Origin of the sequence: Prodigiosinella aquatilis (assembly GCA_030388725.1) — a bacterium.
GTDB classification, from domain to species: domain Bacteria; phylum Pseudomonadota; class Gammaproteobacteria; order Enterobacterales; family Enterobacteriaceae; genus Prodigiosinella; species Prodigiosinella aquatilis.
In genome coordinates this window covers 4,666,308-4,723,978 of record CP128857.1, presented here as the reverse complement: position 1 = coordinate 4,723,978, position 57,671 = coordinate 4,666,308, and the positions used below count along the sequence as shown (strand labels likewise).

The 57,671-nt window shown below is 49.7% G+C and carries 46 protein-coding genes, 4 tRNA genes, 3 rRNA genes, 1 pseudogene and 1 riboswitch; of the genes and pseudogenes, 35 read left to right on the top strand and 19 right to left on the bottom strand.

The genetic code is table 11. The features are described 5' to 3' along the window. Positions 1–137 precede the first annotated feature (137 nt). The 5 genes from PCO85_21985 to aguA all read left to right on the top strand — a co-directional run bounded on the left by PCO85_21985 (position 138) and on the right by aguA (position 5,226). The gene (locus PCO85_21985; GenBank protein WJV56175.1) at positions 138–605 is read left to right on the top strand and encodes a 2TM domain-containing protein; all 468 of its coding nucleotides are present in this window, start codon (positions 138–140) and stop codon (positions 603–605) included. Positions 606–744: 139 nt separating this feature from the next. Beyond that, a complete protein-coding gene (fieF, locus tag PCO85_21980) occupies positions 745–1,647 on the top strand; it encodes a CDF family cation-efflux transporter FieF (GenBank protein WJV56174.1) in 903 nt (300 codons plus the stop codon). Positions 1,648–1,865: 218 nt separating this feature from the next. Further along, positions 1,866–2,828, top strand: coding sequence for a 6-phosphofructokinase (gene pfkA, locus PCO85_21975; protein WJV53760.1), 963 nt, complete (start codon positions 1,866–1,868; stop codon positions 2,826–2,828). A 412-nt stretch (positions 2,829–3,240) separates the two neighbouring features. Next, positions 3,241–4,125 carry an N-carbamoylputrescine amidase gene (gene aguB / locus PCO85_21970; GenBank protein WJV53759.1) on the top strand — a complete coding sequence of 295 codons (885 nt, stop codon included), beginning with the start codon at positions 3,241–3,243 and terminating at the stop codon, positions 4,123–4,125. 3 nt (positions 4,126–4,128) lie between these two features. Continuing rightward, a complete protein-coding gene (gene aguA / locus PCO85_21965) occupies positions 4,129–5,226 on the top strand; it encodes an agmatine deiminase (protein WJV53758.1) in 1,098 nt (365 codons plus the stop codon). Between the two features lie 366 nt (positions 5,227–5,592). Here the strand turns inward: aguA and tpiA are convergent, their stop codons facing one another. Both tpiA and PCO85_21955 read right to left on the bottom strand, forming a co-directional pair. After that, positions 5,593–6,360, bottom strand: a complete 768-nt coding sequence (gene tpiA / locus PCO85_21960; protein ID WJV53757.1) for a triose-phosphate isomerase — start codon at positions 6,358–6,360, stop codon at positions 5,593–5,595. A gap of 127 nt (positions 6,361–6,487) precedes the next feature. Further along, the gene (locus PCO85_21955; GenBank protein ID WJV53756.1) at positions 6,488–7,081 is read right to left on the bottom strand and encodes a DUF1454 family protein; all 594 of its coding nucleotides are present in this window, start codon (positions 7,079–7,081) and stop codon (positions 6,488–6,490) included. 171 nt (positions 7,082–7,252) lie between these two features. Between PCO85_21955 and PCO85_21950 the strand changes: the two genes are divergently transcribed. Continuing rightward, positions 7,253–7,675, top strand: a complete 423-nt coding sequence (locus tag PCO85_21950; protein WJV53755.1) for a DUF805 domain-containing protein — start codon at positions 7,253–7,255, stop codon at positions 7,673–7,675. Positions 7,676–7,719: 44 nt separating this feature from the next. Here PCO85_21950 and fpr read toward each other — a convergent pair whose 3' ends face one another. From fpr to PCO85_21930, 4 genes are all read right to left on the bottom strand, one after another. Then, a complete protein-coding gene (fpr, locus tag PCO85_21945; GenBank protein WJV53754.1) occupies positions 7,720–8,466 on the bottom strand; it encodes a ferredoxin--NADP(+) reductase in 747 nt (248 codons plus the stop codon). A 142-nt stretch (positions 8,467–8,608) separates the two neighbouring features. After that, the gene (gene glpX, locus PCO85_21940) at positions 8,609–9,619 is read right to left on the bottom strand and encodes a class II fructose-bisphosphatase (GenBank protein ID WJV53753.1); all 1,011 of its coding nucleotides are present in this window, start codon (positions 9,617–9,619) and stop codon (positions 8,609–8,611) included. A gap of 122 nt (positions 9,620–9,741) precedes the next feature. Next, positions 9,742–11,253 carry a glycerol kinase GlpK gene (gene glpK / locus PCO85_21935; GenBank protein ID WJV53752.1) on the bottom strand — a complete coding sequence of 504 codons (1,512 nt, stop codon included), beginning with the start codon at positions 11,251–11,253 and terminating at the stop codon, positions 9,742–9,744. A 30-nt stretch (positions 11,254–11,283) separates the two neighbouring features. Continuing rightward, positions 11,284–12,129, bottom strand: coding sequence for an MIP/aquaporin family protein (locus PCO85_21930; protein ID WJV53751.1), 846 nt, complete (start codon positions 12,127–12,129; stop codon positions 11,284–11,286). Between the two features lie 515 nt (positions 12,130–12,644). Here PCO85_21930 and zapB point away from each other — a divergent pair. Next, positions 12,645–12,887: a cell division protein ZapB gene (gene zapB / locus PCO85_21925; protein WJV53750.1), complete on the top strand. Its 243-nt coding sequence runs from the start codon at positions 12,645–12,647 to the stop codon at positions 12,885–12,887. Between the two features lie 64 nt (positions 12,888–12,951). Here zapB and rraA read toward each other — a convergent pair whose 3' ends face one another. The 7 genes from rraA to priA form a co-directional block, all read right to left on the bottom strand. Then, the gene (gene rraA / locus PCO85_21920; protein ID WJV53749.1) at positions 12,952–13,437 is read right to left on the bottom strand and encodes a ribonuclease E activity regulator RraA; all 486 of its coding nucleotides are present in this window, start codon (positions 13,435–13,437) and stop codon (positions 12,952–12,954) included. Positions 13,438–13,567: 130 nt separating this feature from the next. Next, positions 13,568–14,485 (bottom strand): 1,4-dihydroxy-2-naphthoate polyprenyltransferase, encoded by a 918-nt coding sequence (locus PCO85_21915; GenBank protein ID WJV53748.1) that lies wholly within the window; start codon positions 14,483–14,485, stop codon positions 13,568–13,570. Between the two features lie 108 nt (positions 14,486–14,593). Then, complete coding sequence (gene hslU / locus PCO85_21910; GenBank protein WJV53747.1) at positions 14,594–15,925, bottom strand: HslU--HslV peptidase ATPase subunit; 1,332 nt, start codon at positions 15,923–15,925, stop codon at positions 14,594–14,596. 9 nt (positions 15,926–15,934) lie between these two features. Next, entirely contained in the window at positions 15,935–16,465 is a 531-nt protein-coding gene (gene hslV, locus PCO85_21905) for an ATP-dependent protease subunit HslV (GenBank protein ID WJV53746.1), read from the bottom strand. An 88-nt stretch (positions 16,466–16,553) separates the two neighbouring features. Beyond that, a complete protein-coding gene (gene ftsN / locus PCO85_21900; protein WJV53745.1) occupies positions 16,554–17,372 on the bottom strand; it encodes a cell division protein FtsN in 819 nt (272 codons plus the stop codon). An 80-nt stretch (positions 17,373–17,452) separates the two neighbouring features. Next, a complete protein-coding gene (cytR, locus tag PCO85_21895; GenBank protein ID WJV53744.1) occupies positions 17,453–18,496 on the bottom strand; it encodes a DNA-binding transcriptional regulator CytR in 1,044 nt (347 codons plus the stop codon). Positions 18,497–18,768: 272 nt separating this feature from the next. Beyond that, positions 18,769–20,964, bottom strand: a complete 2,196-nt coding sequence (gene priA / locus PCO85_21890; GenBank protein ID WJV56173.1) for a primosomal protein N' — start codon at positions 20,962–20,964, stop codon at positions 18,769–18,771. 263 nt (positions 20,965–21,227) lie between these two features. Between priA and rpmE the strand changes: the two genes are divergently transcribed. Continuing rightward, positions 21,228–21,443 carry a 50S ribosomal protein L31 gene (gene rpmE / locus PCO85_21885; protein WJV53743.1) on the top strand — a complete coding sequence of 72 codons (216 nt, stop codon included), beginning with the start codon at positions 21,228–21,230 and terminating at the stop codon, positions 21,441–21,443. An 89-nt stretch (positions 21,444–21,532) separates the two neighbouring features. On the opposite strand, the gene metJ is transcribed toward rpmE, so the two are convergent. Continuing rightward, positions 21,533–21,850, bottom strand: coding sequence for a met regulon transcriptional regulator MetJ (metJ, locus tag PCO85_21880; GenBank protein ID WJV53742.1), 318 nt, complete (start codon positions 21,848–21,850; stop codon positions 21,533–21,535). A 186-nt stretch (positions 21,851–22,036) separates the two neighbouring features. Here metJ and metB point away from each other — a divergent pair, with 186 nt between their 5' ends. The 3 genes from metB to metF all read left to right on the top strand — a co-directional run bounded on the left by metB (position 22,037) and on the right by metF (position 26,802). After that, positions 22,037–23,197 (top strand): cystathionine gamma-synthase, encoded by a 1,161-nt coding sequence (metB, locus tag PCO85_21875; protein WJV53741.1) that lies wholly within the window; start codon positions 22,037–22,039, stop codon positions 23,195–23,197. A gap of 2 nt (positions 23,198–23,199) precedes the next feature. After that, positions 23,200–25,635: a bifunctional aspartate kinase/homoserine dehydrogenase II gene (locus PCO85_21870; GenBank protein ID WJV53740.1), complete on the top strand. Its 2,436-nt coding sequence runs from the start codon at positions 23,200–23,202 to the stop codon at positions 25,633–25,635. A 273-nt stretch (positions 25,636–25,908) separates the two neighbouring features. Next, positions 25,909–26,802 carry a methylenetetrahydrofolate reductase gene (gene metF / locus PCO85_21865; GenBank protein ID WJV53739.1) on the top strand — a complete coding sequence of 298 codons (894 nt, stop codon included), beginning with the start codon at positions 25,909–25,911 and terminating at the stop codon, positions 26,800–26,802. A 168-nt stretch (positions 26,803–26,970) separates the two neighbouring features. On the opposite strand, the pseudogene PCO85_21860 reads toward metF, so the two are convergent. After that, positions 26,971–27,613 (bottom strand): annotated as a pseudogene (locus PCO85_21860) (redoxin family protein). A gap of 160 nt (positions 27,614–27,773) precedes the next feature. On the opposite strand from PCO85_21860, the gene oxyR reads away from it, so the two are divergent. After that, the gene (oxyR, locus tag PCO85_21855; GenBank protein WJV53738.1) at positions 27,774–28,691 is read left to right on the top strand and encodes a DNA-binding transcriptional regulator OxyR; all 918 of its coding nucleotides are present in this window, start codon (positions 27,774–27,776) and stop codon (positions 28,689–28,691) included. On the opposite strand, the gene sthA is transcribed toward oxyR, so the two are convergent. Then, complete coding sequence (sthA, locus tag PCO85_21850) at positions 28,674–30,083, bottom strand: Si-specific NAD(P)(+) transhydrogenase (protein ID WJV53737.1); 1,410 nt, start codon at positions 30,081–30,083, stop codon at positions 28,674–28,676. The two genes, oxyR and sthA, sit on opposite strands and share 18 nt — an antisense overlap. A 196-nt stretch (positions 30,084–30,279) precedes the next feature. Between sthA and fabR the strand changes: the two genes are divergently transcribed. Next, positions 30,280–30,909, top strand: a complete 630-nt coding sequence (gene fabR / locus PCO85_21845; GenBank protein WJV56172.1) for an HTH-type transcriptional repressor FabR — start codon at positions 30,280–30,282, stop codon at positions 30,907–30,909. Between the two features lie 29 nt (positions 30,910–30,938). Continuing rightward, a complete protein-coding gene (locus PCO85_21840; GenBank protein ID WJV53736.1) occupies positions 30,939–31,310 on the top strand; it encodes a YijD family membrane protein in 372 nt (123 codons plus the stop codon). Positions 31,311–31,374: 64 nt separating this feature from the next. Here the strand turns inward: PCO85_21840 and trmA are convergent, their stop codons facing one another. Then, entirely contained in the window at positions 31,375–32,478 is a 1,104-nt protein-coding gene (gene trmA, locus PCO85_21835) for a tRNA (uridine(54)-C5)-methyltransferase TrmA (GenBank protein WJV53735.1), read from the bottom strand. A 134-nt stretch (positions 32,479–32,612) separates the two neighbouring features. Next, positions 32,613–32,813, top strand: a riboswitch (cobalamin riboswitch). Between the two features lie 68 nt (positions 32,814–32,881). Here trmA and btuB point away from each other — a divergent pair. The 13 genes from btuB to yjfF all read left to right on the top strand — a co-directional run bounded on the left by btuB (position 32,882) and on the right by yjfF (position 46,458). Continuing rightward, complete coding sequence (gene btuB, locus PCO85_21830; protein ID WJV53734.1) at positions 32,882–34,753, top strand: TonB-dependent vitamin B12 receptor BtuB; 1,872 nt, start codon at positions 32,882–32,884, stop codon at positions 34,751–34,753. Further along, the gene (gene murI / locus PCO85_21825; GenBank protein WJV53733.1) at positions 34,698–35,558 is read left to right on the top strand and encodes a glutamate racemase; all 861 of its coding nucleotides are present in this window, start codon (positions 34,698–34,700) and stop codon (positions 35,556–35,558) included. Before btuB ends, murI begins: the two co-directional genes overlap by 56 nt. 369 nt (positions 35,559–35,927) lie before the next feature. Further along, positions 35,928–37,472: ribosomal RNA gene (locus PCO85_21820) — 16S ribosomal RNA — on the top strand. A gap of 69 nt (positions 37,473–37,541) precedes the next feature. Next, positions 37,542–37,618 (top strand) — tRNA-Ile (locus PCO85_21815). Positions 37,619–37,719: 101 nt separating this feature from the next. After that, positions 37,720–37,795, top strand: a tRNA-Ala gene (locus PCO85_21810). A 202-nt stretch (positions 37,796–37,997) separates the two neighbouring features. Beyond that, a 23S ribosomal RNA gene (locus PCO85_21805) occupies positions 37,998–41,007 on the top strand. Positions 41,008–41,116: 109 nt separating this feature from the next. Beyond that, positions 41,117–41,232: ribosomal RNA gene (gene rrf / locus PCO85_21800) — 5S ribosomal RNA — on the top strand. Together the 16S, 23S and 5S rRNA genes with 4 tRNA genes alongside form the textbook arrangement of a ribosomal RNA operon. Before the next feature lie 122 nt (positions 41,233–41,354). After that, positions 41,355–41,431: transfer RNA gene (locus PCO85_21795), tRNA-Asp, on the top strand. Positions 41,432–41,439: 8 nt separating this feature from the next. Beyond that, positions 41,440–41,515: transfer RNA gene (locus PCO85_21790), tRNA-Trp, on the top strand. 422 nt (positions 41,516–41,937) lie between these two features. Further along, the gene (locus tag PCO85_21785; GenBank protein WJV53732.1) at positions 41,938–42,894 is read left to right on the top strand and encodes an ABC transporter substrate-binding protein; all 957 of its coding nucleotides are present in this window, start codon (positions 41,938–41,940) and stop codon (positions 42,892–42,894) included. An 84-nt stretch (positions 42,895–42,978) separates the two neighbouring features. Further along, complete coding sequence (locus PCO85_21780; GenBank protein WJV53731.1) at positions 42,979–44,493, top strand: sugar ABC transporter ATP-binding protein; 1,515 nt, start codon at positions 42,979–42,981, stop codon at positions 44,491–44,493. Continuing rightward, positions 44,486–45,496 carry an ABC transporter permease gene (locus PCO85_21775; GenBank protein ID WJV53730.1) on the top strand — a complete coding sequence of 337 codons (1,011 nt, stop codon included), beginning with the start codon at positions 44,486–44,488 and terminating at the stop codon, positions 45,494–45,496. Before PCO85_21780 ends, PCO85_21775 begins: the two co-directional genes overlap by 8 nt. Then, positions 45,496–46,458 carry a sugar ABC transporter permease YjfF gene (gene yjfF, locus PCO85_21770; GenBank protein ID WJV53729.1) on the top strand — a complete coding sequence of 321 codons (963 nt, stop codon included), beginning with the start codon at positions 45,496–45,498 and terminating at the stop codon, positions 46,456–46,458. The genes PCO85_21775 and yjfF overlap by 1 nt, the downstream gene beginning before the upstream one ends. A gap of 19 nt (positions 46,459–46,477) precedes the next feature. On the opposite strand, the gene hdfR is transcribed toward yjfF, so the two are convergent. After that, positions 46,478–47,305, bottom strand: a complete 828-nt coding sequence (hdfR, locus tag PCO85_21765; protein WJV53728.1) for an HTH-type transcriptional regulator HdfR — start codon at positions 47,303–47,305, stop codon at positions 46,478–46,480. Between the two features lie 120 nt (positions 47,306–47,425). Between hdfR and PCO85_21760 the strand changes: the two genes are divergently transcribed. After that, positions 47,426–47,764, top strand: a complete 339-nt coding sequence (locus PCO85_21760; protein ID WJV53727.1) for a DUF413 domain-containing protein — start codon at positions 47,426–47,428, stop codon at positions 47,762–47,764. A gap of 65 nt (positions 47,765–47,829) precedes the next feature. Here the strand turns inward: PCO85_21760 and PCO85_21755 are convergent, their stop codons facing one another. After that, positions 47,830–49,356, bottom strand: coding sequence for a YifB family Mg chelatase-like AAA ATPase (locus PCO85_21755; GenBank protein ID WJV53726.1), 1,527 nt, complete (start codon positions 49,354–49,356; stop codon positions 47,830–47,832). Between the two features lie 352 nt (positions 49,357–49,708). Between PCO85_21755 and PCO85_21750 the strand changes: the two genes are divergently transcribed. The 7 genes from PCO85_21750 to ilvA all read left to right on the top strand — a co-directional run bounded on the left by PCO85_21750 (position 49,709) and on the right by ilvA (position 57,648). Then, entirely contained in the window at positions 49,709–50,932 is a 1,224-nt protein-coding gene (locus tag PCO85_21750) for an MFS transporter (GenBank protein ID WJV53725.1), read from the top strand. A 132-nt stretch (positions 50,933–51,064) separates the two neighbouring features. After that, positions 51,065–51,163, top strand: coding sequence for an ilv operon leader peptide (gene ilvL / locus PCO85_21745; GenBank protein WJV53724.1), 99 nt, complete (start codon positions 51,065–51,067; stop codon positions 51,161–51,163). Positions 51,164–51,302: 139 nt separating this feature from the next. Further along, complete coding sequence (gene ilvG, locus PCO85_21740) at positions 51,303–52,949, top strand: acetolactate synthase 2 catalytic subunit (protein ID WJV53723.1); 1,647 nt, start codon at positions 51,303–51,305, stop codon at positions 52,947–52,949. Between the two features lie 17 nt (positions 52,950–52,966). Beyond that, positions 52,967–53,224 (top strand): acetolactate synthase 2 small subunit, encoded by a 258-nt coding sequence (ilvM, locus tag PCO85_21735; protein WJV53722.1) that lies wholly within the window; start codon positions 52,967–52,969, stop codon positions 53,222–53,224. A gap of 24 nt (positions 53,225–53,248) precedes the next feature. Next, complete coding sequence (locus PCO85_21730) at positions 53,249–54,175, top strand: branched-chain amino acid transaminase (GenBank protein WJV53721.1); 927 nt, start codon at positions 53,249–53,251, stop codon at positions 54,173–54,175. A 74-nt stretch (positions 54,176–54,249) separates the two neighbouring features. After that, entirely contained in the window at positions 54,250–56,100 is a 1,851-nt protein-coding gene (ilvD, locus tag PCO85_21725) for a dihydroxy-acid dehydratase (protein ID WJV53720.1), read from the top strand. Between the two features lie 3 nt (positions 56,101–56,103). Then, positions 56,104–57,648: a threonine ammonia-lyase, biosynthetic gene (gene ilvA / locus PCO85_21720; GenBank protein ID WJV53719.1), complete on the top strand. Its 1,545-nt coding sequence runs from the start codon at positions 56,104–56,106 to the stop codon at positions 57,646–57,648. The last annotated feature ends 23 nt before the right edge of the window (positions 57,649–57,671 follow it).

The following is a 57,671-nucleotide window of genomic DNA, read 5'->3' as shown; positions in this document are numbered from 1 at the left end:
GAGTGGTGTCGCTGTTATGGCAGCCTGTTTCCGCTGCCTGTCAGGATGGTGTCGTGTTGCTGTCGGGTCGCTGTCGTGGTGTTTTTCCAGATGCAGATTCAAGCTGGTACCCGGTTTCATATCTAAAGGAGTTTATGATGAATGCGATAAAATCATTGCGTCTTTCCCGGGCCTGGTCTCAGGAACAGCTGGCTGAACTGGCTTCCCTCAGTGTTCGTACCATTCAACGTATTGAGAATGGCGAGCAAGCCAGCCTGGAAACGCTTAGCGCGATTGCCGCGGCCCTTGAGGTACGAGTTGCGGATTTGATGGAAAAAAGTGGTGAGCGACATCTGCAAAGTGAATCGCTGGAACAGCGAATTCTTGATGCTAAACATCAGGTGCATGAAGAAGGAAAACTCTGGCGCAGCCTGATCTTGTTTGCCGTGATCAATAGTGTTTTATTTGTAGTTAATCGACTAATCGATCCCCATACCCACTGGTTTCTCTGGCCGTTACTGATTTGGGGAGGATTACTGGTGATAAAGGCTATTAATGTGTTTTTTCTGCGCAACTGGCTGGTGCGCTGGCAGCAGGGCCGATTGCAGAAGATTTTACGTAAGTGAGTTAGTGACGTTCAAGGCGCGAAGTAACATGAGTGTTTTACTTCGCGTCAACAATCCACTGGGCAACATAGCAACCTTCACGGTTTTTCTCCCCCGGCAATCCAGTATACTGAGCACCTTATTCCGTCAGGAGTCAGGTATGAATTCTCAATACGCACGCCTCGTCACGATGGCGGCTTTTCTGGCAACCGCAACTGCGTTGTTGTTGTTTGGGCTAAAAGTCTTTGCCTGGTGGTATACCGGGTCAGTTAGTTTGTTGGCGTCACTGGTGGACTCCCTAATGGATATCGCTGCTTCGTTCATTAACTTGCTGGTGGTGCGTTATTCACTGCAACCCGCCGATCCGGAACATACGTTTGGTCATGGTAAGGCTGAGTCGTTGGCGGCATTGGCCCAGAGCATGTTTATTTCCGGTTCCGCACTGTTTCTGCTATTGACCGGTATGCAGCATCTGATTTCACCCCAACCGCTGTATGCGCCGGAACTCGGGATGTGGGTTACCGTGGTTGCGCTGATCTCGACTTTACTGCTAGTGGCCTTCCAGCGTTGGGTCATCAGGAGAACGTACAGCCAGGCGGTGCGGGCAGATATGTTGCACTATCAGTCCGATGTGTTGATGAACGGTGCTATTCTGGTCGCGCTGGCCTTGAGCTGGAAAGGTGTGACTTGGGCAGATGCGGCTTTTGCGCTGGGTATTGGCGTTTATATTTTATACAGTGCATTGAGGATGGCGTACGATGCCATACAGTCATTATTGGATCGAGCATTGCCAGATGAAGAACGCGCGGAAATTATTAGTATTGTGTCATCATGGCCAGGGGTCATTGGTGGTCATGAGTTAAGAACCCGCCGTTCTGGTCCTACCCGGTTTATTCAACTTCATCTGGAAATGGATGATGCATTGCCACTGCTCGAGTCACATCAGATTGCCGACGATATAGAGCAAGCTTTGCTACGACGTTTTCTCGGCGCCGATATTATCATTCATCAGGATCCTGTTTCTGTTGTGCCTGATGAACAACGGGGACGATGGGTACTATAGCTCCGTGAAATCTATCTCCTTGTCGTAATAGTGTTGTAAAAGTGTGATATGGAGTAGGAATATATTGGTCTTTAAGCCTGACCTGAATCAATTCAGCTACGGGCATTTGTTATAATATGCTTATAAAAGATGAAGGGTTTATCACTGGTGTCGATTGATGCCATTAACCTTACGATAGAAAAATCTGCGAATTTACATCTACAAATCCAGAGGTTGTCATGATAAAAAAAATCGGAGTATTGACGAGCGGTGGCGATGCACCTGGCATGAATGCTGCCATTCGTGGTGTCGTACGATCAGCATTAACGGAAGGTCTGGAAGTGTTCGGAATCTATGATGGCTATCTGGGTTTGTATGAAGATCGGATGGCACAACTGGATCGCTACAGCGTATCCGACATGATTAACCGCGGCGGTACTTTCCTCGGTTCAGCGCGCTTTCCTGAATTCCGTAAGGAAGCTGTACGTCAGGTTGCCATCGAAAACATGAAGAAACGGAATCTGGATGCCTTGGTGGTTATCGGTGGTGATGGTTCCTATATGGGGGCCAAGCGCCTGACGGAAATGGGTTTCCCCTGCATTGGCTTGCCGGGTACTATTGATAACGACGTTGCAGGCACTGACTACACCATCGGCTATTTTACCGCACTGGAGACCGTGGTAGAGGCAATCGACCGTCTGCGTGATACGTCTTCTTCCCATCAGCGTATTTCTATCGTGGAAGTGATGGGGCGCCACTGTGGTGACCTGACGCTGGCTGCGGCGATTGCTGGTGGCTGTGAGTTTATCGTATTGCCAGAAGTGGATTTCAAACCTGAAGATCTGGTGAACGAAATTCAGGCTGGTATCGCCAAAGGGAAAAAACACGCCATCGTGGCAATTACCGAACTGATGTGTGATGTGAGTGAACTGGCCCGTTATATTCAACAGGAGACGGGTCGTGAAACCCGTGCCACGGTACTGGGTCATATTCAGCGTGGTGGTTCTCCCGTGGCTTATGACCGAATTTTGGCTTCCCGCATGGGGGCGTACTCTATTGAGCTGTTGCTACAGGGGTACGGTGGCCGTTGTGTTGGTATCCAGAATGAGAAACTGGTACATCATGATATTATTGATGCTATTGAGAACATGAAACGCCCGTTCAAGGGTGACTGGCTGGATACGGCCAAGAAATTGTACTGATAACGTCATTCGTGCCTGAATGGTCCACTCGTCTGGATGTACCGTCTTTTTCAGGCAGCGTTTGAGGTTGATGACATGATTGTCAATAGTCTGAATCCCGTCTAATAAGGCGGGATTTCTTATTGTTGGCTATAGATATGCCTGTCATCTCGAAATCTATCGGATATAAAACAGCGGATAGGCGTGCGCATTTCATATTGTGTGCAGTACCGCCTGGCAGTGAAAGTCTCTTCATCTGTCGCAATGAACTGGCATAATAACCAAGGCCAGACTACGGCGCAGAAGACGTTTAGGCCTTCTCTGCCGAACCATGGATGATTTGTTGACCTAAACTTTAATAGTCGCTTGTTGAGCCAAGATTATCGGTGTGGCTCAATAACAGCATGTAAACAGATAGGATTGAGGTTTCCGAATGACAAAAGTTACCGTTGCCGCAACACAGATGGCCTGTACCTGGGACTTACCCGGCAATATCGAAAATGCCGAGAAACTGGTGCGACAGGCTCATGCCAAAGGGGCACAAATCATCCTGATTCAGGAACTGTTTGCTGCGCCTTACTTTTGCATTGACCAGAGTCCGGAACATTATGCACTGGCGCAGGAGCTGGAAACCAGCCCCATTATCAAACACTTCTCCGCACTGGCCGCTGAACTGGAAGTGGTGTTACCGTTGAGTTTCTTCGAGCGAGCAAATAACGCCTATTACAACTCGTTGGTGATGATCGATGCTGATGGCACGGTGCTGGATGTGTATCGAAAAACCCATATTCCGAATGGTCCAGCCTATCAGGAAAAGCAGTTTTTTGTTCCGGGCGATACTGGTTTCAAAGTATGGCAAACCCGTTATGCCAAAGTGGGTGTCGGCATCTGCTGGGATCAGTGGTTCCCGGAAACCGCCCGCAGCCTGGCATTGATGGGGGCAGAACTGATTTTCTATCCGACGGCCATTGGCTCTGAACCAGCTTTCCCACAGTGGGATAGCCAGCCGCACTGGACACGAGTTCAGCAAGGTCACGCCGCTGCTAACCTGATTCCGGTTATCGCGTCTAACCGTATTGGTACCGAAGCCAGTAAATATATAGCGGGTCTGGAAATGACGTTCTACGGCTCGTCGTTCATTGCTGATCCGACCGGCGCGTTGGTCGAACAGGCTGGCAGAACAGATGAAGCGGTACTGGTTCACGCGTTTGATCTACAGGATATCGCGAAGATGCGCGCTACCTGGGGGTTGTTCCGTGACCGTCGTCCGGATATGTATGGTGTGCTCGGCACGTCTGATGGTAAAACCCGGAGATAAGTAATGTCTCAGCTAACCACGCCGTATCAGGACGGTTTTTCCATGCCAGCGGAATGGGCACCGCATGAAGCGGTCTGGATGTTATGGCCGTACCGCCATGATAACTGGCGAACTCAAGGAGCGATAATCCCGGCCCAGCAGACTTTTGCGGCCGTTGCTGCCACGATTGCCCAGACCACGCCAGTGATAATGGGGGTGCCGCATGCCCATATGACCGCCGCTAAACGCATTATGCCAGCCAGTATCACATTGGTGGCGATGGAAAGTGACGATGCCTGGATGCGAGACACGGGGCCGACAATGGTGCTTAATCCGATGGGGGAGCGCTGCGGTGTTGATTGGCAGTTTAACGCCTGGGGCGGGGCGCTAGGCGGTCTGTATGAAGACTGGTGTCAGGATGAGAAAGTGGCAGAACAGGTGCTGGATTATCATCATGATGCGCGTTATCCCGCGCCACTGATTCTGGAAGGCGGTTCAATTCATACTGACGGTGAAGGTACGTTGTTGACCACGGCAGAGTGCCTGCTTAACCCAAATCGTAACCCGGATCTGAATAAGGAACAGATTGAACAACTGCTACGTGATTATCTGGGCGTATCGACGTTTATCTGGCTGGAAGAGGGTGTGTATAACGACGAGACAGATGGTCATATCGACAATATGTGCTGTTTTGTCCGTCCGGGGGAAGTGGCGCTGCACTGGACCGATGATGAGAATGATCCACAGTATCCCCGTTCAATGGCAGCTTATCAGGTGTTGTCTCAGGCGCGGGATGCGCAGTGTCGTCAGTTGAAAATCTGGAAGTTGCCAGCACCGGGGCCGTTGTATGCCACGCAAGAAGAGACGGTGGGCGTCAGCGAAGGGAATGCCATTGAGCGTAATGCCGGATCACGATTGGCTGGGTCTTACGTTAACTTTCTCATCAGTAACCGTCAGATCATTTATCCGTTGCTGGATGAGCGCACTGATGGCAGTGCTCATAAACTGTTACAGCAGATGTTTCCGGATTATCTGATCAGTGGCGTTCCGGCACGGGAAATTTTGCTTGGTGGTGGTAATATCCACTGCATCACTCAGCAGATTCCGGCGACAACTCGTTGAATCTCCATCATGTAAAAAGGCGCCTTTCAGGAATTGTGATTTTGATGACAACGTGTCTATAGCGGTGATAATGGGGAGATCGTTGCAAGTACTTCCTTGTAAGCTCAAGCCGCGCCATCCCAGGCGCGGATGCTTCACTCATCTCTCCCATTATCGCCTTCCTGACCCCCGTACATAGGTTGGATAGCAGCAAATATTTCTCAACCCTATCGTTGTCATCTCCTTGAAAACAGGGACTCATCCCAAAACGACTGCATTGATTATAAATGGATTCCCACTTGTACCAGGATGACATCGCAGAACAATAAAAGGCCGGTCACCATGTGGCCGGCCTCTATTCTTGGGATGGAAGCGTAGAGCAATTACTCAGACGTTTTTCGCTTCGGCTGCCGCTTTTACAATCACAGTGAATGCATCCGCTTTCAGTGATGCACCACCGACCAGCGCACCATCAATATCCGGCTGGGTAAAGAGTTCTGCTGCGTTAGCTGCATTAACAGAACCGCCATACTGAATAATAACCTGTTCAGCGATAGCTGCATCCTGTTTGGCAATATGGCCGCGGATGAATTTGTGTACTGCCTGTGCCTGTGCCGGCGTCGCTGATTTACCCGTGCCGATCGCCCATACTGGTTCGTAGGCAACCACGGTATTTTCAAACGCTTTCGCGCCCAGCGTATTCAGTACGGCGTCCAACTGACGGGCGCACACCGCTTCGGTTTGACCTGCTGCGTTTTCTGCTTCGGTTTCCCCGATACACAGAACAGGGATCAGTCCGGCTTCTTTCAGAACAGCGAATTTTCTGGCAATGAATTCATCACTTTCTTTGTGATAAGTCCGGCGTTCCGAGTGGCCGATGATGATGTATTTGGCACCGATATCTTTCAGCATGTCAGCCGATGTTTCGCCGGTAAACGCGCCTGAAAGGTTCACGTCAACATTCTGTGCGCCCAGTGCGATACGGCTACCGGACAGTTGATGTTTAGCCTGATCCAGGTAAATAGCCGGCGGGGCGATAGCAACGCCACAACCGACAACCGTACTCAGTTCGTTACGCAGTGCGGCGATCAATTCGTGAACCATATTAGTGCTACCGTTCAACTTCCAGTTGCCCATAACTAAGGGATGTCGCATTTTTTCCTCCAGGCGGATGGCGAGTTAATCAATATTTATGTGGCTGCCATTGGCAGTTCAACCTGACGACAGTATAGAGAGGAAACACTGTCGTGGCTCTGTTTTTCGTCATTAATTACTGGGTCGATCACGATTCAGGTAGCGTTAGCTTAATCGGTTCAACAGCGAAAGTTATCCCCTTCTCACCATTATCTGCTACGACATAACGCAAAGCACCTTCCGTTTGCTGGTAGAACGGCTGACCTTTGCCTTTCTCCAGCAAGGTTTCTACCTTTTTTATGCTCTGTTCAGTCGTAACCGAAGGAACAAATGTCCGCAGCAGCGCCGACATATACTCAATCGCCTGTTTACGACGTCCATCTTCGTCGGGGTCTTTCGGTTTGGGTAGCCAGGTGATCTGTAGCGTTTTGATTTTCCCCGTTCCTTTTTCCAGTGCAGTTGAGGAGTAGAGGTAATCGTTGATTTCGCTGGCTGCACGGGTCAGGGTAGGTAAGTTGTCACCCGTATCCACTACCCGGTATTCGCCGATGGGCAATGTCGGGTTGCTGAGATTATAGCGGGTACGAAACTGAACGATGGTCATATCGAACGTTGGTGCACCAGCCAGCAGGTAAGGTGCTGCAGTTGGTATTCTTTGCTGGAAAAGCAACACAGACCAAGCGCTGGTTGGAATGAAGAGCCAGGCAGAGAAGAAACAATATGCGACGATGGTTTTTTTCATAATGATATTGACCAGCTTATTTTACGTTAACCAGGGTAGTGTGTGGCAGACAATATTTATGATTAAAGCGGTATTCGTGAGCTGTTGTCAAAAATCGCATAAAAAACACAAGCCAATCTTTTCCTTAAGGTAAACTAGTGATCATAAAAACAGGTTTGGGATGGATCGCTGATGACGTTACAGCAGTGGTGTTTTTCATTTAGTGGCCGTATTGGTCGACGGGATTTCTGGTTGTGGGTGACCATTTGGCTGGTACTCACTGTGGTGTTGTTTACTGTCGCTGGACAAGGCTGGCTGAGCACGCAAACGGCTGCATTCGCGTTGGTGGCACTATTGTGGCCGACGGCGGCGGTATTGGTAAAGCGGCTGCATGATCGCAACAAAAGTGGTGGGTGGGCGTTGTTGCTGATTCTGGCCTGGCTACTGGGTAATGGTAACTGGAACATGCTACCAGCATTGGGGCAGTGGGGACTGGGGCGTTTTGTGCCGACGTTGATCGTCATCATGATGTTACTTGATTGCGGTGCTTTCGTTGGTACGTCAGGAGAAAATCGCTTCGGGCCACAAGCAAAACCGTTGCGACTCTGTTTCTGAGCGTTAACAGGGAAACGGTATCTGGCTCGTTTCCCCATTTGAAATTACCAGTAGTGTTCGCTGGTGATATGGCCGGGGCGGCGGCGTAGATGCTTGCTCATCTGCCGTTCATCCTTCAGTAGTTGCTGAGTATCACGTACCATTTGTGGATTCCCACATAGCATAACATGGCTGGTTTGGACATCAATGGATAGCCCGACGGCGTTCTCCAACATACCGTTGCTGATTAATGCCGGAATGCGGCCTGTCAGTGCCTCCTCCGTTTGCTCACGACTGACGACGGTCTGGATGCGCAGTTTATCGCCATAGTGTTGCCGAAGCTGCTGCATTAGCGGTAGATAGCTTAAATCACGTGCGAAGCGGGCGGCATGCACCAGTACGATGTTTTTAAACCGCGCGACGTCTTTTCCTTCCTGCAGAATGGAGAGGTATGGGCCAATAGCGGTGCCGGTGGCCAGCATCCATAGCGTTTCGCATGGCGGAATTTCCTCCAATATGAAAAACCCAGCCGCTTCCTTCGTGACCATAACGTCATCTCCGGGTTGAAGCTGGTGCAGTCGAGGACTGAGTTTCCCTTCCGGTACATCGACCAGATAGAACTCCAGACTGTTGTCGCTGGGGGCGTTAACATAGGAATAAGCACGTTGTACGCGTTCATCATTGATTTCCAGCGCCAGTTTTGCAAACTGGCCGGCGGTGAAAGGATCAATCGGCGCATGCAGCCGAACGCTAAATAAATTTTCGGTCCAGTGTTCAACCTGAATAACCTTTCCGGTCACCCATTCAGCCATAATTCAATGCTCCTGTTTTGCATCCGCTCGACACCAAAAAGAAAAAACGCGCATCATGTGTGTTCATACCGAACCTGTTGTGATGGCCCCGACTTAAGATACGCCATCTTTTAACAACAGTGAAACAATCCGCGCGGCGGCATTACAACAGAAAATCGTGTAGTGCCTGATCTTTGCGATCAAGATAATGCGTGGAACTGATGCGGCGTATTGTGCGTGATTTACCGCGGATCAGCAGGGTTTCCGTCGTGGCGATATTGCCGCGCCGTGAGATGCCGTCCAGTAAATCCCCTTTGGTGATGCCTGTCGCGGAAAAAATCACGTTGTCATTGCGGGCCATCTCATTGAGCGGAAGGACTTTCCCGGCTTCAATACCCATTTGGCGGCAGCGGGCCAGCTCCTGTTCACCAATACGGCGGTTTTCTGCTGTATCGCCTTTAACGTCATGACGTGCCAGCAGGCGGCCTTGCATATCGCCACCCAGCGCCCGGATTACCGCGGCGGAAATGACGCCTTCCGGTGCACCACCGATGCCATATAACACATCGACTTCACTGTCTGGCATACACGTCAAGATGGATGCAGCAACATCACCGTCAGGAATAGCGAATACTTTCACACCCAGACGCTGCATGTCAGCGATGATGTCATCATGGCGCGGTTTGGCCAGGATGATGACTGTCAGTTGGCTCAATGGTTTGTTCAGTTTTTCTGCCACTCGGCGCAGATTATCTTTCAGCGGGTAGTTCAGATCGATAATGCCTTTGGCTTCCGGGCCGACGATCAGCTTTTCCATGTACATGTCCGGCGCATGCAGGAATGACCCTTCTTCACCGACGGCCAGCACGGCCAGCGCGTTGGCCTGACCCATCGCGGTCATTCGTGTACCTTCAATAGGATCGACGGCGATATCGACCGCGTCGCCTTGCCCACTCCCCACCCGTTCACCGATATAGAGCATCGGTGCCTCATCAATTTCGCCTTCGCCAATCACAATCTGGCCGTTGATGTTGATCTGGTTGAGCATAATTCGCATGGCTTGTACGGCAGCGTTGTCGGCGGCATTTTTGTCGCCACGGCCCAACCATTTATAACCTGCCAGCGCTGCCGCTTCAGTGACGCGGGAAAACTCGATGGCTAATTCACGTTTCATGGATACCTGTCTGTTATCGAACACAATAAAGGGGAGGTGGGCGGCGATTTTAACACAGGAGGGAAGGCGGGAATAAACCAGAACAAGGGAAAAATGGGCGCGACGAGCGCGCCCGGACAGTTTTACTCTTCTTTGTCTTCCCAGGCGCGGGCACGTTCGACCGCTTTTTGCCAGCCGCGATAACGATAGTTACGCTCTACGGTTTCAATACCTGGACGGAATTCGTGCTCAATGGCGGCTTTGCTCTTCACTTCATCCAGATCGCTCCAGAAACCGGTCGCCAGGCCTGCCAGGAACGCTGCACCTAATGCCGTGACTTCACGAATAACCGGACGTTCTACGCGAGTGCCGAGAATATCGGACTGGAACTGCATCAGGAAGTTGTTGGTTACCGCGCCACCATCGACACGCAGGGATTTCAGGTGGGTATTGGCATCAGCCTGCATGGCATCCAGCACGTCACGAGTCTGATAGGCGATGGATTCCAGTGTAGCGCGGATAATATGGTTGGCATTTACGCCACGGGTCAGGCCAAAAATGGCACCACGAGCGTAGGGATCCCAATAGGGTGCGCCCAGGCCGGTGAATGCCGGGACCACATAAACACCATTGGTATCTTTTACTTTGGTAGCAAAGTATTCTGAGTCCGCAGCATCACTGATCAGCTTCAATTCATCACGCAGCCACTGAATGGAAGCGCCGCCAATAAACACAGCACCTTCCAACGCGTAGTTCACTTCTCCACGCGGACCGCAGGCGATGGTCGTCAACAAACCATGTTTTGATCTCACCGCTTCGGTGCCGGTATTCATCAGCAGGAAGCAACCCGTACCATAAGTGTTTTTCGCCATTCCTGATTGTACGCAAAGATGGCCGTATAGCGCCGCTTGCTGGTCACCAGCGATACCGGCGATAGGAATACGGGTGCCGCCTTTACCGCCGATGTTGGTTTGGCCGTAGATCTCGGATGAGGCTTTGACTTCCGGCAGCATGGCGCGAGGGACATCCAGCGCTTGCAGCATTTTCTCGTCCCAGTTAAGGGTATGGATATTAAACATCATGGTACGGGACGCGTTAGTGTAATCAGTAACATGGACGCGACCTTGAGTCATTTTCCAGATAAGCCAGGTATCCACCGTACCAAATAATAGCTCGCCACGTTTGGCGCGCTCACGGGATCCTTCGACATGGTCCAGAATCCATTTCACTTTGGTACCGGAAAAATAAGGGTCCACTACCAGGCCGGTGGTGGCGCGGATATATTCCTCTAACCCTTCTTTTTTCAGTTTTTCACAGATATCTGCCGAGCGTCGGCATTGCCAGACGATGGCGTTATAGATGGGTTTGCCGGTTTCTTTTTCCCAGACGATAGTGGTTTCACGTTGGTTGGTGATACCGATACCGGCGACTTCGTCCGCGCTGATGCCCGCTTTAGCCAGCGCTTCCACCAAGGTGGAGCTTTGTGAGGCCCAGATTTCCATCGGGTCATGCTCAACCCAGCCTGCCTTTGGATAAATCTGTGGGAATTCGCGCTGAGATACACTGATGATATTGGCATCATGATCCAGCACTACGGCGCGGGAGCTGGTTGTCCCCTGATCAAGGGCGACAATGTATTTCTTTTCCTGGTTCATAAAATTAGTCCTGTTATGGTTTGCCGGGTACTAAATATCGCGAGTTTCGGTGTGTATCGCGGTGTCGTCGTCAATAACGCAGATTTCACAAGGCAAGTGGCGGCCAATCAAGGCACGATAACCAAATGCACCCAGTATGGCACCGACAAGCGGGCCAAAAATCGGCACCAGAAAGTAAGGGATATCACGGGCTCCGGTGAAGGCGACTTTTCCCCAACCAGCAACATAAGCAAATAGTTTAGGGCCAAAATCACGGGCTGGATTCAGGGCAAATCCGGTCAGTGGCCCCATGGACGCACCGATCACGGCAATTAAAATCCCGATCAGCAGCGGAGCCAACGGGCCGCGCGGGATACCATTACCATCATCCGTTAAGGCCAGAATCAGACACATCAGAATGGCGGTGATCACCATTTCCACCAGGAATGCTTGCATTACAGAGATATGTGGATTGGGATAGGTGGAGAATATGCCTGCCAGATTCAGACTCTCTACGCTGCCGCGCACGATGTGGTGAGTTTGCTCAAAATCATAGAACAGATTGTAATACAAACCGTAGACCAGTGCGGCAGCGCAAAACGCACCGGCAACCTGAGACAGGATGTAGGGAATGACTTTGCGTTTGTCAAAACAGGCAAACAGCCACAGGGCGACAGTTACTGCCGGGTTGAGATGGGCACCGGAGACAGCGGCAGTCAGATAGATTGCCATTGCAACACCGAACCCCCATGTGATGCTGATTTCCCATTGTCCGAAATTGGCTCCAGCCAGTTTCAACGCCGCAACACAGCCAACGCCAAAGAAAATCAGCAGACCAGTGCCCAAGAACTCAGCAATGCACTGGCCTTTTAATGTTGAACTTTCAGTTTGACTCATACACGTTTCCTACTTGTAAGGTACAGCGTGGTTATTATCAGCGGACACATAAATGTTATGTCCGTTGTCTTCTCTAAATGTACTTGTGATGTGAATTTATCGTTAATGCTCGAAAACGAGAAATATCGAAATCAAAATGTGTGTTGTACGTCAAAAAAATGAGCGTATTCGCTTATCAATATAGCATTTATTATCTTTTAGGCTTGGGATGTGTTAACCAGAATGTTAATTTTGTTAACATTCGTTTCCTTCAACGTCAAGGTGTGTGATTTTTGTTTTGCAGTGTTGATAGCCGCAGTCTGAAAAAAATGACAGACTTGCCGTTATGGGCGGATGTGAGCTAGACAGGCCAGAGTTGGCTACATACAATCCTTCTATGAAATTACGCCAATAACGCCTAATGAAATGGGTTCTAGGGGTGTGATAAGTGGACGCCACGGTTGTGATGGCGTGAAATTTCGCTATGAACCAGTGTTAACCGGTTTATGCCTTGCGATGGAAAGGGGTTAGAAGTTATGTCATTTGAAGTATTTGAGAAACTGGAAGCGAAAGTTCAGCAGGCGATCGACACGATTACGCTATTGCAGATGGAAATTGAAGAGCTGAAAGAGCAGAACAATACATTGTCACAAGAGATTCAGGCTGCGGCAGGTAGTCGTGATGCGCTGATGCGCGAGAACGAACAACTACAGGAAGAGCAGAAAACATGGCAGGAGCGTCTGCGTGCACTATTAGGTAAAATGGAAGACGTACAATAAATAATTTCTGAAAGGGCGATGTTATCGCCCTTTCCACTTTACGAGCGGGAAAGCGTCATCCGGATTACTCTATATCCAGCGGGTCTTCTGACAGAATGATGCCAGTATTATCGGCATAAAGGTGATCGCCAGAAAAGAAGGTCACACCGCCAAAATTGACGCGAATATCTGTTTCACCAATTCCTTCACTGGTTGCTCCCGCAGGCGTTGCTGCCATCGCCTGGATACCAATATCCAGTTCTGCCAGATCGTCTACCTGACGGACGGCGCCGTAAACCACGATGCCTTCCCATTCATTTTGTGTCGCCAAACGGGCCAGTTCAGCGTTGATCAATGAGCGACGCACTGAGCCGCCGCCATCAATCAACAGTATGCGTCCACTGCCGCTTTCTTCAAGCAAGTCGTAAAGCAGGCCGTTATCCTCAAAACATTTCACCGTGGTGATTTTGCCACCAAATGAACTACGCCCGCCAAAATTGGAGAAAAGGGGTTCAACAACGTTCACCTCTTCATGATAGATATCACACAGTTCGGAAGTATCGTATTTCATAGGATTTACGTCAGGTTGCGGCTGGAATAGTGAGTATATCCCTTTCTAACAGAAATTGGCAAAACCATCAGGTGTCATCTTGACCAGTATCAGTAAAACGGGAGATGATTTTGTCCCTCAGCTGCGGTAGTTAACTCAGCATTACGCCCACAGCGAACAACAAATTGGTGAGCAACGCCCCTTTGACGGTTTTCTCCAGCATTGGGCGCATACTGAACGCTGTTGTTTCCCGCAGTACATAACACGCCTGGTGGATCAGTAGCGGTAACGTTAGGATAAATAGCCAGCCAGCCAGGCTGTGTAGGTAGAACAAAGCAAACAATGCCAGGCACGCCGGTGCCGTCATCAGTAATAACATGTGATAACAGCGAGCTTTCTTGGCACCAAGTCGTACCGCCAACGTGTTTTTGCCATTCATCCGATCATTATCTATATCGCGCAGATTATTAATATTTAACACTGCCGTTGCCAATAGGCCGCAAGCGGTGGCGGGCAGGATAACAATGCTGTTGAAATGACCGGTTTGCAGATAGTACGACCCTGCCACACTGAGCCAACCAAAAAAAATCAGTACGGAAATATCGCCCAACCCAATATAGCCGTAAGGTCTATTCCCGACCGTATAAGTGATAGCGGCCAGAATCGCCAGGCAGCCCAGCGACAGGAATACGACAATATCAATCGGCTTTTCGCAGGCCAGCGTCACCAGTGCGATGCCAGAGACGATGGTTAACAATATGGTGAGAATCAGTGCGTTTCGCAGTTCAGTCAACGAGATCATACCCGTCTGAATTCCACGTAGTGGCCCGATTCGAGCTTCGGTATCACTGCCCTTGATCGCATCGCCATAGTCATTCGCCAGGTTTGAGAGGATTTGCAATAATCCGGCAGTCAGCAATGCCAACAGCGCTATACCAGGTTTGAAACTGCTATGCCAACTGGCAATGGCCGAGCCGGTAACGATGGAGGCGAAAGCCAATGGCAATGTCTTGGGACGTAAACTGTCCAGCCATGCCTGGGTTTTGCTGCTATGTATCAATGAGGTCATAGTGTGCTTCAGTTCAGGGAAAATTATGTTTGATAATGGTACCGAAAACACAAATGGGAGGCGCTGGCCTCCCACTCTTTAGTTATCAGGACGATCCGTAAATCCAGATTATAAAATAAATCGGCTCAGATCTTCATCTGCTACTAGCTCATCAAGGTGACTACGTACATAATCTGCATCAATAGTCACGGTTTCGCCACTCATTTCGCTAGCATCGTAAGAAACTTCTTCGATTAGTCGTTCCAGTACGGTGTGAAGACGGCGCGCACCGATGTTTTCAGTACGTTCATTGACCTGCCAGGCAGCCTCAGCGATATGGCGGATACCTTCCGGTGTAAACTCAATGTTTACGCCTTCAGTAGCCATCAGCGCTTTATATTGCTGTGTCAATGATGCGCTGGGTTCAGTCAGAATGCGCTCAAAATCCTCGGTTGTCAGTGCCTGTAATTCCACGCGGATGGGTAGACGACCCTGTAGTTCCGGAATCAAATCGGACGGGCTGGATACCTGAAATGCGCCAGAGGCAATGAACAGGATATGGTCAGTTTTCACCATGCCGTGCTTGGTGGAAACGGTACACCCTTCCACCAGTGGCAGTAGGTCGCGCTGAACACCTTCACGGGAGACATCAGGGCCAGACGTTTCACCACGTTTGCAGATTTTATCGATCTCGTCGATAAATACGATACCGTGCTGCTCTACGGATTCAATCGCCTGTTGTTTCAGCTCTTCTGGATTGACTAGTTTAGCGGCTTCTTCTTCTACCAGCAGTTTAAAGGCTTCCTTGATTTTTACTTTACGGGTTTTCTGCTTTTGGCCCGCCAGATTCTGGAACATGGATTGTAACTGGTTAGTCATCTCCTCCATACCTGGAGGTGCCATGATTTCCACACCAACCGGCGCTGCGGCCAGGTCAACTTCAATCTCTTTATCGTCCAACTGACCTTCACGCAGTTTTTTGCGGAAAGCCTGACGGGCTGCAGAAGGCTCGTGGTTTTCTTCCGCCTGTCCCCAGTTGTTTTTGGCCGGGGGCAGTAATGCGTCCAGAACGCGTTCTTCAGCCAATTCTTCAGCATGGTGACGATTTCTCTCTATTGAGTGCTGGCGTACCATTTTGATGGCCGAATCGGCCAGATCGCGGATAATGGAATCCACTTCTTTACCGACATAACCCACTTCGGTAAATTTCGTCGCTTCAACTTTGATAAAGGGTGCATTGGCCAGTTTGGCGAGTCGACGGGCAATTTCTGTTTTACCTACCCCAGTCGGTCCGATCATCAGGATGTTTTTAGGTGTAACTTCATGGCGCAGGTTCTCTTCCAGTTGCATACGGCGCCAGCGGTTACGCAGGGCAATTGCTACAGCACGCTTCGCGTTGTGCTGGCCAATGATGTAGCTATCAAGCTCACTGACTATTTCACGCGGGGTCATTTCAGACATAGTGGATCCTTACGCCTTGGAGGCTAATTCTTCAATCGTGTGGAACTGGTTGGTATAGATACAGATATCACCGGCAATACCCAAAGATTTTTCAACAATCTCCCGTGCGCTTAATTCTGTATTTTCCAGCAAGGCGCGTGCAGCGGACTGTGCATATGGTCCACCGGAGCCGATGGCAATCAGATCATTTTCTGGCTGCACTACATCACCGTTACCGGTAATAATCAATGAGGCGTTTTCATCCGCTACAGCCAGCAATGCTTCCAGACGGCGTAGCATGCGATCAGTACGCCAGTCTTTGGCTAATTCCACTGCCGCTTTTACCAAATGTCCCTGATGCAGTTCCAGCTTCCGCTCAAATAACTCGAACAGAGTGAAAGCATCAGCGGTGCCACCGGCAAATCCAGCAATAACCCGGTCATTATACAAACGGCGTACTTTGCGCACATTCCCCTTCATGACCGTGTTGCCTAATGTGGCCTGGCCATCTCCGCCAATGACGACCTGCCCATTGCGGCGTACGCTTACGATTGTTGTCACGCGTAAATCCCCGTTACTTACTGATAAAAAGACCCCCGCGTGCCGCGGGGCATATTGCTGATAAAGATGGGGGGAAGGGGGAGGGTTTTCAACCCCCGTTAGCTAACAGGATGCAGTTGGTGTGGCCCATACCTTTAAGCTGAAGCGCCATTTTATTGGCGTTGGTACGGTTATTATAAGGCCCCAAAATAATCCGGTTCCAGCCTCCGCTGTTGGTGATATGGCTTTCTATTCCGGAAAATGCCAGTTCAGCTCGCACGGATTCGGCAGGCTCCGTGGTTTTGAATGAACCACATTGTACAATCCAGAGTTGTGCTTTTTTCTGCTTACTACTATCGACCTTTTCTGGTTCATTTTTCGTTATTTTCGGCTTGGGGATTTCTGGCTTCGTTGGCGAGGGCGCCACTGTTGATACTCGGGGTACTACGGTCGATGGTACAACCGCTTGTGGCTTGATGAAAACCTGCGAGCGGGGGACTTGTGTTTCGTTATACGGTACTTCTGACAGTGGCGTCGGTTGGTTGCGCATATCCGACTGTATCTGCTCCAGTAACTGGCGCTGTTCTTGCGTCAGTTCACCCGTTGTCTCGATATTCCCACCTGCTGAAGGTTCCGTTGGTGTTGTTACACCGATATGACGATTTTCCAGCTCTTTGATATAACGCCAGCGTTCTTCCGGTTTTGGTGGCAGTCCGTTACCTTTGCCTGTCTGATGCGGTAACACCGGAGACTCACCCGGTTTATTATGGACGATGAAATATAACCCTCCCGCAAAGGTGACAAGCACTGCTGCGGCCAGCGCGATCATAACCTTGGAGGTACCGGAACTACTACCTTTTCTCCGGTTGGATGTCTTTTTCCGACGCGTTGCCGAGCGCCCACGGCTGACATAGTCTCTTTGTGCCACTATCGTTTCGCTGTGCAATAAAAAAAGTAACAGGCCGCCATGTTACTGAACCCTCAAATGTTTGACCAGCACATGAAGTCTTAAAGCCGGTTATGTGTGGAATTAGGCGGGGAGGTGCTTTCCCGAATGACTAACTCACTAGCCAGCAGGCGTGATCCACTCTGGACAGAATGACCATATAACTGTTCCAGCAGCAATAGCGTAGCTTCACGTCCGATGTCATAGCGTGGTTGAGCTACAGTGGTGAGCGGCGGAAAGCAGTAACTGGCCTGAGCAATATCATCAAACCCCACCACTGAGAGATCTCGGGGAATATCCAACCCCACTCTTCTGGCTTGGGACAATACTCCCAACGCCATGATGTCGCTATGGCAAAAAATAGCACTGGGAGGCGCTGGATGCGACATTAGCGTGGTCAATCCCTTCATCCCGGTTTCATAAGTGAAGTCGCCTCGCACTATGTACTGGTTATCGATGGTTAACCCACAGCGACGCAATGCCTGGATATAGCCTTGTAAACGGTACTGGCTCTGTGGCAGATGTTCTGGTCCGGCAATACATGCAATGCGTTGATGTCCCAACTGATGAAGATAATGTACCGCATCGAACGCCGCTGTCAGGTTATCAATATGCACTGTCGGTAATTCCAGCTCGGGAGCAAATTCGTTGGCCATCACCATTGGTGGAAGATTGCGTTGTTCAGCTTTACTGACATCAAACGGCAGGTCAGAGCCCAGTAGTAACATACCGTCAATCTGTTTGGTGATAATCAGGTCGAAAAAAGTTTTATCGTTTTGACGCTGATGGGCGCAGTCACCAATCAGTACCAGGTAACCACGTTCAGTCGCAGTTTCTTCGATGCCTCTCAATATTTCCGAGAAGAAAGGGTCACATATGTCGGGCACAATCGCCAGAAGGGTTCTGGATTCATTACGCTTGAGATTGCGGGTAATCGAATGAGGAGAATAGCCCACCGACAGTACGGCCTGCTCCACTTTTTGCCGGGTTAGGGCAGATACTTTTTCCGGGCTCATCAATGCCCGAGATACAGTGGCTGTAGAAACCCCTGCCATATCCGCAACGTCCTTCATGGTCGCTGTGGTGTTTTCTCTCTTTTGCTCCAACGCTTTTCTCCTTGCATCAGCGTCAACTGGCGCCGTAGCTTTGGCTACCGTTCGCTTTTGCTAGAGAGGCGTCGGGAGCCGCTTAAAAACAGGATATTTCTGTCACTGTGCTGTTCAGCATACTGCCATCACCAACACTCTTAACAGATTGGGAGCAACATTTGTGGCTTAATTTGCTGGCAAGATGTGATGAATGTCAGTTTTTTGGAGGCAGTTCGCAATAAATCCCAGTCAAACGGTGTGAGATCTCAATGTTCTTTAACCGCATCCTGTTAGCTGTCTGTTGGGTCAACATCCAGTATCCATTTCACCTTTCGCGTCTGTGGAAGTGTGTCGATCAAGGCCAGTGAATTTCGGAGCAATTGCTGTAGACGAGCGCGGGATGGATGCTGAAGCAGTAGTTGCCAGCGAAAGCGACCCGCTCGTTTGGGTTGCAGTGCGGGAACGGGTCCCATTAGCCAGAGGGCATCATCCCGTAGTGGGCTGGCTTCCAGCAGATTGCGTAGTTGTTGCAGGAACAGCGTGGCCTGTTGATTATCATGATCCTCTGCCCGGAACAGGACATGGCTGGTAAACGGCGGTAGGAAAACGCTCTGACGTTCTTTCAGAGTCTGGTTAGCAAAGTCGTCATACCCTTTTTGCAGCAAAGTCTGCAATAGCGGGTGTTCTGGATGATGAGTCTGAAGAATCACTTCCCCTGCTTTGCCAGCGCGACCAGCGCGACCGGATACCTGCGTATAAAGCTGAGCGAAGCGTTCTGCGGCTCGAAAATCAGCGGAAAACAATGAACTGTCTACATCCAGTAGCACGACCAGTGTGACATCCGGAAAATGGTGGCCCTTGGCCAGCATCTGTGTCCCGATGAGTATCCGTGCCCCGCCTTGCCTTACCTGTGTCAGTTGTTGTTCCAGCGAGCCTTTGCGGCTGGTAGTGTCCCGATCAATGCGGGTAATGGGGGTCTGGGGAAACAAAGCGGGTAGCGCCTGCTCCAACTGCTCGGTGCCTAGCCCTACAGGAACCAGATGCGTAGAGCCGCAGTGAGGACATTGTGGTGGCACCGGACGTTGGCTGTCACAGTGATGGCAGCGCAATATTTGCTGATGTTGGTGCAATGTATAGTAGTGATCGCAGCGCTGGCACTCAGCAATCCAACCACATTCATGACACATCACCACTGGGGCAAAACCGCGTCGGTTCAAAAACAGAATCACCTGATTATCATTATTCAAGTGATGATGGATACGGTTGATCAGTGGTTGGGACAAGCCGCTAGTCAACGGCAATCCTTTCAAATCGAGTATATGCTGTTGTGCCAGTCGGGCATTACCTGCACGTTTACTGAGTCGGAGCTGACGATATTTGCCAATCTGTACGTTATACAATGTTTCCAGCGCCGGAGTGGCGGAACCCATGACAATAGGAATGTCTTCTTCCCTGGCACGAAATACCGCCAGATCGCGGGCATGATAGCGCCACCCCTCCTGTTGTTTATAAGATCCATCGTGTTCTTCATCGATCACAATCAGCCCCAATCGGGCAAATGGCGTGAACAGCGCGGAGCGAGTACCGATGACAATCGCCGCTTCGCCGCTTTTGGCCCGCAACCAGACAGCAAGGCGCTCACTGTCATTCAGCCCGGAATGCAGGGCTTCTACCGGTGCAGTAAAACGGTCTTTAAAGCGGGAGATGGTTTGTGGCGTCAGGCCGATTTCCGGCACCAGTATCAGAGCTTGTTTGCCTTGCGCCAATATATTTTCCAGCACGCTGAGATACACTTCGGTTTTGCCGGATCCTGTAATCCCCGCCAGTAACCAGGCGGAAAAATGGTTGTCTTCGCTGCGTATCGCGCCTATGGCGGTGGCCTGCTCCGTATTCAGCTTTAATCGTTCACCGATGATGCTGAATTCGCTACGCCAGTCGGAGAGTTGTCGGGAAAGGGGTCTCAGGTCACACAGGCTTTTGCTGCGCAATGCCTGTAACGCGGTTTCGGTTAGTGCTGACTCACTGACCTGATGACGGTAAAGTGGAGCATGTAGTAAGGCGGCTAGCGCCTGTTGCTGTTTAGGGGCTCGTTTCAGTGATGCCAGTGGCATTGCCCGCCCTTGTTCTGTTGCGAACCACTGCCAAAGCGGTGCGGTATGGGCCGGTTTACCCTGACGCAGTATAATTGGCAGGGCATGAAACAGAACTTCGCCGATGGGGTAATGATAATAATCCACGGCCCAAAGCAGAATGCGCCACAGACTGGCAGGAAAAAGTGGTTCGTCATCCAGAACTTCTCGCACGACCTTGAGCTGATCCAACGGCAGTTCGCTGCTGTTGTTCAGTGTGGTGACAATGCCAATCATTTTACGGTTGCCAAAGGGTACGCTGACACGCATACCCGGCACAGGGCACAACCCTTCGGGTAATCGATAATCGAATGTGCGTGCCAGCGGCACGGGTAGGGCGACCTGAACGACAGGCATGACAACTCCGTCTGGGTAATAAGCGTTGTTATTCTTCATGCTGTGCGGTTCCTGTTTCGGAATAGACGCAGCACGCAAGAAATGTCCTGGCAGTAGTGTACATGGTGTGAATGATTCTGTGTCGATGTGATTGCATCAGCTGGCTAATTTCTGTATGATTCGCCGCCTTTATACCTCGTGGTATAATGGCATTTTACTCAACTTCGTGTGGTGTCTGGCGGAATAGGGCTGGATAGCGACACGGCCTTAAACAGAGGTTTCCCATGAAACAAGGTATTCACCCGAATTATGCTGAAGTTACCGCTACCTGCTCTTGCGGTAATGTTATCAAAGTCCGTTCTACAGCGGGTCATGATCTGAATCTGGACGTATGTGGCGAATGCCATCCGTTCTATACCGGCAAACAACGCGTGGTTGATACCGGTGGTCGTGTTGAACGTTTCAACAAACGTTTCAGCGTACCGGGCGCCAAAAAATAAGCTTCACCGGTTAGACAACGTTCTGCTGGACGAAAATAAAGGCATCCTTGGATGCCTTTATTGTTTTTGAATCCCACATCAATAGATGATCAGTACTCCCAGGTATCGGGGTTGATCCCCATTTCGCGCATGATTATTTTGGCTGCTTCCGGAATTTCATCACTGCGCTCTTTACGCAGATCTTCATCATTCGGTAAGGGTTGGCCGGTAAAAGCATGCAGAAACGCTTCACAGAGTAACTCGCTGTTAGTCGCGTGACGCAGGTTGTTTACCTGACGACGCGTTCGCTCATCAGTTAATATTTTAAGTACTTTCAATGGGATAGAAACTGTGATTTTTTTTACTTGCTCACTTTTCTTACCGTGTTCAGCGTATGGGCTTACGTATTCGCCATTCCACTCAGCCATGGGATACCTTAAAAATTGATCGTGGTGAAGACAGATACTGTCGCGTAATACCATAATTCTAGCGATTATTATAGGGATGCTCAATCTATACGCAAAGAAGTTTAGAAGTCTAGATGTATTGACGTCTATAATATCTACGTTTACTCTTGATATTCTTCACTCAGTCTTCAGCCAGGAAAAGCACCAATGACGCGTAAACAGGCTACTATCACAGTTCGTAGTGGGTTAAATAATGACGAGCAGTTTGGTTGTGTCGTTCCTCCCATTCACCTTTCCAGCACTTACAATTTTACCGGTTTTAATCAGCCTCGAGCGCATGACTACTCTCGTCGGGGGAACCCAACGCGTGATGTTGTGCAGCGGGCGTTGGCGGAACTGGAAGGGGGGGCCGGTTCTGTGATGACGAACACCGGTATGTCGGCGATTTTTCTGGTCTGCACGGTATTTTTACGCCCCGGCGACCTGCTGGTGGCTCCTCATGATTGTTATGGCGGTAGTTACCGGCTGTTTGAAAGTCTAAGCAAGCGGGGTGTATTCCGCGTGAAATTTGTCGATCAGGGTGATGATTCGGCGCTGAAGTCGGCTTTGGCCGAAAAACCGAAGCTGGTGCTGGTGGAGAGCCCCAGTAATCCACTGCTGCGTGTGGTGGATATTGCGGCCATTTGTCAGTCGGCGCGTGAAGCGGGCGCTGTCAGTGTTGTGGATAACACTTTCCTCAGTCCGGTGTTGCAAAATCCACTGCAATTGGGTGCCGATCTGGTGATTCATTCTTGTACCAAGTATTTGAACGGGCACTCTGACGTTGTTGCTGGAGCGGTGATTGCCAGGGACCCTGAAGTGGTTACCGAACTGGCATGGTGGGCGAATAATATCGGTGTTACTGGTGCGGCGTTTGATAGTTACCTTCTATTGCGCGGTTTGCGCACGTTGTCACCGCGTATGGCCGCGGCTCAGAACAATGCGCAACAAATTGTGGCGTATTTGCAGGATCAACCGCTGGTGAAAAAGCTGTATTATCCCTCTCTGCCGCAACACCCTGGACACGACATCGCCTGTCGTCAACAGTCCGGCTTTGGCGCGATGTTAAGTTTTGAACTGGATGGTGATGAAGACGCTTTGCGCCGTTTCCTCTCATCGTTGGAGTTATTTACGTTGGCGGAATCGTTAGGGGGTGTTGAAAGCCTGATTTCTCATGCAGCTACCATGACTCACGCGGGCATGTCTCCAGAGGCACGTGCCGCTGCCGGGATATCAGACACACTGCTGCGCATTTCGGTAGGTATTGAAGACGGTGATGATTTGGTTGCCGATCTGGAACAGGCGTTTCAAGCTGTAACCACGAGGTAAAAATGAGTGCTTTAGGGATAGCGGGGGCCGTCACTGGGCGGCAACTGCATAAATTTGGCGGTAGTAGTCTCGCTGATGTGAAATGTTATCAGCGTGTCGCCGGTATTATGGCGGAGTACAGCCGTCCCGGTGATTTGATGGTGGTTTCCGCTGCGGGTAGCACCACTAATCAGCTGATTAGCTGGTTGAAGTTTAGTCAGGTCGATCGTATTTCCGCCCACCAGATTCAGCAGGTATTACGCCGTTATCAGAGCGATTTAATTACCGGGTTATTACCAGCGGAGAGTGCAGATCTATTGACGGCAGCGTTTATTCACGATCTGGAACGTTTGGCTGCACTGTTGGATGGAAAGATCACCGATGCGGTGTATGCCGAAGTGGTTGGACATGGTGAAATCTGGTCAGCGCGTCTGATGTCTGCGGTACTCAATCAGAAAGAGATGTCTGCCTCTTGGCTGGACGCTCGCCAATTCCTGAGAGCAGAGCGTGCGGCTCAGCCGCAGGTAGACGAAGGTCAATCCTGGCCACTGCTACAGCAGTTATTGGCACAACATGCTGATCAGCGTTTGGTTGTCACTGGTTTTATCTGCCGGAATAAAGCTGAGGAAACGGTACTATTGGGCCGTAATGGCAGTGATTATTCTGCGACCCAGATTGGTGCATTGGCTGGTGTTGAGCGTGTCACTATCTGGAGTGACGTTGCCGGGGTATATAGTGCTGATCCGCGCAAAGTGAAAGATGCCTGCCTGCTGCCGTTACTGCGGCTGGATGAGGCCAGTGAATTGGCGCGACTGGCGGCACCAGTGCTGCATACCCGCACATTACAGCCGGTTTCGGGTAGTGATATTGATCTGCAGTTGCGTTGCAGCTATCAACCGGAGCAAGGGTCTACCCGCATTGAACGGGTGCTGGCTTCCGGCACAGGTGCCAAAATCGTTACCAGCCATGATGACGTGTGCCTGATTGAAGTGAAAATCCCGGAAGAACACGATTTTCAACGGGTGCAAAAAGACGTGGAGCAATTGCTGAAACGGGTGCAGATAAAACCTCTGGCAACAGGTGTGCATCAGGATCGTAGTTTGCTACAGCTTTGTTATACCTCTGAAGTGGTGGAGAGTGCCTGGCAGATATTGGAGCAGGCCGCATTGCCGGTACAGCTTGGCTTGCGTGAAGGTTTGGCATTGGTGGCGATGGTTGGTGCTGGTGTCGGTAAGAATCCGCTGCACAGCCACCGTTTCTATCAGCAGTTAAAAGATCAACCGATCGAGTTTATCTGGCAGGCTGAGGATGATATCAGTCTGGTCGCCGTGTTGCGTGTCGGTCCTACGGAACATGTGGTACGTGGTCTGCATCATTCTTTGTTCCGGGCTGAAAAGCGTATCGGGTTAGTGTTGTTTGGTAAGGGGAATATTGGTTCCCGTTGGCTTGAGTTGTTTTCTCGCGAGCAAAGCCTCATTTCGGCTCGTACCGGATTTGAATTTATTCTGGCCGGCGTGGTGGACAGTACCCGTAGCCTGCTGAATTATGATGGACTGGACGCCAGTCGTGTACTGGCTTTTTTTGACGAGGATGCGAAGGAACACGACGGCGAGGATCTGTTCCTGTGGATGCGTGCACACCCATATGATGACCTGGTGGTGCTGGATGTCACAGCCAGTCCGGCGGTTGCCGATCTCTATCTGGATTTTGCCAGTTATGGTTTCCACGTTATTAGCGCCAACAAACTGGCGGGCGCTTCCGGTGGTGATAATTATCGTCAAATCCGGGATGCGTTTGCCAAAACTGGCCGTTACTGGCTGTACAACGCCACGGTAGGCGCTGGTTTGCCTGTAAACTATGCAGTACGGGATTTACGCGAAAGTGGCGACAGTATCCTGGCTATCAGTGGTATTTTTTCCGGTACCTTATCCTGGTTGTTTTTGCAATTTGATGGCACGGTGCCATTTACCGAACTGGTGGATCAAGCCTGGCAGCAGGGATTAACGGAACCGGATCCCCGGGTTGATCTTTCTGGTCAGGATGTCATGCGTAAGCTGGTGATTCTGGCGCGTGAAGCGGGATACGAAATCGAACCAACACAGGTCCGCGTTGAGTCTCTAGTGCCTGCAGGATGTGAAAATAGCTCGGTAGACCAGTTTTTTGAGGACGGTGAGTCGCTGAATCAACAGATGGAACAGCGACTGGAAGCGGCAAATGAAATGGGACTGGTGCTGCGTTATGTGGCCCGTTTTGACGCCCATGGCAAAGCCCGTGTCGGGGTGGAAGCCGTCAGACCGGATCATCCATTGGCAGCACTGCTGCCGTGTGATAACGTTTTTGCCATTGAAAGCCGCTGGTATCGTGATAATCCGTTGGTCATTCGTGGGCCGGGAGCCGGACGGGATGTTACCGCAGGGGCTATCCAGTCTGATTTAAATCGTTTAGCCCAGTTGTTGTAATACGCTTTTACGATCCCCTTATTATCGATAGCCGCTATATACACTTTGTCATCAAACGCCAAGCCTGAAACTGAATGCTTCAGGCTTTTTTGTTGCCGTCTATACTGACCGTAGTCAGTTGAATATTTTTCAAGATGCATGAATAAACATCAGCTCTCAACGCAATGAAAAGCGTTGACTCTTTATACGGATTCGGTCATTTTCTATATGGACGTCTAAACGTATAGACGTTTGTATAATAGAACAATGACAACGGCAAATTGAGGTAAGGATATGAGTTTTTTCCACGCGAACCAGCGGGAAGCGCTGAATCAGAGTCTGGCAGAGTTGCAGGGACATATTAACGTTTCCTTTGAATTTTTCCCGCCGCGCACCAGCGAGATGGAAGAAACCCTATGGAGCTCTATTGATCGTCTGAGTAGCCTGAAACCCAAATTTGTCTCAGTGACCTACGGTGCCAATTCTGGTGAACGTGACCGTACTCATAGCATCATCAAGGCGATTAAAGAACGTACCGGGCTGGATTCGGCACCACACCTTACCTGTGTTGATGCCACTCATGATGAGTTAAAGGCCATTGCTAGGGATTACTGGCAGAGCGGCATTCGCCATATTGTGGCGTTACGTGGTGATTTACCTCCGGGTAGCGGTAAGCCCGATATGTATGCCGCCGATTTGGTTACATTGTTGAAAGAGGTGGGCGATTTTGATATTTCGGTCGCGGCATATCCGGAAGTTCATCCGGAAGCGAAAAGCGCCCAGGCTGATCTGATCAATCTGAAACATAAAGTTGATGCTGGTGCCAACCGGGCCATCACACAGTTCTTCTTTGATGTGGAGAGCTATTTACGCTTTCGTGACCGCTGTGTTTCCACCGGGATTGATGTGGAGATTGTTCCGGGCATACTACCCGTTTCCAACTTTAAACAACTGCAACGCTTTGCAACCATGACAAACGTTCGTGTGCCAAACTGGATGACAGCAATGTTTGAAGGGCTCGATAACGATCCAGAAACCCGCAAAATGGTAGGGGCATCCATCGCTATGGATATGGTAAAAATCCTCAGCCGTGAAGGGGTGAAGGATTTTCACTTCTATACCCTGAATCGTGCTGAACTGAGTTATGCCATTTGCCATACCTTGGGCGTTAGACCGGCTACGGTATGATTTTCAAGCATTAATGGTGGGTGGAACCGGCCATGGTAATTTCCAGCTAGATAGCTGCGATATCAACATGCAGTTCTTTCATTTTTTCTTTCTCCCTGTATCTGATTGCGTCAAAAAAGGCGGGACAAGACCCGCCAAAGCTTCGCTGGTTTTTTTATAAGAATAACCAGCTGTCAGAAGCGCTTCGAGATCATCGCTGCCACCGATATGGCGACCACTAATAAAGACCTGGGAAACCGTGTTCCGTCCGGCTACTGTACGCAGGCTGGCCGTAACGGCATCTTTACCCAGAATAATCTCTTCATACTGGATGCCGTGATCCTGTAGCAGTTGTTTTATTTTGGTACAAAGCGGGCAACACGGTTTGGTAAACAAAGAAACAGATTTCTGAACTTTAAAGTCTGGAGCCCGCTACTTCAGCATGGAGTAACCCCAGGAGTGTGGGCCGAATCTCAACTCGGTTTTCTCCACCAGCATGTTCATGACGTTAGTGAACTCGCATTACCGTCTGGAATAAACCGAATACTCTCTGCGTTCTGGTCTGCTTTCTAGATATTCATCACGAAAGTATCATTTACGAAAAAGCACAAAATGTTATCTACGCCAAATTGTTTGAATATGATAACTAACTCATTATAGCGTGGCAGATGGCTGGAGGAGCAGGTCGGTATAAAAACCCCCTGGCAATGAAAAAACTATAACGATTTTGTTGTTAAACACTTTGTCAGTAGTGACGTCAATCTATTGATCGTCCTTGACGAGTGTGAACAGTAGCCTGTGGGATTTCTTTGCCTTCTTGACTGACAAACATATTTAAGCCTACTTAGTGGTAAAATTATATTTTTCTTAATGAATAAGCAGAGAGATATGTTTCGCTGAGAGACTTTATTCTTTTTTGTGTTGATAGGGATAATCGTTCATTGCTATTCTATCTATCGTTGCTGGCTATCGTGGTTATGGAGAATTAGTGTATGAATATTCGGGACTTAGAGTATCTAGTGGCATTGGCCGAGCATCGTCATTTTCGTCGAGCAGCGGATTCCTGTCACGTTAGCCAACCCACACTGAGTGGGCAAATTCGTAAGCTGGAAGACGAGCTGGGCGTGATGCTGCTGGAAAGGACCAGCCGCAAGGTACTGTTTACTCAGGCGGGGTTACTGCTGGTGGAACAGGCCAGAACGGTGCTGCGTGAGGTTAAGGTACTGAAAGAGATGGCCAGCCAACAAGGGGAGAGTATGTCAGGGCCATTGCATATCGGTTTGATCCCTACGGTTGGACCGTATTTGTTACCGCAAATTATTCCCATGTTGCATCAGCTTTTTCCGAAGTTGGAAATGTACCTACACGAAGCACAGACCCATCAGTTGCTAGCCCAATTGGACAGCGGCAAGCTGGACTGCGCCATTTTGGCGATGGTGAAAGAAACAGAAGCGTTTATCGAAGTGCCACTGTTTGATGAACCTATGAAGCTGGCCATTTATCAGGATCATGCGTGGGCTAACCGTGAGCGCGTGGCAATGTCCGATTTGGCAGGAGAGAAATTGCTGATGCTGGAAGATGGTCATTGTCTGCGCGACCAGGCGATGGGATTCTGCTTCCAGGCCGGCGCAGATGAAGATACTCATTTTCGGGCCACCAGTCTGGAAACCCTGCGTAACATGGTCGCTGCTGGTAGTGGTATTACACTCCTGCCGTCACTGGCGGTACCCGCAGAACGGATACGCGATGGTGTGTGCTATCTGCCCTGCTACAAGCCAGAACCGAAGCGCACCATCGCGCTGGTTTACCGCCCGGGTTCACCATTGCGTAGCCGGTATGAGCAACTGGCTGATGCCATTCGTGAACATATGCAACAGCATATGGAGCGTTTGTTAAAACAGGCGGTTTAACCCATTCAGAGCCGCTACCCGGAAGGCTTCGGCCATCGTCGGGTAGTTGAAGGTCGTATTGACGAAGTACTCGATAGTATTACCTTCACCTTTCTGTTCCATGATGGCCTGACCGATGTGAATAATCTCGGCAGCCCGTTCACCAAAGCAGTGGATACCCAGAATCTGTTTGGTTTCGCGATGGAACAGAATTTTCAGACTCCCAACATTCATGCCGACAATCTGCGCCCGAGCTAGATGTTTGAATTGCGCCCGGCCCACTTCATAAGGCACTTTCAGTGCGGTCAGCTCTTGCTCGGTTTTACCTACAGAACTGATTTCAGGAATGGTGTAGATCCCGGTGGGGATATCTTCAATCAGATGAGCGCTGGCATCACCTTTGGTAATGGCCTGCGCGGCAATGCGACCTTGATCATAGGCTGCTGAAGCCAGACTCGGGTAGCCAATGACATCACCTACAGCGTAGATGTGCGCCTGTGCTGTCTGATACATGCTGTTGACTTTAAGCTGCCCACGATTGTCGGTTTCCAGTCCTATATTTTCCAGCCCCAGATTCTCGGTGTTGCCAGTACGACCGTTAGCATACAGCAGACAATCAGCCTTCATTTTCTTACCGGATTTCAGATGGACGATAACACCATCGTCCAAACCTTCAATTCGCTCAAATTCTTCGTTATGACGAATTACTACGCCATTGTTCCAGAAGTGATAGGACAGCGCATCGGACATCTCCTGATCAAGAAATGCCAGCAGGCGATCGCGGGTGTTAATTAAATCCACTTTTACATTCAGACCGCGGAAAATGGAGGCATATTCACAACCAATCACTCCGGCACCATAAATAATGACGTGCTGAGGTTCATAATCCAGTTGCAGGATAGAGTCACTGTCATAAATATGTGGGTGAGTGAAATCGACCTCCGCCGGATGATAAGGCCGGGAGCCGGGGGCAATAATGATATTGTCTGCCGTCAGCGTGTCGTGCGTGTCATCCGGATAGTTGACGACGATAGTGTGGGCATCAATGAAACGTGCTTCTCCGGAAAACAAATCACAGTGATTCCGTTCGTAGAAGCCTTGACGCATACGGGTTTGCTGCCCAATAACACTGTCGGCATGGCGTAGGATATCGGAAAAAGAGGAACTGATGACACGAGAGTTATCGCTGTAAAGCGGATTTTGGTTGAACTCTATAATACGGCTGACCGCGTGACGTAGGGCTTTGGAGGGAATGGTACCCCAGTGGGTACAACCACCGCCGACACTATAGTGTTTTTCGATCACGGCGATTTTAGCGCCTTGTTTGGCTAACCCCATCGCAGCCCCTTCACCTCCGGGGCCAGATCCAATCACTATGGCATCGTAATTGTGTTGTTGCTGTTGTATGGACATGGTAGGACACACCTATTTTAATACAAATTACTAACGCGATTGTAACATCCTCTGCAAAATAACCCAATCATCCCTTTAATTCGTAGGGGAACTTATTGTTGCACTTTTAACATAGTCATTTTGGCTCAGTATGTAGTTAATAAAGTTTGCTATAGTGATTCTCTGGACAAGGAGAACAGATAATTTGGGCACGATAATGGGTATCAGAGCGCAGCAAAAAGAACGGACGCGTCGTTCCCTTATAGAGGCAGCGTTTAGTCAACTAAGTGCTGAACGTAGTTTTGCCAGTCTGAGTTTACGTGAAGTTGCTCGTGAAGCCGGGATCGCACCAACTTCTTTTTATCGCCATTTCCGTGACGTAGACGAACTGGGGCTGACCATGGTCGATGAAAGTGGGCTTATGTTACGCCAACTGATGCGACAGGCACGTCAGCGTATTGCCAAAGGTGGTAGCGTCATCAAAACGTCTGTTTCCACGTTTATGGAATTTATTGGCAATAATCCTAATGCTTTTAGACTGTTGTTGAGGGAAAGATCAGGAACATCGGCCGCTTTTCGTGCTGCGGTCGCCAGAGAAATTCAACATTTTATTGCTGAACTGGCCGATTATCTTGAAGTCGAAAATCATATCCCGCGCAGTTTTGCCGAAGCACAGGCAGAAGCGATGGTGATCATTGTTTTCAGCGCGGGTGCAGAGGCGTTGGATGTGAGTACGGAACAACGTCGTCAACTGGAAGAGCGGTTGGTGTTGCAGTTACGTATGATTTCAAAAGGTGCGTGTTACTGGTACAGAAGAGAAGCCGGTAAAGGGTTTGTTTCATCTTGAGACTTGGTGTCGCGACTTGGGGGAAAATCATGGCAGAGCAGGTGAGTAAAGAGAACGGTACATTAGTGTTGGCATTGGTTGCAGGTTTGTCAGTAAATGGCACATTTGCTGCGTTATTTAGTTCGGTAGTGCCTTTTTCCATTTTCCCGCCAATAGCATTGGTCTTGTCTGTTTATTGTTTACATCAACACTATATGCGTCATGTTATGCCGCAAGGTATTCCAGTGCTCGCCGCAGGTTGTTTTTTGCTTGGCTTATTGCTCTACAGTGCGATTCTCCGTGCAGAGTATCCACAGATCGGTTCCAATTTTGTACCGTCGATTCTCTGTGTTGTATTGGCATTGTGGTTGGTTGCTAAATTGCGTGCACGTAAGGCTGCCACCAAGGTCAATATGCTTTAGATAATATCTCCGAATACGTGAGCGAAAAACCAGGGGATCAATTCCCTGGTTGCTGGCAGTAGTTTTATTTACGTTTTTCCAGCAACACACCACATTCCATATGATGTGTATAAGGGAACTGATCAAACAGTGCCAATCGACTTATCTGATGGGTTTGGTTTAGGGTTTCAAGATTGGCGCATAGTGTGTCTGGATTGCAGGAGATATAAAGAATACGCGGATACTCCTGTACCAGCCGTACTGTGTCAGTATCCAAGCCACTGCGTGGTGGATCAACAAATATCGTTTCACAACGATAGCTGGAAAGATCGATACCCTGCAGACGATTAAACTGGCGGACACCTCGCATTGCCTGGGTAAATTCTTCTGCTGACATACGGATAATCTGCACATTATCAATCTGGTTGGCGACAATACTGTATTGAGCCGCAGCCACCGATGGTTTAGCGATTTCCGTTGCCAATACACGTTCAAAATGACGAGCTAGTGCCAGTGAAAAGTTACCATTGCCGCAGTACAGCTCCAGTAAATCACCCTTAGATCCTTCCGTGACTGACAGCGCCCATTCCAGCATTTGAATGTTCATCGCCGCATTGGGTTGGGTAAAGCTATTTTCCACCTGCCGATAAATCATCTGTTTACCGGCAACTGGCAGGCACTCGTCTATATAATCGCGATCAAGGCAGATTTTTGTCTTGGTTGCTCGTCCTATGAGTTGTAAGGCGAAACCTTGCGCACGCAGATAGTCCCGTAAAGCCGTGGCCTGTTGTTGCCACTCGTCATCCAGCACTTTGTGGTATAGCAGTGACACCACGATTTCACCACTCAATGTGGAAAGATAATCGACCTGGAACAACTTACGGCGCAGTACCGGTTGCGGACGTAATGCCGCCAGTAACACCGGCATCAGACGGTTGATCAGTTCACTGGCCGCCGGAAATTGCTCTACCCTGATTCTCTGTTTGGTTTGCTGATCAAACATGATGTGGTAAAGGTCGTCTCCTTCATGCCAGATGCGGAATTCAGCACGCATCCGGTAATGGCTGACCGGCGAGCGGAAAACGACAGGCTCTGGCGCACTGAAAGGTGCCATTATCGCGTTAATTCGCCCGATTTTTTCTTCAAGCTGGGCATCATATTGATCGATTGGCAGGATTTCTGGCGTCATGGTTATCTCGTCTGGAAAACGGTTAGTGCGGTGACATTACTGGCGGCGATTGTAGGGAATCTTGAAGGGATGTCCAGCGTTGTCATGCGTATTTCCTATTCATTGAATGGAAGTCTAGACTTCCATTCAGCCCGATTGTAGCATGAGCGTCCGGCCTTGCTCTATAAGTTAAAAGGGAATCCAGTGTAAATCTGGAGCTGACGCGCAGCGGTAAGGGGAAATTGGGGGCAATAGCATTTTGCAGACACTGTCGTATTACGATGGGAAGTCATTGTCTCTATGTTGGCAACAACAGTACCCAAGTCCGAAGACCTGCCGGTATACGTCGCAATGTTCATGATCATCGCGTGCTATCGATTATGGTAATGCGGCATCCTCCAATACTGTTTGGATGCTTTATAGAATGTTTGATAAAAAATTTACGCTGCTGGCAGGACTTTGCGCCACAGCTTTCTCTGGGTGGGCTCAAGGGAACAATAGTACACAGCAAGGCAGTAGCGATACATTGGTGGTTACCGCAAACCGTTTTTCCCAACCTGTTTCCTCTGTGCTGGCGTCGACAACCATTGTCACTAAAGAAGAGATTGACCGCTGGCAAGCCAAAAGTCTGATTGACGTGATGCGGCGTCTTCCGGGCGTTGATGTAGCTCAAAATGGCGGGTTGGGACAGTCGAGTTCGTTGTTTATTCGTGGGACCGAATCACGCCATGTGTTGGTGTTGATTGATGGTATTCGTCTTAATCAAGCTGGTGTTACCGGTTCTTCCGATATCAGCCAGATTCCTATTTCATTGGTTCAGAAAATTGAATACATCCGTGGGCCGCGTTCGGCTGTCTATGGATCCGATGCTATCGGTGGTGTGGTCAATATTATTACTGTTCGTAAAAAGAAGGGATCAACCCTTTCTGCTGGCATGGGATCCCATGGTTATCAAACTTATGATGCTTCCACACAACAACAACTGGGTGACAGCACGCTGGCAACGCTGGCGGGTAATTATACTTATACTAAAGGGTTTGATGTTGTAGCGAATTTGCCTGATGGTTTTGGTGACCCAGCCCAAACCGATCGTGATGGATTCATGAGTAAATCGCTGTATGGCGCGCTTGAGCATCAGTTTAGCGATATCATCAGCGGTTTTGTTCGTGGTTACGAATTTGATAATCGTACTGATTACGATGGTACATTAAGTTCCATCCGCTTGGGTGCATTGCCAGATACCCGCCAGTTATACAACCAGTCCTGGGATACAGGTCTGCGCTACCATCAAGGTATGTGGTCTTCCCAGCTGATAACCAGTTATAGCCATAGTAAAGATTACAACTACGACCCGCGTTATGGCCGCTATGATATCTCCGCGACGCTGGATGATATTCAGCAATACAACGTTCAATGGGGAAACACGTTGCAGGTTGGTCAGGGTAATGTCAGTGCAGGGTTGGATTGGCAGAAACAGACAACTGAACCTGGAACCAATTTTTTAGCTCAAGGATATGCACTGCGCAATACCGGTATTTACACTACTGCGCAGCAACTGTTTGGGCCGATCACCCTCGAAGGTGCCGTTCGTAGTGATAACAGTTCTCAGTTTGGTCAGCATACGACCTGGCAAAGCAGTGCGGCATGGGAATTCATTTCTGGATATCGACTGTTGGCTTCCTATGGTACGGCCTATAAGGCCCCTAATCTTGGTCAGCTTTATAGTTCATACGGCAACAGCAGTTTGAAACCGGAAGAGAGCGAGCAGTGGGAAGGTGGTGTCGAAGGACTTACCGGTCCGGTTAATTGGCGGGTTTCAGCCTACCGAAACGATATAGACAACCTCATTGAGTTCGACAATTCCAGTCTTCGTTACTTCAACGTTGGTGAAGCGCTCATCAAGGGTATCGAAAGTACAGCATCCTTCGAGACTGGATTTTTCAGTCACACAATATCTTATGACTATGTTGATCCGCGAAATGTGCGAACAAATGAAGTGCTTTTGAGACGTGCCAAGCAGCAGTTCAAGTATGAACTAGACTGGCAACTGTATAGTTTTGACTGGGCGGTAACTTATCATTACCTGGGTGAACGTTTTGATAATGATTTCAACCTATCTGAAAAAATAAAGATGGGAGGTGTCAGTTTATGGGACATTGCCGTTTCATATCCGATAACCTCTCAGCTTACGGTTCGTGGTAGAATTGCCAATCTGTTTGATAAAAATTATGAGACGGCATATGGCTACCGAACCGCAGGGCGAGAATATTATCTCACCGGAAGCTATACCTTCTGAGTTACCCGCTGCCCGCCCTTCTGTTTTGATTTTTGATTCAGGGGTGGGCGGTTTATCCGTTTATGACGAAATCCGAAAATTACTGCCGGATTTACATTATATCTATGCATTTGATAATGAGGCTTTCCCTTATGGTGAAAAGCCGGAACAATTCATTATTGAACGAGTGTTGGCAATTGTTGGCGCTATACAAAGACATCACTCTTTATCGTTGGTGGTCATTGCCTGTAATACTGCGAGTACTGTTTCGCTTCCCGCTCTGAGAGCACGTTTTCCTTTTCCCGTCGTCGGTGTAGTTCCGGCGGTAAAACCTGCAGCGAAACTCACGCGAAATGGTGTTGTAGGATTATTGGCAACACGCGCTACAGTTCAGAGAACTTATACTTATGAACTGATTTCTCGCTTTGCCAATGACTGCAAAATTCTTTTATTGGGGTCGGCAGAATTAGTGGAATGCGGAGAAGCGAAGCTACGGGGTGACGTTATTTCGGCAGCAGTGCTGCAAAAAATCCTCAAACCGTGGCTCAAGTTACCGGAACCACCTGATACTGTCGTTTTAGGATGTACACATTTTCCTTTATTGACTGATGAACTTCAACGAGTGTTACCGGATGGTACTCGGCTGGTTGATTCTGGCTCTGCCATTGCGAGAAGAACAGCATGGTTGATCGATCATTTGGATACGCCGGTTTTATCAAGAGAAACAAATTTGGCCTATTGTCTCACCATTACCCCTAAAGTGGCTGCTTTATGGCCAGTGCTACGTCGTTATGGCTTTCACTCATTGGAAAAGCTATCACTTTAGTGAATTGGTGGGTAAATATTGAGCGGTTGAATTTATTTTTGTATTTAGTGCTTGTCAGAGAAAAAGAACTCCCTATAATGCGCCTCCACTGACACGGCAACAGCGATGATGTTGTGGTGGTTTCAGTAAGAATTAGAGTTTGTATTACTTGACTTTCTAGCGGAAACGCATAGTATATACGGCCCGCGACCACGAAAAGGTGGTCCTGCTCTTTAACAATATAATCAGACAATCTGTGTGGGCACTCACAGGACCCTATCGTAATCAATACGAAAAGACTTGAAGAGTGACTGACAGTAAATTCATTACGAATAAACAGTTATAAATTCTTTGAGCATCGCTTCTTCGGAAGCACATCAAACAAATCTTAAATTGAAGAGTTTGATCATGGCTCAGATTGAACGCTGGCGGCAGGCCTAACACATGCAAGTCGAGCGGCAGCGGGGGGGAAGCTTGCTTCCCCGCCGGCGAGCGGCGGACGGGTGAGTAATGTCTGGGGATCTGCCTGATGGAGGGGGATAACTACTGGAAACGGTAGCTAATACCGCATAACGTCGCAAGACCAAAGTGGGGGACCTTCGGGCCTCACGCCATTGGATGAACCCAGATGGGATTAGCTGGTAGGTGAGGTAATGGCTCACCTAGGCGACGATCTCTAGCTGGTCTGAGAGGATGACCAGCCACACTGGAACTGAGACACGGTCCAGACTCCTACGGGAGGCAGCAGTGGGGAATATTGCACAATGGGGGAAACCCTGATGCAGCCATGCCGCGTGTATGAAGAAGGCCTTCGGGTTGTAAAGTACTTTCAGCGGGGAGGAAGGGGAGCACTTTAATAGAGTGTTTCATTGACGTTACCCGCAGAAGAAGCACCGGCTAACTCCGTGCCAGCAGCCGCGGTAATACGGAGGGTGCAAGCGTTAATCGGAATGACTGGGCGTAAAGCGCACGCAGGCGGTCTGTTAAGTTGGATGTGAAATCCCCGGGCTTAACCTGGGAACTGCATTCAAAACTGACAGACTAGAGTCTCGTAGAGGGGGGGTAGAATTCCAGGTGTAGCGGTGAAATGCGTAGAGATCTGGAGGAATACCGGTGGCGAAGGCGGCCCCCTGGACGAAGACTGACGCTCAGGTGCGAAAGCGTGGGGAGCAAACAGGATTAGATACCCTGGTAGTCCACGCTGTAAACGATGTCGACTTGAAGGTTGTGGCCTTGAGCCGTGGCTTTCGGAGCTAACGCGTTAAGTCGACCGCCTGGGGAGTACGGCCGCAAGGTTAAAACTCAAATGAATTGACGGGGGCCCGCACAAGCGGTGGAGCATGTGGTTTAATTCGATGCAACGCGAAGAACCTTACCTACTCTTGACATCCTCAGAAGAGACTGGAGACAGACTTGTGCCTTCGGGAACTGAGAGACAGGTGCTGCATGGCTGTCGTCAGCTCGTGTTGTGAAATGTTGGGTTAAGTCCCGCAACGAGCGCAACCCTTATCCTTTGTTGCCAGCGCGTAATGGCGGGAACTCAAGGGAGACTGCCGGTGATAAACCGGAGGAAGGTGGGGATGACGTCAAGTCATCATGGCCCTTACGAGTAGGGCTACACACGTGCTACAATGGCGCATACAAAGAGAAGCGAACTCGCGAGGGCAAGCGGACCTCATAAAGTGCGTCGTAGTCCGGATTGGAGTCTGCAACTCGACTCCATGAAGTCGGAATCGCTAGTAATCGTAGATCAGAATGCTACGGTGAATACGTTCCCGGGCCTTGTACACACCGCCCGTCACACCATGGGAGTGGGTTGCAAAAGAAGTAGGTAGCTTAACCTTCGGGAGGGCGCTTACCACTTTGTGATTCATGACTGGGGTGAAGTCGTAACAAGGTAACCGTAGGGGAACCTGCGGTTGGATCACCTCCTTACCAAAGATAGCCGTTGTGTGAAGTGCTCACACAGATTGTCTGATGAAGTACGAGCAGAAATACCTTTATAGGCTTGTAGCTCAGGTGGTTAGAGCGCACCCCTGATAAGGGTGAGGTCGGTGGTTCAAGTCCACTCAGGCCTACCAATTTCTTTCCATGCTGTGTTGTGTTTCCTGTCACGGACGAGAGTCTGTGTCGAGAATTGCGCCTTGCCTGACAGAAATTTGTGTAAAGGTTTTCATGCGATGGGGCTATAGCTCAGCTGGGAGAGCGCCTGCTTTGCACGCAGGAGGTCTGCGGTTCGATCCCGCATAGCTCCACCATACAAAAAAAGACTTCAGAGTATATTGGCAGCAGTATGCTGTGAAGTATTTTGCTCTTTAACAATCTGGAACAAGCTGAAAATTGAAACGATACAGCGAAACCTGGCCTTGATGGCGAGGATGTTGCTGTATCAGAGTCTCTCAAATAATTGCAGCGCGAGGTGGTCTTGCTCTTCATGAAAAAGACACCTTCGGGTTGTGAGGTTAAGCGACTAAGCGTACACGGTGGATGCCTAGGCAGTCAGAGGCGATGAAGGGCGTGCTAATCTGCGAAAAGCGTCGGCAAGGTGATATGAACCGTTATAGCCGACGATACCCGAATGGGGAAACCCAGTGTGTTTCGACACACTATCATGTCATGAATACATAGTGGCATGAGGCGAACCGGGGGAACTGAAACATCTCAGTACCCCGAGGAAAAGAAATCAACCGAGATTCCCCCAGTAGCGGCGAGCGAACGGGGAAGAGCCCAGAACCTGAATCAGTTTGTGCATCAGTGGAAGCGTCTGGAAAGTCGCACGGTACAGGGTGACAGTCCCGTACACGAAAATGCACGTGCTGTGAGTTCGACGAGTAGGGCGGGACACGAGATATCCTGTCTGAAGATGGGGGGACCATCCTCCAAGGCTAAATACTCCTGACTGACCGATAGTGAACCAGTACCGTGAGGGAAAGGCGAAAAGAACCCCGGCGAGGGGAGTGAAACAGAACCTGAAACCGTGTACGTACAAGCAGTGGGAGCCCCACCACCAAAGCATTCTCTGGTGATGAAGGCACCGCAACAGCAGCATCGCGGTGGCGGCGCGTCTTTTGCGACGCCCAACACACAAAACAAGCGGTGAGTGCTTTGGGGTGGGGTGACTGCGTACCTTTTGTATAATGGGTCAGCGACTTATATTTTGTAGCAAGGTTAACCGAATAGGGGAGCCGCAGGGAAACCGAGTCTTAACTGGGCGTCAAGTTGCAAGGTATAGACCCGTAACCCGGTGATCTAGCCATGGGCAGGTTGAAGGTTGGGTAACACTAACTGGAGGACCGAACCGACTAATGTTGAAAAATTAGCGGATGACCTGTGGCTGGGGGTGAAAGGCCAATCAAACCGGGAGATAGCTGGTTCTCCCCGAAAGCTATTTAGGTAGCGCCTCGTGAGGTCATCTTCGGGGGTAGAGCACTGTTTCGACTAGGGGGCCATCCCGGCTTACCAACTCGATGCAAACTGCGAATACCGAAGAATGTTATCACGGGAGACACACGGCGGGTGCTAACGTCCGTCGTGAAGAGGGAAACAACCCAGACCGCCAGCTAAGGTCCCAAAGTCATGGTTAAGTGGGAAACGATGTGGGAAGGCCCAGACAGCCAGGATGTTGGCTTAGAAGCAGCCATCATTTAAAGAAAGCGTAATAGCTCACTGGTCGAGTCGGCCTGCGCGGAAGATGTAACGGGGCTAAACCATGCACCGAAGCTGCGGCAGCGACGCTTAGGCGTTGTTGGGTAGGGGAGCGTTCTGTAAGCCGTTGAAGGTGGTCTGTGAGGATTGCTGGAGGTATCAGAAGTGCGAATGCTGACATAAGTAACGATAATGCGGGTGAAAAACCCGCACGCCGGAAGACCAAGGGTTCCTGTCCAACGTTAATCGGGGCAGGGTGAGTCGACCCCTAAGGCGAGGCCGAAAGGCGTAGTCGATGGGAAACAGGTTAATATTCCTGTACTGGGTGTTACTGCGAAGGGGGGACGGAGAAGGCTATGTTGGCCGGGCGACGGTTGTCCCGGTTTAAGCGTGTAGGTGGGTGCTCCAGGCAAATCCGGAGCGCTGTCAACACCGAGGCGTGATGACGAGGCACTACGGTGTCGAAGTGACAAATGCCACGCTTCCAGGAAAAGCCCCTAAGCATCAGGTAACATCGAATCGTACCCCAAACCGACACAGGTGGTCAGGTAGAGAATACTCAGGCGCTTGAGAGAACTCGGGTGAAGGAACTAGGCAAAATGGTGCCGTAACTTCGGGAGAAGGCACGCTGTGCGAGGTGAAGTCCCCTGCGGATGGAGCATTGCGCAGTCGCAGATACCAGCTGGCTGCAACTGTTTACTAAAAACACAGCACTGTGCAAACACGAAAGTGGACGTATACGGTGTGACGCCTGCCCGGTGCCGGAAGGTTAATTGATGGGGTAAGCCGCAAGGCGAAGCTCTTGATCGAAGCCCCGGTAAACGGCGGCCGTAACTATAACGGTCCTAAGGTAGCGAAATTCCTTGTCGGGTAAGTTCCGACCTGCACGAATGGCGTAATGATGGCCAGGCTGTCTCCACCCGAGACTCAGTGAAATTGAACTCGCTGTGAAGATGCAGTGTACCCGCGGCAAGACGGAAAGACCCCGTGAACCTTTACTATAGCTTGACACTGAACCTTGAGCCTTGATGTGTAGGATAGGTGGGAGGCTTCGAAGCGTGGACGCCAGTCTGCGTGGAGCCAACCTTGAAATACCACCCTTTGATGTTTGATGTTCTAACGTGGGCCCGTGAACCGGGTTGCGGACAGTGTCTGGTGGGTAGTTTGACTGGGGCGGTCTCCTCCCAAAGAGTAACGGAGGAGTACGAAGGTTAGCTAATCCTGGTCGGACATCAGGAGGTTAGTGCAAAGGCATAAGCTAGCTTGACTGCGAGAGTGACGGCTCGAGCAGGTGCGAAAGCAGGTCTTAGTGATCCGGTGGTTCTGAATGGAAGGGCCATCGCTCAACGGATAAAAGGTACTCCGGGGATAACAGGCTGATACCGCCCAAGAGTTCATATCGACGGCGGTGTTTGGCACCTCGATGTCGGCTCATCACATCCTGGGGCTGAAGTAGGTCCCAAGGGTATGGCTGTTCGCCATTTAAAGTGGTACGCGAGCTGGGTTTAGAACGTCGTGAGACAGTTCGGTCCCTATCTGCCGTGGGCGTTGGAAGATTGAGGGGGGTTGCTCCTAGTACGAGAGGACCGGAGTGAACGCACCACTGGTGTACGGGTTGTGATGCCAATTGCATTGCCCGGTAGCTACGTGCGGAAGAGATAACCGCTGAAAGCATCTAAGCGGGAAACTTGCCCCGAGATGAGTCTTCCCTGGGCCTTCAAGGCCCCTGAAGGGACGTTTAAGACGAAGACGTTGATAGGCTGGGTGTGTAAGCGCAGTGATGCGTTGAGCTGACCAGTACTAATGACCCGAGAGGCTTAACCTTACAACACCCAAGGTGTTTTGGAATGAGAGACGAGCTATTTTCAGTGATGTTCCGGTATTGGTTCTGATGGTGACGCGGAAGTGTGACGGTTGGAACGAAACAGAATTTGCCTGGCGGCGATAGCGCGGTGGTCCCACCTGACCCCATGCCGAACTCAGCAGTGAAACGCCGTAGCGCCGATGGTAGTGTGGGGTCTCCCCATGTGAGAGTAGGGAACTGCCAGGCATCAAACACGTGCTAACAGAGACATCTGATAGCCAACAGAATTACGAAAGTAGTTCTGAGCACGGAAAGTGAGCCCTGATGAGGGGTTAAGTATCAGGATGATACAACGTAGCAGAATCGGTGGAGCGGTAGTTCAGTTGGTTAGAATACCTGCCTGTCACGCAGGGGGTCGCGGGTTCGAGTCCCGTCCGTTCCGCCACCCTATTTAGGGGCGTAGTTCAATTGGTAGAGCACCGGTCTCCAAAACCGGGTGTTGGGAGTTCGAGTCTCTCCGCCCCTGCCAAGAAATAACCCTTCACATTATTGTGAAGGGTTTTTTTCGTTTAGAATTTTATGTCTCAGCTTGCATTGAATCGAATATGATATCAACGCCATAATTGTTGCTCCTCTAATTATCCCTTATAACTGAATATTGTTATAACCAACTGCTTCTGATGATGTTTCTATCTACAGACCTTTTTAGCTGTAATTATGCACAAAATCATCATAATGCCAGGTTGTGAGCTTGCTCATCCATACTTCTTAATAATTCGACTACAACTATTTTATGCTCGGAACTGGTAACGATCGTTATGATCGTCACAAGGGCTGTGTTTGCTTACTCGAAATATTGTTGATATCAGTAGCGCTGTGGCAATTACGCTATGGTTCTACGCTGTACCTGCGATCTTAAGTAGCTGTAAGACTACACAGAAGGAGTGAAATATGTTCAGGCGTTTATTGGTAGCAATGACTGTGAGTACCGTGTTATGTGGTGTGGCACAGGCGCAATCTTTAACGGTAGGTTTCTCTCAAATCGGCTCGGAGTCAGGGTGGCGTTCAGCGGAAACGAAAGTCTCTAAACAGGAAGCAGAAAAACGGAATATCACCTTAAAAATTGCTGATGCTCAACAAAAACAGGAAAATCAGATTAAAGCGGTCCGCTCCTTCATTGCTCAGGGAGTTGATGCCATTTTTATTGCACCTGTAGTAGCAACAGGCTGGGCACCTGTATTACAAGAGGCTAAAGAAGCCAAGATCCCTGTATTTTTGTTGGATAGAACGATAGACGTGAGTGATCCATCACTTTATACAGCAGCTATTGCCTCTGATAGTGTTTATGAGGGGAAAGTGGCAGGTGACTGGTTAGTAAAAACAATGGCTGGCAAACCTTGTAACGTTGTTGAGTTACAGGGAACTGTTGGGTCAAGTGTTGCAATAAACCGCAAGAAAGGATTTGCAGAAGCTATCGCTGCGGCTCCACAAGTAAAAATTATCCGCTCTCAGTCTGGCGATTTTACCCGTAGTAAAGGTAAAGAAGTCATGGAAAGTTTTATTAAAGCAGAACAGAACGGTAAAAATATTTGTGCGGTATATGCACATAACGACGATATGGCTATCGGTGCAATTCAAGCTATTAAAGAGGCGGGTTTGAAGCCAGGTTCGCAAATTAAGGTTGTTTCTATTGATGGTGTTCCTGATATTTTCAAAGCCATGATGAATGGTGATGCGAATGCGACAGTAGAATTAACGCCTAATATGGCAGGGCCAGCTTTTGATGCATTTTTGGCTTTGAAGAAGGAAGGTAAACAACCCAAGAAGTTTATTCAGACGGAATCACGTCTCTTATTACCTGATACAGCAAAACAGGAATACGAATCTAAAAAGAACCTGGGATATTAATTATCATCAATGGTGGGGTAGCCCACCATTGTTATTATTATCCATCACTTTCTTACCTTATGACGCAGCGAAATAGGTGAGGCAATGGAAACGGCTCGATTATTAGATGTTCGTGGTATCAGTGTTGAGTTTCCTGGTGTGAAAGCATTGGAAAATGTCGATTTTACACTGGACAGAGGCGAGATCGTCGCTCTACTGGGAGAAAATGGTGCTGGGAAATCGACGCTGATCAAGGCGTTGACAGGTGTTTATCATCGTTCGACAGGTGAGGTTTTACTGGAAGGTGTCGCTATTGATCCGGTAAATACTGCACATGCTCAATCTATGGGTATTGGTACCGTCTATCAGGAAGTTAATTTACTTCCCAATATGTCGGTGGCTGCGAATTTGTTTATCGGTAGAGAGCCAACCAAATATGGCATTGTTGATCAAAAACAGGTTATTCACCTCGCTGAAAATTTACTAAGTATTTATGGTTTAGACATTGATGTCAGCCAGCCGCTGGGAAAATATTCTATTGCCATTCAGCAAATCGTTTCAATTGCTCGAGCTATCGATCTTTCCGCAAAAGTATTAATTCTTGATGAACCGACAGCAAGTTTGGATGCAAAAGAAGTTGATATGCTGCTGGAAATATTGCGTAAACTTCGTAGTCAAGGTGTTGGAATGATTTTTGTCACCCACTTTCTGGATCAGGTTTATCGCATCAGCGACCGTATTACTGTATTGCGTAACGGTAAATTGGTGGGAACTCGTCTGACTGATGAATTGCCTCGTATTGAGTTAGTCCAGATGATGTTGGGACATACTTTTGATGAGTCTGCGCTTAAGCGTGGAGAGCATAATTTAGTGACGGGCGAGCCAGTGGCGGAATTTAATAATTATGGTCGCCATGGTGTTATTAATAATTTCGATTTGGCGATATGCCCAGGTGAAATTGTTGGATTAGCCGGATTGCTCGGTTCTGGACGGACAGAAACTGCACAGCTTATTTTTGGCATTATTACACCAGATAGCGGTCAGGCGAAAATTAATGGACAACCTGTTCGTATTACGACTCCCCGTAAAGCTGGTCAGTTAGGATTAGGTTATTGTCCGGAGGATCGAAAGACCGATGGCATCATCGGTGCTGCTACGGTACGGGAAAATATCATTCTGGCGCTGCAGGCTCAGCGTGGTTGGTTAAAACCCATATCATTACGTGAACAGACCCGGATTGCGGAAAAATTCATTGAGCTGTTGGGCATTCGTACTCCAGGAACGGAGCAGGAAATTCAATACCTTTCTGGTGGTAATCAGCAAAAGGTGTTGTTGTCTCGCTGGCTAGCGACAGAACCTCGTTTTCTTATCCTTGATGAACCTACTCGTGGGATTGATGTAGGGGCTCATGCTGAAATTATCCGTTTGATAGAAAAATTATGTGAACAGGGGATGGCTCTGCTGGTGATTTCTTCAGAGTTGGAAGAACTGACGGGTTATGCTGATCGCATTGTGGTGCTGCGGGATCGCCAACATGTGGCACATCTTGAGCATGAAGATGTTTCTGTTGCCGCCATCATGCAGGCGATAGCGGCACAAGCAGGAGTTGCTGATGGCTGATAATAAAATTATCCCTGCCCAAAAACGTAGGTTGACCTTTTCTAAAGGTGTGCCGCAACTGATGGCATTAGTAGCAATTTTGCTGATTGATAGCCTGGTTGCACCTAATTTCTTTTCACTGCACGTTCAGGACGGACGTCTGTTTGGCAGTCTGATTGACATTCTGAACCGCGGTGCACCTGTCGCGCTTCTGGCGCTTGGTATGGCACTGGTTATCGCTACCGGGGGAATTGACTTGTCTGTTGGTGCTGTAATGGCGATAGCCGGGGCTACGGCCGCCACACTAACGGATGCCGGTCAACCTCTATCTGTTGTATTGATGACGACGTTGATGGTTGGGGCATTATGTGGTCTGTGGAACGGGTTTTTAGTCGCTGTGTTACAGATTCAGCCCATTGTCGCGACGCTGATGCTTATGGTGGCCGGACGAGGTATTGCCCAGTTAATCACTAAGGGGCAAATCATCACTTTTGACAACCCGGCTTTTGCCTGGCTTGGCAGCGGTGCACTGTTCTATCTGCCGATGCCGGTGATTATCACTGCCCTGATGTTACTGGTGATGTGGTTACTGGCGCGAAAAACAGCACTGGGGTTATTCATTGAAGCGGCTGGTATCAATCTGCGTTCTGCCCGTAATTCTGGGGTAAATACTGGTCTGATACTGATCGTAGTGTATACGATTTGTGGTGTCTGTGCTGCGGCAGCCGGCATTATTGTTACTGCCGATATTCGTGGTGCGGATGCCAATAATGCGGGGCTGTGGCTGGAGCTGGATGCCATTCTGGCAGTAGTTATCGGCGGAGGCTCGTTGCTGGGTGGTCGTTTTAATTTGCTGCTGTCAGTGGTAGGCGCGTTGATTATTCAGAGTATGAATACAGGCATCCTGCTGTCTGGCTATCAACCAGAATTCAATCTGGTATTAAAAGCGTTGGTAGTGTTGGCAGTATTGGTAATGCAGTCGCCCCGTTTCTCATTTCGCCGTCTGTTGAGGAGGCAAGGATAATGTTGAAACGAAATCTTCCTTTGTTGATAACGATTGTGGTTTTTATCCTTGGTTACCTGTTTTGCCTGAGTCAGTTCCCGGGATTTGCATCAACCAGGGTATTCTGCGATCTGCTCACTGATAATGCCTTTCTTGGCATTGTGGCGGTGGGAATGACGTTTGTCATCCTGTCTGGCGGCATAGATCTTTCGGTGGGCTCGGTGATTGCCTTTACGGGTGTATTACTGGCAAAACTGATTGGCAGTTATGGTTTTGATCCTCTGTTTGCTATTGCCATTGTGTTAGTGATGGGGGCGCTGTTTGGGGCTTTCATGGGCTGGATTATTGATACGTTAAAACTGCCAGCATTTATCATCACATTGGCTGGCATGTTCTTTGTCCGTGGCATGAGCTTTATTGTGTCGGAAGAATCGTTACCCATTAATCATCCTATCTACGCTTATCTGGCTAGCCTTGCCTGGCGTGTCCCTGGTGGCGGTCGGTTTACTTTTTTGGCCTTGATTATGTTGATAACTGTAGTATTGGGCATGATATTGGCACACCGCACTCGATTTGGTAACCGGGTCTATGCTATTGGTGGCAATAGTTATTCTGCCGAATTGATGGGGGTTCCGGTCCGTCATACCACTATTCAGATTTATATGTTGTCCAGCACGCTGGCAGTGCTTTCCGGTATCATTTTTTCGCTTTATACCTCTGCCGGCTATGCCTTGGCTGCCAGTGGTGTTGAACTGGATGCGATTGCCGCTGTCGTCATCGGCGGAACCTTGTTGACTGGCGGTGTGGGGACGGTATTGGGCACGCTGTTTGGTGTTCTGATTCAAGGCTTGATTCAGTCCTATATTACCTTCGACGGTATGCTGAGCTCATGGTGGACCAAGATAGTCATTGGCATTCTGCTGTTTGCATTTATTGGTTTGCAAAAAGTGTTAAGCACGTTTTGGCAAGTCAGGCGTGCTTAATCAGAACCACCCGTTAGCGCTAGGTAGTGATATCAATGGGGGTTTTTAAGAGCTGGCGTATTAACGCCTGTTGATCGCTGTTCTGTAGCCATACAGCATAAAAAGGGCGAGTGATGGCCGACGTATCACCCACTGTATGTAACTCTGGATATTCCTGTGACCAGTGACTGGGTAGAAATGAACACCCCCCGATAGTGGATAGTAACTGACGGGTAAGATGTGCTGATGTGGTTGTGAGGGTGGGGATCTGGTCGCTGAGTAAAAGCCGGCTTTCCTGTTGGTGAAAATCAGCTCCCCATTCCAGCTTGATGTAAGGCAACTCTTCTTTGGTTTCATTCCCTTTGACAGTAAACAACGAGAGCGAAAAATTGCCCAATATCTGGCTGGCCAATTCCTCCATTTTGGGCGGTTCGGTGGTGATAAGCAGGTCCAGTTGACGTTCATGCAATTGTTTAACTAATGAGTGGCGAAGCGCTATACGCGCTTCCAACTGCAATAGTGGGCGTTGTTGATAGAGTGCTACTAACCATGGTGTTAGATAGGCTTCCCATAATGAGGCAGTCGCGCCGATTGATAACTGACTATGCTGCTGTGAACGGGCCACTTCTTTCTTCGCCAGTTGCCAGGTACCAATCAGGCTTTCGGCATAGGGCAGCAACCTCTCTCCTGCTGGCGTGAGTCGTATATTATTGCGATGGCGAGTGAACAAATTAGCACCAAGTTGGGTTTCAAGTTGGCGGATACGAAAACTGATTGCAGACTGCGTCAGATAGAGTGATTCTGCCGCTCGACCAAAATGTCTTGTCCGGCTAACTTCCAGGAAGGTTTTTAGTAATTCGGTGTCCATGCCTTTCTCCAAAAAAAATTTGTCGTGATGATTTAAATGTTTTGTTTTACAGAAAGTCAAGCCTATCTAATACTCCGCGCCATAAACGGCATGACCATATGAGAATTAGGAGCGTGTAAGATGGCAGAAAGCTTCTCAACAACCAGTCGTTTTTTTGATAACAAGTTTTATCCTCGAGGTTTTTCCCGGCATGGCGACTTTACGATAAAGGAAGCGCAACTGCTGGAGAGGTATGGTCACGCTCTTAACGAGCTTGATCTGGGTAAACGTCAGCCAGCGACGGAAGATGAGGTGAAATTTGTTGCGGTTTGCCGTGATGAACGTCAACCTGAAACTGAAATGGAAAAAATCTGGATGAAATATACGAATCGTATTCGTCGTCCAAAACGGTTCCATACGCTGTCTGGTGGCAAGCCACAGATGGATGCAGTTGAAGAATATACTGAAAGCGATGATTGATGACCGTGGGGCGTAAGCCCCATTTCCATTTTCTTCCCTCATAATAAGACCCAGGGTGACATTTGTTATGCCAGGCTTTTATGTAGCTGAATTAGTAACCTGTCCATACACCGATAGCTGAGTGCTTCAGCAAGGTGTCTACGCTCTATTTTTTCCGTATCACTGAGATCGGCAATGGTACGGGCTACTTTCAGTATTCGGTGCCAGGCGCGGACTGAAAGTCCAAGTTTACTCATTACTTCTTCCAGATAAGCGGCGTCAACATCTGTTAAGCGACAGTGCTTTTCGATGTCAACTGGTTTTAGCAACGCATTGATCTTGCCGGTACGCTTCAATTGACGTTGTTGTGCCGACAGTACCCGCTCCTTGACCGTCGCGCTGCTTTCTCCGTTATTGGTTTGCTGGCGTAAAACGCCCGGTGGTAATAACGGCACTTCAATTGAAAGATCAAAACGATCCAGAAACGGACCGGAGAGCCGGTTTAGATAGCGTAAAATCTGCTGGGCTGGCATGCGGTTATGAATGCCTTGATAATGCCCTGAGGGGCTGGGATTCATGGCGGCGATCAATTGGAACCGTGCCGGATAGCAAACTTTGGCTCGGGTGCGGGAGATGATAATTTCTCCTGATTCCAGCGGTTCACGTAGTGAATCCAGCACACGGCGTTCAAATTCCGGTAATTCATCCAGAAACAGTACACCATTGTGTGCCAGTGATATTTCTCCCGGTTTAGGGAGTGCTCCCCCACCGACCAACGCTGTTATGGAAGCGGTATGATGAGGCGCTCGAAACGGTCTGGCGCGCCACTGAGACAATGTGGCATTGATATTGAGTAAACTGTTAATTGCAGCGCTTTCCAAAGCTTCGTCATCGGATAATGGTGGCATAAGCCCAGGCAGACGACTGGCGAGCATAGTCTTTCCGGTACCAGGTGGGCCCAGCAGCAACAGGTTATGCCCCCCAGCGGCGGCAATTTCCAGCGCTCGTTTGGCTTGTTCCTGCCCAATAATGTCTTTTAAATCGGCGGCGTGTGTTTCAGTGTGTTCTTCAGGTGGAATATTACCACCGGGGGATAATACATCTTCACCGTGTAGAAAGGCACAAACCTGTAGCAAGTGATTAGCCAGTAACGTCTCTCCTTGCGGGATCAGCGCCATTTCCAGTTTGTTATCTTCTGGGAGCATCAAACATCGACCTGCTTTTTGTGCTTCCAGTGCGGCGGGAATTGCGCCATTGACGCCGCGCAAGGTACCCGACAATCCCAATTCACCCAGAAATTCATATTTAGCCAATTGTTCTCCCGGGATTTGTTCAGAGGCTGCCAGAATAGCCAATGCGATAGGCAGATCGTAGCGGCCTCCTTCTTTCGGCAGGTCAGCGGGTGCAAGATTGACGGTGATACGTTTTGCCGGAAAGGTGAAACCACAATTGAGCAGTGCGCTGCGGACCCGATCCCTAGCCTCTTTTACGGTGGTTTCAGGCAGCCCCACCAATGTCAGGGCTGGTAAACCATTGCTGATGTGTACTTCGATAGAAACCTCGGGTGCCTGCATCCCTAGTGTTGCCCGTGTATATGTCACTGCCAGCGTCATGTTCTACTCCTTCCTTTGACAGATATGATCATGCCTGTTCGGCCCATCCTCGGCACGGAGAGGTTTGCAGATATGCGAAACCCTTCAATGGAATAATTCCCTTTCTCAGCGGAGATTCAAAGAATTGCGTACTTCATCGCAGCGTTGTTAATACTGATTAACAACTGCAATTAATTTGCAACACATTCGATGGGGGATATCAGTTGCGATATTAAAACTGAAGGTGTATTTAACAATTATTTAAAATAATGTCTGCAATTTTAAAACATCACCTCATCGACTGCGGCATCCTCCTGCCGTACAGCCTGTTTTCTGCCAACTTCGTACTCTACGATACGATAGGGAAATATCTATGTTTGGTTGGACTCCCCCGCAACGCAATACCGCGATTGCCAGTTTTCTGAGCTGGTCATTGGACGCGTTCGATTTTTTTATTCTGGTTTTCTTGCTTAGCGATATTGCTCACGCCTATCAGGTTGGTATGGAACAGGTGACGCTGGCTATATTGTTGACATTGGCTGTCAGGCCATTGGGGGCGTTGATTATTGGACGTCTGGCGGAGAAATTTGGTCGTAAGCCGATTCTGATGCTTAACATTGTGCTGTTTTCTGTATTTGAGCTGTTGTCTGCCGTTGCTCCTTCACTGATGATATTCCTGCTGTTACGAGTTCTTTATGGCGTGGCGATGGGCGGGATCTGGGGTGTGGCTTCCTCACTGACAATGGAGACGATTCCTGATAAATCTCGGGGATTAATGTCCGGTATTTTTCAGGCGGGATACCCATTTGGTTATTTGTTGGCGGCTGTCGTCTATGGGACGATGTTCGATGTGGTTGGCTGGCGTGGTATGTTCGTAATTGGTGCGGTACCTATCTTGTTATTGCCCTTCATTTACTTCTGCGTGGAAGAGTCCCCGGTCTGGCTGGCGGCCAGAGCGCGTAAGGAGAGTACCGCCTTACTGCCAGTATTGAAATCTCACTGGAAACTCTGTTTCTACCTGGTACTGCTGATGGCGGCATTTAATTTTTTCAGTCACGGCACACAGGATCTTTATCCGGCATTTTTGAAAATTCAGCATGGTTTTGATGCTAAAACCGTCAGTATTATCGCTATTAGCTACAATATTGCTTCGATCATGGGGGGCGTCTTTTTCGGTACGCTATCGGAGCGTATCGGTCGTAAAAAAGCCATTATAACTGCGTCCCTGCTGGCATTACCGATTATTCCTCTCTGGGCATTTTCTCAGGGAGCCTGGATGTTGGGATTGGGCGCTTTCCTGATGCAGTTTATGGTTCAGGGAGCCTGGGGGGTTATTCCTACTTTCCTCAATGAGCTGGTACCGAGCAATACCCGTGCGGTATTGCCCGGTTTTGTGTATCAGTTGGGAAATTTGATTGCTTCCGTTAATGCTACGCTGCAGGCAATGATCGCTGAAACGCATAACCATAATTATGCGCTGGCTATGGCGGCTATTGCCGGGGTGGTGGCTATCTTGATAGCTGTGCTAACGGCATTTGCCGGGAGTGGGTCACGGCAGGAAAAAAGAAAGACCGGTTCAATGAATGTTAGTGTATGAATAGTAATAGATTTTATGTCTAATTATGCAAAACGGACAGAATACCTACGAAAAAAAATGGTTGTCATATTATGGCTTACTGTGGTAACTCTGTAGGTATTCGTTCGACAATAGATCAATGAACAACCTGAAATGAAAGCGTTCTCCCTGGTGATTAGCCTACTCGTGATTAGTGTGGTGGTGATTATTATCCCACCGTGCGGGGCTGCACTTGGACGAAGAATGGCTTAAAAATCAAGGCCGAATTCAAGAAAACCCCCGCACCGAAAGGTCGGGGGTTTTTTTATGCGGTCAGAAACCTAAACAAGGGAGCAGCTATGTTCAGCAGAATAAAGTCCTGTTATTCCCAAAAGGCGTCGGGGAAATAACTATGAATGGGGCTCAGTGGGTGGTGCAAGCGTTGCGGGCACAAGGAGTGGATACGGTCTTCGGTTATCCTGGTGGCGCGATTATGCCAGTTTACGATGCACTGTATGATGGCGGCGTAGAACATGTGCTATGCCGTCATGAACAGGGTTCTGCCATGGCTGCGATTGGTTATGCCAGATCCACTGGGAAAGTTGGCGTTTGTATTGCCACATCCGGGCCGGGGGCGACTAATCTGATTACAGGCCTGGCTGATGCCCTGCTGGATTCTATTCCTATCGTGGCCATCACTGGTCAGGTTGGTTCGGCATTGATAGGCACTGATGCTTTTCAGGAAATCGATGTTTTAGGGTTGTCGCTGGCCTGTACCAAGCACAGTTTTCTGGTGGACTCGGTAGAGTCTTTACCGGAAGTTATGGCAGAGGCTTTTGCGGTAGCCAACAGTGGTCGTCCCGGCCCGGTATTGATTGATATCCCGAAAGACATTCAATTGGCGGACGGTGAATTCAGCCCGTATTTCACATCGGTTGACGAGCCGCCATCTTTCCCTGCACAGGCGGTTTCCCAAGCGTTTGACATGCTGACCCAGGCGAAAAAACCGGTGCTGTATGTGGGCGGCGGTGTGGGCATGGCCAGGGCCGTACCCGCGTTACGTGACTTTATTGCCACGACCCAGATGCCATCCGTGGTCACGCTGAAGGGACTGGGTGCGGTAGATCATTCACACCCTTACTATCTGGGTATGATTGGTATGCACGGTACCAAAGCGGCCAACCTGATGGTGCAACAGTGCGATCTGCTGGTAGCGATAGGTGTGCGTTTTGATGACCGTGTGACTGGCAAATTGAGTGCCTTCGCGCCGCATGCCAAAGTGATTCATATGGATATCGACCCGGCAGAGCTGAATAAGTTGCGTCAGGCGCATGTTGCGTTGCAGGGGGACCTGAACTGTTTGTTGCCAGCCTTGCAGCAGCCGTTGCAGATTGATGAGTGGCGACAGCAGGCCATGATGATGAAAACGGAATATCCGTGGCGTTATGATCATCCGGGCCAGGCCATCTACGCTCCAGCACTGCTGAAAACCTTGTCTGAACGTATGGCACCGGAAACGGTGATCACGACAGATGTCGGGCAGCATCAGATGTGGTCGGCTCAGCATATGCAATTTACTCGTCCTGAAAATTTCATTACTTCCAGCGGGCTGGGCACGATGGGATTTGGTGTTCCTGCTGCGGTGGGCGCTCAGGTGGCGCGCCCGGATGATATGGTAATCTGCATTTCCGGTGATGGTTCGTTCATGATGAATGTGCAGGAGCTGGGTACCATCAAGCGAAAACGATTACCACTGAAAATCGTCTTGCTGGATAACCAGCGTTTAGGGATGGTTCGACAGTGGCAGCAACTGTTTTTTGATGAACGCTATAGTGAAACCAACCTCTCCGATAATCCTGATTTCCTGACGCTGGCAAGTGCCTTTGATATCCCAGGCCAGCGTATCACCCGTAAAGACCAGATTGATGCCGCGCTTGACGCCTTGTTGAACAGTGATGGACCATACTTGTTGCATGTTTCCATTGATGAGTATGAGAACGTCTGGCCTCTGGTACCGCCTGGTGCCGGTAATGAAACGATGTTGGATAAAACAAAATAATGTCTGGAGAAAAACCAATGACACACCATCAGCTTTCAATTCAGGCCCGCTTTCGCCCCGAAATTCTGGAGCGTGTACTGCGGATTGCTCGTCATCGCGGCTTTCAGGTTTACGCCATGAATATGACGCAGGCTAACAGTTGCGATCACATTAATATTGAACTGACCGTTGCCAGTCAGAGATCAGTAGATTTATTGTCAACACAATTAAGTAAACTGCTGGATATTGCCTGTGTCGATATTCAGCCGATTTCATCACAACAAATTCGTGCCTGAGGGGCATCAAGAAGGAAAACAAGAATGACTAAAAAAGCTGACTATATCTGGTTTAACGGTGAAATGGTTCCCTGGGCTGAGGCCAAGGTTCATGTGATGTCTCATGCGCTGCATTACGGTACGTCGGTATTTGAAGGTGTCCGCTGCTACGATTCTCATCGCGGCCCGGTGGTGTTCCGTCACCGTGAGCATATGCAACGTCTGCATGATTCGGCCAAAATTTACCGCATGCCGTTGACGCAAAGTGTGGATGAATTGATGGAAGCCTGTCGCGAAACGTTGCGCAGGAATAATCTGTCCAGTGCTTATATCCGTCCGCTGGTGTTTGTCGGTGATGTGGGGATGGGCGTGAATCCGCCGGAAGGCTATAAGACAGATGTGATTATTGCCGCATTTCCGTGGGGCGCTTATCTGGGTGAAGAAGCGCTTGATCAAGGGATTGACGCGATGGTGTCCTCCTGGAATCGCGCTGCTGCCAATACCATTCCGACGGCCGCTAAAGCTGGAGGCAACTATTTGTCCTCGTTGCTAGTGGGGAGTGAAGCCCGTCGTCATGGCTATCAGGAAGGGATTGCGCTGGATGTTCATGGCTATGTGTCTGAAGGTGCTGGTGAAAACCTGTTTGAAGTGAAAGATAATGTCCTTTTCACACCACCATTTACCTCTTCGGCGCTACCGGGGATTACCCGCGATGCGATTATCAAACTGGCGAAAGGTCTGGGTTTTGAAATCCGCGAACAGGTATTGTCTCGTGAATCGTTGTATCTGGCGGATGAAGTGTTCATGTCCGGTACGGCGGCGGAAATTACCCCGGTACGTAGCGTGGATGGCATTCAGGTTGGTATCGGCAAATGCGGTCCGGTGACCAAGAAACTGCAGCAGGCATTCTTTGGCCTGTTTACCGGCGAAACCGAAGATAAATGGGGCTGGCTTGATCCGGTAAATCGTTAATTAATCAACTTATTATTTTTCTCCGGTGATGCGTTCCGTCACCGGTTATCTGTTTAAACTGGAGTAACAAGAGTATGCCTAAGTACCGTTCAGCCACTACTACGCATGGTCGCAATATGGCTGGAGCGCGAGCCCTGTGGCGCGCTACAGGGATGACCGACGCTGATTTTGACAAGCCCATTATTGCGGTTGTGAACTCGTTCACTCAATTTGTTCCCGGGCACGTACATTTACGTGATCTGGGAAAGTTGGTCGCTGAGCAGATAGACGCAGCAGGCGGTGTCGCCAAAGAGTTCAACACCATTGCGGTGGATGACGGTATCGCCATGGGGCATGGTGGCATGCTCTATTCTCTGCCTTCTCGCGAGCTGATCGCCGATTCCGTGGAATATATGGTGAACGCCCACTGCGCTGACGCTATGGTCTGTATCTCTAACTGTGACAAAATCACGCCGGGAATGTTGATGGCAGCACTGCGCCTCAATATTCCGGTCATTTTTGTTTCCGGCGGCCCAATGGAGGCCGGGAAAACCAAACTCTCAGATCAGATCATCAAGCTCGACCTGATTGACGCCATGATTCAGGGGGCCAATCCGAAAGTCAGTGATGAAGACAGTGCGCAGATTGAACGTTCGGCCTGTCCGACTTGCGGCTCCTGCTCCGGTATGTTTACCGCCAATTCCATGAACTGTCTGACGGAAGCGCTGGGCTTGTCACTGCCAGGCAATGGTTCACTACTGGCAACGCATGCGGATCGTAAGCAGCTGTTTATCAATGCGGGCTCACGTATTGTTGGCCTGGCCAAACGCTATTATGAGCAGGATGACGACAGCGTATTGCCGCGCAATATCGCTAATAAAGCCGCCTTTGAAAACGCCATGACGCTGGATATCGCCATGGGGGGCTCTACCAATACCGTCCTGCATCTGCTGGCTGCCGCACAGGAAGGCGAGGTGGATTTCAGCATGTCGGATATCGACCGCCTGTCTCGTCAGGTGCCGCACTTGTGTAAAGTGGCTCCCAGCATCCAGAAATATCATATGGAAGACGTCCATCGCGCGGGTGGCGTGATCGGTATTTTGGGCGAGTTGGATCGTGCAGGTTTGCTCAACCGTGGCGTGAAAAATGTACTGGGTCTGACACTGCCGGAAACGCTGGCGAAATATGACGTTATGCTGACCCAGGATGCCGAGGTGAAGAAAATGTTTACTGCCGGTCCGGCGGGTATTCGTACCACCAAGGCGTTTTCGCAGGATTGTCGCTGGGATTCACTGGATACCGACCGTCAAGAAGGATGTATCCGTTCACGTGAATTCGCCTACAGTCAGGATGGCGGTCTGGCGATACTGTACGGCAACATCGCTAAAGATGGTTGTATTGTGAAAACTGCCGGTGTTGATAAAAGTAATCTGGTGTTCCACGGTCCGGCCAAAGTGTATGAAAGCCAGGATGATGCGGTAGAAGCGATTCTGGGCAATAAAGTGGTTGCCGGTGATGTGGTGGTTATTCGTTATGAAGGGCCGAAAGGTGGGCCGGGTATGCAGGAAATGCTATACCCCACCAGCTTCCTGAAATCTATGGGATTGGGAAAGGCCTGCGCACTGATCACCGATGGCCGTTTTTCTGGCGGTACGTCTGGCTTGTCCATCGGTCATGCCTCGCCGGAGGCCGCGAGTGGCGGCATCATTGCGCTGGTGCAAGAGGGTGACATGATTGCCATTGATATTCCGAACCGCAGTATTGTGCTGCAAGTATCTGACAGTGAGTTGGCAACACGCCGTGAGGCCGAACTGGCCCGTGGTGATGCCGCCTGGACACCGAAAAACCGTGACCGTCAGGTATCTTTCGCACTGCGTGCATACGCCAGCCTGGCGACTAGCGCCGATAAAGGTGCTGTCCGCGATAAAAGTAAGCTGGGAGGTTAACTCATGGCTGTCTCACAACCGCTTCCTGCCGAGCCCTGTGGCGCTGAATATTTGCGGGCGATCTTGCGCGCTCCGGTATATGAGGTCGCACAGGTTACGCCGCTGGAGAAAATGGACAAACTCTCTGCCCGGCTGGGAAATATCATTCTGGTGAAACGAGAAGATCGTCAGGCTGTACACAGCTTTAAGCTGCGTGGCGCCTACGCGATGATGGCTGGACTGAGTGATGAACAGAAATCCCATGGTGTGATCACCGCATCGGCAGGTAATCATGCTCAGGGCGTGGCGCTTTCCGCCAATCGTCTGGGTATCAAAGCGCTGATTGTGATGCCGGTTGCTACGGCGGATATCAAAGTGGATGCCGTGCGCGGTTTCGGTGGGGAAGTGTTACTGCACGGTGATAACTTTGATGAGGCGAAAGCCAGGGCCATTGAGTTGTCACAGCAGCAGAAAATGACGTTTGTGCCGCCATTTGATCATCCGGCAGTAATTGCCGGTCAGGGCACGCTGGCGATGGAACTGCTGCAACAGGACGCGCATCTCGATCGGGTATTTGTTCCGGTTGGTGGTGGTGGTCTGGCGGCTGGGGTCGCTGTATTGATCAAACAGTTGATGCCGCAGATCAAGGTTATTGGCGTCGAGGCGGAAGATTCCGCCTGCCTGCGTGCGGCGCTAGATGCCGGCCGACCGGTGGATTTGCCGCGTGTCGGGTTATTTGCCGAAGGTGTGGCGGTAAAACGTGTCGGCGATGAATCGTTCCGGTTGTGCCGTGAGTACCTGGATGATGTCATCACTGTTGACAGTGATGCGATCTGTGCTGCGGTTAAGGACTTGTTCGAGGATGTTCGCGCGGTAGCTGAGCCTTCCGGGGCACTGGCGCTAGCGGGCATGAAAAAATATATCCAACAACACCATATTCAGGGCGAACGGCTGGCGCATGTCCTTTCCGGCGCCAATGTGAATTTTCATGGCCTGCGTTATGTTTCCGAACGCTGTGAACTGGGTGAGCAGCGTGAAGCATTGATGGCGGTCACCATTCCCGAGCAGAAAGGCAGTTTCCTCAAATTCTGCCAACTGCTGGGAGGCCGTTCTGTCACCGAGTTTAATTATCGCTATGCGGATGCGGATAACGCCTGCATTTTTGTGGGTGTACGTCTGACCCACGGTAATGTTGAGCGTCAGGAAATCATCGCTGAGCTGTCAGCAGATGGCTACCAGGTAGTGGATCTTTCCGATGATGAAATGGCTAAGTTGCATGTGCGTTATATGGTCGGTGGTCGGCCTTCCAAGCCGTTGCGGGAAAGATTGTACAGTTTTGAGTTTCCGGAATCGCCCGGAGCCTTGCTGAAATTCCTCAATACGCTGGGAACGTACTGGAATATTTCGTTGTTCCATTATCGCAGTCACGGTATGGACTTTGGCCGCGTACTTGCTGCCTTTGAGCTGACGGAACGTGACCCGGAGTTTGAGCAACATCTACAGGCACTGGGCTACGAATGTCATGATGAGACGCAGAATCCGGCATTCCGCTTTTTTCTGAAAGGGTGATGATTGCTGTTGCAATGTGCTGC

Excerpts from the sequence above, each read along its gene's own strand:
- ilvA (WJV53719.1), top strand. The coding sequence starts at position 56,104 with ATGGCTGTCTCACAACCGCTTCCTGCCGAGCCCTGTGGCGCTGAATAT.
- ilvM (WJV53722.1), top strand. The coding sequence starts at position 52,967 with ATGACACACCATCAGCTTTCAATTCAGGCCCGCTTTCGCCCCGAAATT.
- btuB (WJV53734.1), top strand. The coding sequence starts at position 32,882 with ATGTTTGATAAAAAATTTACGCTGCTGGCAGGACTTTGCGCCACAGCT.
- PCO85_21930 (WJV53751.1), bottom strand. The coding sequence starts at position 12,129 with ATGAGTCAAACTGAAAGTTCAACATTAAAAGGCCAGTGCATTGCTGAG.
- fabR (WJV56172.1), top strand. The coding sequence starts at position 30,280 with ATGGGTATCAGAGCGCAGCAAAAAGAACGGACGCGTCGTTCCCTTATA.
- yjfF (WJV53729.1), top strand. The coding sequence starts at position 45,496 with ATGTTGAAACGAAATCTTCCTTTGTTGATAACGATTGTGGTTTTTATC.
- PCO85_21760 (WJV53727.1), top strand. The coding sequence starts at position 47,426 with ATGGCAGAAAGCTTCTCAACAACCAGTCGTTTTTTTGATAACAAGTTT.
- rraA (WJV53749.1), bottom strand. The coding sequence starts at position 13,437 with ATGAAATACGATACTTCCGAACTGTGTGATATCTATCATGAAGAGGTG.
- PCO85_21870 (WJV53740.1), top strand. The coding sequence starts at position 23,200 with ATGAGTGCTTTAGGGATAGCGGGGGCCGTCACTGGGCGGCAACTGCAT.
- glpK (WJV53752.1), bottom strand. The coding sequence starts at position 11,253 with ATGAACCAGGAAAAGAAATACATTGTCGCCCTTGATCAGGGGACAACC.
- hdfR (WJV53728.1), bottom strand. The coding sequence starts at position 47,305 with ATGGACACCGAATTACTAAAAACCTTCCTGGAAGTTAGCCGGACAAGA.
- PCO85_21840 (WJV53736.1), top strand. The coding sequence starts at position 30,939 with ATGGCAGAGCAGGTGAGTAAAGAGAACGGTACATTAGTGTTGGCATTG.
- PCO85_21755 (WJV53726.1), bottom strand. The coding sequence starts at position 49,356 with ATGACGCTGGCAGTGACATATACACGGGCAACACTAGGGATGCAGGCA.
- PCO85_21775 (WJV53730.1), top strand. The coding sequence starts at position 44,486 with ATGGCTGATAATAAAATTATCCCTGCCCAAAAACGTAGGTTGACCTTT.
- rpmE (WJV53743.1), top strand. The coding sequence starts at position 21,228 with ATGAAACAAGGTATTCACCCGAATTATGCTGAAGTTACCGCTACCTGC.
- sthA (WJV53737.1), bottom strand. The coding sequence starts at position 30,083 with ATGTCCATACAACAGCAACAACACAATTACGATGCCATAGTGATTGGA.
- murI (WJV53733.1), top strand. The coding sequence starts at position 34,698 with ATGGCTACCGAACCGCAGGGCGAGAATATTATCTCACCGGAAGCTATA.
- ilvL (WJV53724.1), top strand. The coding sequence starts at position 51,065 with ATGAAAGCGTTCTCCCTGGTGATTAGCCTACTCGTGATTAGTGTGGTG.
- tpiA (WJV53757.1), bottom strand. The coding sequence starts at position 6,360 with ATGCGACATCCCTTAGTTATGGGCAACTGGAAGTTGAACGGTAGCACT.
- priA (WJV56173.1), bottom strand. The coding sequence starts at position 20,964 with ATGCCTGTCGTTCAGGTCGCCCTACCCGTGCCGCTGGCACGCACATTC.
- PCO85_21780 (WJV53731.1), top strand. The coding sequence starts at position 42,979 with ATGGAAACGGCTCGATTATTAGATGTTCGTGGTATCAGTGTTGAGTTT.
- PCO85_21730 (WJV53721.1), top strand. The coding sequence starts at position 53,249 with ATGACTAAAAAAGCTGACTATATCTGGTTTAACGGTGAAATGGTTCCC.
- ilvD (WJV53720.1), top strand. The coding sequence starts at position 54,250 with ATGCCTAAGTACCGTTCAGCCACTACTACGCATGGTCGCAATATGGCT.
- fpr (WJV53754.1), bottom strand. The coding sequence starts at position 8,466 with ATGGCTGAATGGGTGACCGGAAAGGTTATTCAGGTTGAACACTGGACC.
- fieF (WJV56174.1), top strand. The coding sequence starts at position 745 with ATGAATTCTCAATACGCACGCCTCGTCACGATGGCGGCTTTTCTGGCA.
- PCO85_21750 (WJV53725.1), top strand. The coding sequence starts at position 49,709 with ATGTTTGGTTGGACTCCCCCGCAACGCAATACCGCGATTGCCAGTTTT.
- PCO85_21785 (WJV53732.1), top strand. The coding sequence starts at position 41,938 with ATGTTCAGGCGTTTATTGGTAGCAATGACTGTGAGTACCGTGTTATGT.
- metJ (WJV53742.1), bottom strand. The coding sequence starts at position 21,850 with ATGGCTGAGTGGAATGGCGAATACGTAAGCCCATACGCTGAACACGGT.
- PCO85_21950 (WJV53755.1), top strand. The coding sequence starts at position 7,253 with ATGACGTTACAGCAGTGGTGTTTTTCATTTAGTGGCCGTATTGGTCGA.
- metB (WJV53741.1), top strand. The coding sequence starts at position 22,037 with ATGACGCGTAAACAGGCTACTATCACAGTTCGTAGTGGGTTAAATAAT.
- metF (WJV53739.1), top strand. The coding sequence starts at position 25,909 with ATGAGTTTTTTCCACGCGAACCAGCGGGAAGCGCTGAATCAGAGTCTG.
- aguA (WJV53758.1), top strand. The coding sequence starts at position 4,129 with ATGTCTCAGCTAACCACGCCGTATCAGGACGGTTTTTCCATGCCAGCG.
- PCO85_21915 (WJV53748.1), bottom strand. The coding sequence starts at position 14,485 with ATGACCTCATTGATACATAGCAGCAAAACCCAGGCATGGCTGGACAGT.
- zapB (WJV53750.1), top strand. The coding sequence starts at position 12,645 with ATGTCATTTGAAGTATTTGAGAAACTGGAAGCGAAAGTTCAGCAGGCG.
- glpX (WJV53753.1), bottom strand. The coding sequence starts at position 9,619 with ATGAAACGTGAATTAGCCATCGAGTTTTCCCGCGTCACTGAAGCGGCA.
- pfkA (WJV53760.1), top strand. The coding sequence starts at position 1,866 with ATGATAAAAAAAATCGGAGTATTGACGAGCGGTGGCGATGCACCTGGC.
- trmA (WJV53735.1), bottom strand. The coding sequence starts at position 32,478 with ATGACGCCAGAAATCCTGCCAATCGATCAATATGATGCCCAGCTTGAA.
- hslU (WJV53747.1), bottom strand. The coding sequence starts at position 15,925 with ATGTCTGAAATGACCCCGCGTGAAATAGTCAGTGAGCTTGATAGCTAC.
- aguB (WJV53759.1), top strand. The coding sequence starts at position 3,241 with ATGACAAAAGTTACCGTTGCCGCAACACAGATGGCCTGTACCTGGGAC.
- PCO85_21985 (WJV56175.1), top strand. The coding sequence starts at position 138 with ATGAATGCGATAAAATCATTGCGTCTTTCCCGGGCCTGGTCTCAGGAA.
- ilvG (WJV53723.1), top strand. The coding sequence starts at position 51,303 with ATGAATGGGGCTCAGTGGGTGGTGCAAGCGTTGCGGGCACAAGGAGTG.
- oxyR (WJV53738.1), top strand. The coding sequence starts at position 27,774 with ATGAATATTCGGGACTTAGAGTATCTAGTGGCATTGGCCGAGCATCGT.
- PCO85_21955 (WJV53756.1), bottom strand. The coding sequence starts at position 7,081 with ATGAAAAAAACCATCGTCGCATATTGTTTCTTCTCTGCCTGGCTCTTC.